55 protein-coding genes, 1 tRNA gene, 3 pseudogenes and 1 riboswitch (1 of these 60 only partly in view) are annotated in these 53640 nt (G+C 72.0%); of the genes and pseudogenes, 22 read left to right on the top strand and 37 right to left on the bottom strand.

The window, feature by feature from the left end:
• Window positions 1-106 precede the first annotated feature (106 nt).
• The 4 genes from ACFV88_RS00720 to ACFV88_RS00735 all read right to left on the bottom strand — a co-directional run bounded on the left by ACFV88_RS00720 (window position 107) and on the right by ACFV88_RS00735 (window position 2573).
• Window positions 107-937 carry an MBL fold metallo-hydrolase gene (locus ACFV88_RS00720; RefSeq protein ID WP_385484366.1) on the bottom strand — a complete coding sequence of 277 codons (831 nt, stop codon included), beginning with the start codon at window positions 935-937 and terminating at the stop codon, window positions 107-109.
• A complete protein-coding gene (locus ACFV88_RS00725) occupies window positions 934-1839 on the bottom strand; it encodes an NUDIX hydrolase (RefSeq protein ID WP_385484369.1) in 906 nt (301 codons plus the stop codon). The genes ACFV88_RS00720 and ACFV88_RS00725 overlap by 4 nt, the downstream gene beginning before the upstream one ends.
• A 105-nt stretch (window positions 1840-1944) precedes the next feature.
• Window positions 1945-2415 (bottom strand): RidA family protein, encoded by a 471-nt coding sequence (locus ACFV88_RS00730; RefSeq protein ID WP_385484372.1) that lies wholly within the window; start codon window positions 2413-2415, stop codon window positions 1945-1947.
• On the bottom strand, window positions 2412-2573 hold the full coding sequence (locus ACFV88_RS00735) for a DUF4177 domain-containing protein (RefSeq protein WP_385484375.1): 162 nt from the start codon (window positions 2571-2573) through the stop codon (window positions 2412-2414). The genes ACFV88_RS00730 and ACFV88_RS00735 overlap by 4 nt, the downstream gene beginning before the upstream one ends.
• Window positions 2574-2643: 70 nt before the next feature.
• Between ACFV88_RS00735 and ACFV88_RS00740 the strand changes: the two genes are divergently transcribed.
• Window positions 2644-3633, top strand: a complete 990-nt coding sequence (locus ACFV88_RS00740) for an ArsA family ATPase (RefSeq protein WP_385484378.1) — start codon at window positions 2644-2646, stop codon at window positions 3631-3633.
• Window positions 3630-5102: an ArsA family ATPase gene (locus ACFV88_RS00745; RefSeq protein ID WP_385484381.1), complete on the top strand. Its 1473-nt coding sequence runs from the start codon at window positions 3630-3632 to the stop codon at window positions 5100-5102. Before ACFV88_RS00740 ends, ACFV88_RS00745 begins: the two co-directional genes overlap by 4 nt.
• Before the next feature lie 624 nt (window positions 5103-5726).
• On the opposite strand, the gene ACFV88_RS00750 is transcribed toward ACFV88_RS00745, so the two are convergent.
• Window positions 5727-6119 carry a WhiB family transcriptional regulator gene (locus tag ACFV88_RS00750; RefSeq protein WP_385484384.1) on the bottom strand — a complete coding sequence of 131 codons (393 nt, stop codon included), beginning with the start codon at window positions 6117-6119 and terminating at the stop codon, window positions 5727-5729.
• Between the two features lie 430 nt (window positions 6120-6549).
• Here ACFV88_RS00750 and ACFV88_RS00755 point away from each other — a divergent pair, with 430 nt between their 5' ends.
• Complete coding sequence (locus ACFV88_RS00755; RefSeq protein WP_385484387.1) at window positions 6550-8844, top strand: transglycosylase domain-containing protein; 2295 nt, start codon at window positions 6550-6552, stop codon at window positions 8842-8844.
• Between the two features lie 120 nt (window positions 8845-8964).
• On the opposite strand, the gene ACFV88_RS00760 is transcribed toward ACFV88_RS00755, so the two are convergent.
• A complete protein-coding gene (locus tag ACFV88_RS00760) occupies window positions 8965-9429 on the bottom strand; it encodes a GatB/YqeY domain-containing protein (RefSeq protein ID WP_385484390.1) in 465 nt (154 codons plus the stop codon).
• Window positions 9430-9617: 188 nt separating this feature from the next.
• Between ACFV88_RS00760 and ACFV88_RS00765 the strand changes: the two genes are divergently transcribed.
• Window positions 9618-10556, top strand: coding sequence for a metallophosphoesterase (locus ACFV88_RS00765; protein WP_385484393.1), 939 nt, complete (start codon window positions 9618-9620; stop codon window positions 10554-10556).
• Window positions 10557-10654: 98 nt separating this feature from the next.
• Window positions 10655-10728, top strand: a tRNA-Pro gene (locus tag ACFV88_RS00770).
• 101 nt (window positions 10729-10829) lie between these two features.
• On the opposite strand, the pseudogene ACFV88_RS00775 reads toward ACFV88_RS00770, so the two are convergent.
• Window positions 10830-10913 (bottom strand): annotated as a pseudogene (locus ACFV88_RS00775) (site-specific integrase); the annotation flags it as partial.
• Between the two features lie 123 nt (window positions 10914-11036).
• On the opposite strand from ACFV88_RS00775, the pseudogene ACFV88_RS00780 reads away from it, so the two are divergent.
• A pseudogene (locus ACFV88_RS00780) lies at window positions 11037-11891 on the top strand (hypothetical protein); the annotation flags it as partial.
• A 287-nt stretch (window positions 11892-12178) separates the two neighbouring features.
• On the opposite strand, the gene ACFV88_RS00785 reads toward ACFV88_RS00780, so the two are convergent.
• From ACFV88_RS00785 to ACFV88_RS00805, 5 genes and pseudogenes are all read right to left on the bottom strand, one after another.
• A complete protein-coding gene (locus ACFV88_RS00785; RefSeq protein ID WP_385484396.1) occupies window positions 12179-13450 on the bottom strand; it encodes a hypothetical protein in 1272 nt (423 codons plus the stop codon).
• A 14-nt stretch (window positions 13451-13464) separates the two neighbouring features.
• Entirely contained in the window at window positions 13465-15414 is a 1950-nt protein-coding gene (locus tag ACFV88_RS00790; protein ID WP_385484399.1) for a hypothetical protein, read from the bottom strand.
• Window positions 15411-16202, bottom strand: a complete 792-nt coding sequence (locus ACFV88_RS00795) for a toll/interleukin-1 receptor domain-containing protein (protein WP_385484402.1) — start codon at window positions 16200-16202, stop codon at window positions 15411-15413. The genes ACFV88_RS00790 and ACFV88_RS00795 overlap by 4 nt, the downstream gene beginning before the upstream one ends.
• A gap of 262 nt (window positions 16203-16464) precedes the next feature.
• Window positions 16465-17469: a transcriptional regulator gene (locus tag ACFV88_RS00800; RefSeq protein ID WP_385485162.1), complete on the bottom strand. Its 1005-nt coding sequence runs from the start codon at window positions 17467-17469 to the stop codon at window positions 16465-16467.
• Between the two features lie 96 nt (window positions 17470-17565).
• Window positions 17566-17850, bottom strand: a pseudogene (locus ACFV88_RS00805) (helix-turn-helix domain-containing protein); the annotation flags it as partial.
• Window positions 17851-18278: 428 nt separating this feature from the next.
• On the opposite strand from ACFV88_RS00805, the gene ACFV88_RS00810 reads away from it, so the two are divergent.
• Complete coding sequence (locus ACFV88_RS00810; protein ID WP_385484405.1) at window positions 18279-18530, top strand: hypothetical protein; 252 nt, start codon at window positions 18279-18281, stop codon at window positions 18528-18530.
• A 53-nt stretch (window positions 18531-18583) separates the two neighbouring features.
• Here the strand turns inward: ACFV88_RS00810 and ACFV88_RS00815 are convergent, their stop codons facing one another.
• The 4 genes from ACFV88_RS00815 to ACFV88_RS00830 are packed head-to-tail and all read right to left on the bottom strand — an operon-like array spanning window position 18584 to window position 22448.
• The gene (locus tag ACFV88_RS00815) at window positions 18584-19831 is read right to left on the bottom strand and encodes an ABC transporter permease (protein WP_385484408.1); all 1248 of its coding nucleotides are present in this window, start codon (window positions 19829-19831) and stop codon (window positions 18584-18586) included.
• Window positions 19828-20511 (bottom strand): ABC transporter ATP-binding protein, encoded by a 684-nt coding sequence (locus ACFV88_RS00820; protein ID WP_385484411.1) that lies wholly within the window; start codon window positions 20509-20511, stop codon window positions 19828-19830. The genes ACFV88_RS00815 and ACFV88_RS00820 overlap by 4 nt, the downstream gene beginning before the upstream one ends.
• Window positions 20508-21977, bottom strand: a complete 1470-nt coding sequence (locus tag ACFV88_RS00825; RefSeq protein ID WP_385484414.1) for a peptidoglycan-binding protein — start codon at window positions 21975-21977, stop codon at window positions 20508-20510. The genes ACFV88_RS00820 and ACFV88_RS00825 overlap by 4 nt, the downstream gene beginning before the upstream one ends.
• A gap of 60 nt (window positions 21978-22037) precedes the next feature.
• Entirely contained in the window at window positions 22038-22448 is a 411-nt protein-coding gene (locus ACFV88_RS00830) for a hypothetical protein (RefSeq protein WP_385484417.1), read from the bottom strand.
• 83 nt (window positions 22449-22531) lie between these two features.
• Here ACFV88_RS00830 and ACFV88_RS00835 point away from each other — a divergent pair, with 83 nt between their 5' ends.
• The 4 genes from ACFV88_RS00835 (at window position 22532) to ACFV88_RS00850 (ending at window position 27539) form a co-directional block, all read left to right on the top strand.
• Window positions 22532-22933 (top strand): helix-turn-helix transcriptional regulator, encoded by a 402-nt coding sequence (locus ACFV88_RS00835; protein ID WP_385484420.1) that lies wholly within the window; start codon window positions 22532-22534, stop codon window positions 22931-22933.
• A gap of 54 nt (window positions 22934-22987) precedes the next feature.
• Window positions 22988-23212 (top strand): hypothetical protein, encoded by a 225-nt coding sequence (locus ACFV88_RS00840; RefSeq protein ID WP_385484422.1) that lies wholly within the window; start codon window positions 22988-22990, stop codon window positions 23210-23212.
• Window positions 23213-23346: 134 nt separating this feature from the next.
• Complete coding sequence (locus ACFV88_RS00845) at window positions 23347-23760, top strand: hypothetical protein (protein WP_385484425.1); 414 nt, start codon at window positions 23347-23349, stop codon at window positions 23758-23760.
• A complete protein-coding gene (locus ACFV88_RS00850; protein ID WP_385484428.1) occupies window positions 23757-27539 on the top strand; it encodes an AAA domain-containing protein in 3783 nt (1260 codons plus the stop codon). The genes ACFV88_RS00845 and ACFV88_RS00850 overlap by 4 nt, the downstream gene beginning before the upstream one ends.
• A gap of 56 nt (window positions 27540-27595) precedes the next feature.
• Here the strand turns inward: ACFV88_RS00850 and ACFV88_RS00855 are convergent, their stop codons facing one another.
• The 4 genes from ACFV88_RS00855 to ACFV88_RS00870 all read right to left on the bottom strand — a co-directional run bounded on the left by ACFV88_RS00855 (window position 27596) and on the right by ACFV88_RS00870 (window position 30679).
• Window positions 27596-28237 (bottom strand): hypothetical protein, encoded by a 642-nt coding sequence (locus tag ACFV88_RS00855; protein WP_385484431.1) that lies wholly within the window; start codon window positions 28235-28237, stop codon window positions 27596-27598.
• Between the two features lie 8 nt (window positions 28238-28245).
• Window positions 28246-28437 (bottom strand): hypothetical protein, encoded by a 192-nt coding sequence (locus ACFV88_RS00860; RefSeq protein WP_385484434.1) that lies wholly within the window; start codon window positions 28435-28437, stop codon window positions 28246-28248.
• Window positions 28438-28760: 323 nt separating this feature from the next.
• Window positions 28761-29735, bottom strand: coding sequence for a GlxA family transcriptional regulator (locus tag ACFV88_RS00865; RefSeq protein ID WP_385484437.1), 975 nt, complete (start codon window positions 29733-29735; stop codon window positions 28761-28763).
• An 86-nt stretch (window positions 29736-29821) separates the two neighbouring features.
• Window positions 29822-30679 carry a S1 family peptidase gene (locus ACFV88_RS00870; protein ID WP_385484440.1) on the bottom strand — a complete coding sequence of 286 codons (858 nt, stop codon included), beginning with the start codon at window positions 30677-30679 and terminating at the stop codon, window positions 29822-29824.
• Window positions 30680-30819: 140 nt separating this feature from the next.
• On the opposite strand from ACFV88_RS00870, the gene ACFV88_RS00875 reads away from it, so the two are divergent.
• On the top strand, window positions 30820-31821 hold the full coding sequence (locus ACFV88_RS00875; RefSeq protein WP_385484443.1) for a GlxA family transcriptional regulator: 1002 nt from the start codon (window positions 30820-30822) through the stop codon (window positions 31819-31821).
• Between the two features lie 84 nt (window positions 31822-31905).
• On the opposite strand, the gene ACFV88_RS00880 is transcribed toward ACFV88_RS00875, so the two are convergent.
• The 6 genes from ACFV88_RS00880 to ACFV88_RS00905 form a co-directional block, all read right to left on the bottom strand.
• On the bottom strand, window positions 31906-32031 hold the full coding sequence (locus tag ACFV88_RS00880; protein ID WP_385484446.1) for a hypothetical protein: 126 nt from the start codon (window positions 32029-32031) through the stop codon (window positions 31906-31908).
• 138 nt (window positions 32032-32169) lie between these two features.
• Window positions 32170-32742, bottom strand: a complete 573-nt coding sequence (locus ACFV88_RS00885) for a hypothetical protein (RefSeq protein WP_385484449.1) — start codon at window positions 32740-32742, stop codon at window positions 32170-32172.
• A complete protein-coding gene (locus ACFV88_RS00890; protein ID WP_385484452.1) occupies window positions 32739-33716 on the bottom strand; it encodes a hypothetical protein in 978 nt (325 codons plus the stop codon). The genes ACFV88_RS00885 and ACFV88_RS00890 overlap by 4 nt, the downstream gene beginning before the upstream one ends.
• Window positions 33716-35758 (bottom strand): hypothetical protein, encoded by a 2043-nt coding sequence (locus ACFV88_RS00895; protein WP_385484455.1) that lies wholly within the window; start codon window positions 35756-35758, stop codon window positions 33716-33718. Before ACFV88_RS00895 ends, ACFV88_RS00890 begins: the two co-directional genes overlap by 1 nt.
• The gene (locus ACFV88_RS00900; protein WP_385484458.1) at window positions 35755-36669 is read right to left on the bottom strand and encodes a hypothetical protein; all 915 of its coding nucleotides are present in this window, start codon (window positions 36667-36669) and stop codon (window positions 35755-35757) included. The genes ACFV88_RS00895 and ACFV88_RS00900 overlap by 4 nt, the downstream gene beginning before the upstream one ends.
• 200 nt (window positions 36670-36869) lie before the next feature.
• On the bottom strand, window positions 36870-37511 hold the full coding sequence (locus tag ACFV88_RS00905) for a Crp/Fnr family transcriptional regulator (protein WP_385484461.1): 642 nt from the start codon (window positions 37509-37511) through the stop codon (window positions 36870-36872).
• 245 nt (window positions 37512-37756) lie between these two features.
• Between ACFV88_RS00905 and ACFV88_RS00910 the strand changes: the two genes are divergently transcribed.
• Complete coding sequence (locus ACFV88_RS00910) at window positions 37757-37978, top strand: hypothetical protein (protein WP_385484464.1); 222 nt, start codon at window positions 37757-37759, stop codon at window positions 37976-37978.
• 22 nt (window positions 37979-38000) lie between these two features.
• On the opposite strand, the gene ACFV88_RS00915 is transcribed toward ACFV88_RS00910, so the two are convergent.
• Both ACFV88_RS00915 and ACFV88_RS00920 read right to left on the bottom strand, forming a co-directional pair.
• Window positions 38001-38786 carry a CbtA family protein gene (locus ACFV88_RS00915; RefSeq protein ID WP_385484467.1) on the bottom strand — a complete coding sequence of 262 codons (786 nt, stop codon included), beginning with the start codon at window positions 38784-38786 and terminating at the stop codon, window positions 38001-38003.
• Window positions 38787-38805: 19 nt separating this feature from the next.
• The gene (locus ACFV88_RS00920) at window positions 38806-39027 is read right to left on the bottom strand and encodes a CbtB-domain containing protein (RefSeq protein WP_385484470.1); all 222 of its coding nucleotides are present in this window, start codon (window positions 39025-39027) and stop codon (window positions 38806-38808) included.
• Window positions 39028-39090: 63 nt separating this feature from the next.
• Window positions 39091-39168, bottom strand: a riboswitch (cobalamin riboswitch).
• A 182-nt stretch (window positions 39169-39350) separates the two neighbouring features.
• Here ACFV88_RS00920 and ACFV88_RS00925 point away from each other — a divergent pair.
• Window positions 39351-39935: a histidine phosphatase family protein gene (locus ACFV88_RS00925; RefSeq protein WP_385484473.1), complete on the top strand. Its 585-nt coding sequence runs from the start codon at window positions 39351-39353 to the stop codon at window positions 39933-39935.
• Between the two features lie 25 nt (window positions 39936-39960).
• Here the strand turns inward: ACFV88_RS00925 and lysA are convergent, their stop codons facing one another.
• Together lysA and ACFV88_RS00935 are read right to left on the bottom strand one after the other, a co-directional pair.
• The gene (gene lysA, locus ACFV88_RS00930) at window positions 39961-41310 is read right to left on the bottom strand and encodes a diaminopimelate decarboxylase (RefSeq protein ID WP_385484476.1); all 1350 of its coding nucleotides are present in this window, start codon (window positions 41308-41310) and stop codon (window positions 39961-39963) included.
• The gene (locus ACFV88_RS00935) at window positions 41307-41750 is read right to left on the bottom strand and encodes an SAV_915 family protein (RefSeq protein WP_385484478.1); all 444 of its coding nucleotides are present in this window, start codon (window positions 41748-41750) and stop codon (window positions 41307-41309) included. The genes lysA and ACFV88_RS00935 overlap by 4 nt, the downstream gene beginning before the upstream one ends.
• Before the next feature lie 329 nt (window positions 41751-42079).
• Between ACFV88_RS00935 and ACFV88_RS00940 the strand changes: the two genes are divergently transcribed.
• Both ACFV88_RS00940 and ACFV88_RS00945 read left to right on the top strand, forming a co-directional pair.
• Window positions 42080-43309 (top strand): 4-hydroxybenzoate 3-monooxygenase, encoded by a 1230-nt coding sequence (locus ACFV88_RS00940; RefSeq protein ID WP_385484481.1) that lies wholly within the window; start codon window positions 42080-42082, stop codon window positions 43307-43309.
• A gap of 49 nt (window positions 43310-43358) precedes the next feature.
• Entirely contained in the window at window positions 43359-44033 is a 675-nt protein-coding gene (locus ACFV88_RS00945; RefSeq protein WP_385484484.1) for a hypothetical protein, read from the top strand.
• A 60-nt stretch (window positions 44034-44093) separates the two neighbouring features.
• Here the strand turns inward: ACFV88_RS00945 and ACFV88_RS00950 are convergent, their stop codons facing one another.
• Both ACFV88_RS00950 and ACFV88_RS00955 read right to left on the bottom strand, forming a co-directional pair.
• Complete coding sequence (locus ACFV88_RS00950) at window positions 44094-45170, bottom strand: winged helix DNA-binding domain-containing protein (protein ID WP_385484487.1); 1077 nt, start codon at window positions 45168-45170, stop codon at window positions 44094-44096.
• A 26-nt stretch (window positions 45171-45196) separates the two neighbouring features.
• A complete protein-coding gene (locus ACFV88_RS00955) occupies window positions 45197-45931 on the bottom strand; it encodes an alpha/beta fold hydrolase (RefSeq protein WP_385484490.1) in 735 nt (244 codons plus the stop codon).
• A 92-nt stretch (window positions 45932-46023) separates the two neighbouring features.
• Here ACFV88_RS00955 and ACFV88_RS00960 point away from each other — a divergent pair, with 92 nt between their 5' ends.
• The gene (locus ACFV88_RS00960) at window positions 46024-47001 is read left to right on the top strand and encodes a helix-turn-helix transcriptional regulator (protein ID WP_385484493.1); all 978 of its coding nucleotides are present in this window, start codon (window positions 46024-46026) and stop codon (window positions 46999-47001) included.
• A 217-nt stretch (window positions 47002-47218) separates the two neighbouring features.
• Here the strand turns inward: ACFV88_RS00960 and ACFV88_RS00965 are convergent, their stop codons facing one another.
• Window positions 47219-47722, bottom strand: a complete 504-nt coding sequence (locus ACFV88_RS00965; RefSeq protein ID WP_385484496.1) for a hypothetical protein — start codon at window positions 47720-47722, stop codon at window positions 47219-47221.
• Between the two features lie 137 nt (window positions 47723-47859).
• On the opposite strand from ACFV88_RS00965, the gene ACFV88_RS00970 reads away from it, so the two are divergent.
• Genes ACFV88_RS00970 through ACFV88_RS00980 form a run of 3 tightly spaced genes read left to right on the top strand, consistent with a single transcriptional unit; the run spans window position 47860 to window position 49115 of the window.
• Window positions 47860-48813 (top strand): Scr1 family TA system antitoxin-like transcriptional regulator, encoded by a 954-nt coding sequence (locus tag ACFV88_RS00970; RefSeq protein WP_385484499.1) that lies wholly within the window; start codon window positions 47860-47862, stop codon window positions 48811-48813.
• Window positions 48770-48907, top strand: a complete 138-nt coding sequence (locus ACFV88_RS00975) for a DUF397 domain-containing protein (protein ID WP_385485164.1) — start codon at window positions 48770-48772, stop codon at window positions 48905-48907. The genes ACFV88_RS00970 and ACFV88_RS00975 overlap by 44 nt, the downstream gene beginning before the upstream one ends.
• Window positions 48888-49115, top strand: coding sequence for a DUF397 domain-containing protein (locus ACFV88_RS00980; protein WP_385484502.1), 228 nt, complete (start codon window positions 48888-48890; stop codon window positions 49113-49115). The genes ACFV88_RS00975 and ACFV88_RS00980 overlap by 20 nt, the downstream gene beginning before the upstream one ends.
• A gap of 50 nt (window positions 49116-49165) precedes the next feature.
• On the opposite strand, the gene ACFV88_RS00985 is transcribed toward ACFV88_RS00980, so the two are convergent.
• Complete coding sequence (locus ACFV88_RS00985; protein ID WP_385484506.1) at window positions 49166-49960, bottom strand: phosphotransferase family protein; 795 nt, start codon at window positions 49958-49960, stop codon at window positions 49166-49168.
• A gap of 350 nt (window positions 49961-50310) precedes the next feature.
• Here ACFV88_RS00985 and ACFV88_RS00990 point away from each other — a divergent pair, with 350 nt between their 5' ends.
• Window positions 50311-50532: a DUF397 domain-containing protein gene (locus tag ACFV88_RS00990; protein ID WP_385484509.1), complete on the top strand. Its 222-nt coding sequence runs from the start codon at window positions 50311-50313 to the stop codon at window positions 50530-50532.
• Between the two features lie 19 nt (window positions 50533-50551).
• Here the strand turns inward: ACFV88_RS00990 and tgmC are convergent, their stop codons facing one another.
• From tgmC to tgmA, 3 genes are read right to left on the bottom strand one after another with little or no spacing between them, the layout of a single operon-like run.
• The gene (gene tgmC, locus ACFV88_RS00995; protein ID WP_385484512.1) at window positions 50552-51706 is read right to left on the bottom strand and encodes an ATP-grasp peptide maturase system methyltransferase; all 1155 of its coding nucleotides are present in this window, start codon (window positions 51704-51706) and stop codon (window positions 50552-50554) included.
• Window positions 51703-52671, bottom strand: coding sequence for an ATP-grasp ribosomal peptide maturase (gene tgmB, locus ACFV88_RS01000; protein ID WP_385484514.1), 969 nt, complete (start codon window positions 52669-52671; stop codon window positions 51703-51705). Before tgmB ends, tgmC begins: the two co-directional genes overlap by 4 nt.
• Window positions 52668-52916: a putative ATP-grasp-modified RiPP gene (gene tgmA / locus ACFV88_RS01005; protein ID WP_385484517.1), complete on the bottom strand. Its 249-nt coding sequence runs from the start codon at window positions 52914-52916 to the stop codon at window positions 52668-52670. The genes tgmB and tgmA overlap by 4 nt, the downstream gene beginning before the upstream one ends.
• Window positions 52917-53263: 347 nt before the next feature.
• On the opposite strand from tgmA, the gene ACFV88_RS01010 reads away from it, so the two are divergent.
• Window positions 53264-53640: the 5' portion of a dienelactone hydrolase family protein gene (locus ACFV88_RS01010; RefSeq protein ID WP_385484520.1), read on the top strand. 349 nt of this gene lie beyond the right edge of the window; only the first 377 of its 726 coding nucleotides appear in the window; its start codon is at window positions 53264-53266; its stop codon lies off the right edge, out of view.

The following is a 53640-nucleotide window of genomic DNA, read 5'->3' on the forward strand; positions in this document are numbered from 1 at the left end:
GCGGCCGCCGCGCCCCCCCCTCACCGCCGTGGCCCCCCCCGTGAGGTCACGGGGCGCTCCTCGGCGTTCAGGGCCCCACCGGGCCGGTCAGGGGGTGTCCGCGCGGCTAGATGAGGCCGTGCTCGCCCAGGTAGTCCAACTGGGCCCGGGTGGACAGCTCGGCCGCGGGCCACAGCGAACGGTCCACGTCCGCGTACACCCGGGCCACGACCTCCGCCGCGGTCCGGCAGCCGTCCTCCACCGCGGTCTCCACCTGGGCCAGCCGGTGCGCCCGGTGGGCGAGGTAGAACTCCACGGCGCCCTGCGCGTCGTCCAGGACCGGCCCGTGCCCCGGCAGGACCGTGTGCACCCCGTCGTCGACGGTGAGCGAACGCAGCCGGCGCAGCGAGTCCAGGTAGTCCCCGAGCCGCCCGTCCGGATGGGCGACCAGCGTGGTGCCCCGCCCGAGGACGGTGTCCCCGGTGAGGACCGCCCGGTCCGCGGGGAGGTGGAAGGAGAGCGAGTCGGAGGTGTGCCCGGGAGTGGGCACCACCCGCAGCTCCAGCCCGCCCGTGGTGATCACGTCCCCGGCTGCCAACCCCTCGTCCCCGAGCCGCAGCGCGGGGTCCAGGGCGCGCACCCGGGTCCCGGTCAGCTCGGCGAAGCGGTGCGCCCCCTCCGCGTGGTCGGCGTGGCCGTGGGTCAACAGGGTCAGGGCGACGCGCTTGCCCGCCCGTTCGGCCGTCGCGATCACGGCGCTCAGGTGCGACTCGTCCAGCGGGCCCGGGTCGATGACGACGGCGAGCGGGGAGTCCGGCTCGGCCACGATCCAGGTGTTGGTGCCGTCCAGGGTCATCGGCGACGCGTTCGGCGCGAGGACGTTCACCGCGCGCTCGGTCGCCGCCCCGGAGACCACCGCACCCCGCGGCTGGCCGGGCAGGGGAACCGTTCCGGTCATCGCGCACCTCCCGCGCCGGGCTCCGGCGCACCGTCCGGGACGGCCCCGGACGCGGGCACCGCCTTGGTGAACTCCTCGTGACCCGGCCAGGTCAGCACCACCCGGTCACCCTCCAGCCGTGCCTGCGCCAGGACGGGGGTCAGGTCCCGCCCGGGAGCTGCGGCCAACGCCTCGGCGGCCGTGCCGAAGCCGGCCAGCTGGCGCAGGGTCGCGATGGTCGGGGGCATCATCGTCAGTTCCCCCCGGTCGTACCGGGCGGCGGCTGCGGCCGGTGGGGTCCACACCGTGCGGTCGGCCTCCGTGGAGGCGTTGCGGGCGCGCTGCCCCGCGGGGAGCACCGCGACGAAGAACCAGGTGTCGTAGCGGCGCGGCTCGAACTCGGGGGTGATCCACCGCGCCCAGGCGCCCAGCAGGTCCGAACGCAGCACCAGGCCCCGGCGGTCCAGGAACGTCGCGAACGAGGTCTCACGGGCCACCAGGGCGGCGCGGTCGGCCTCCCAGTCCTCGCCGGTGGTGTCCGAGACCACCGCGTCCGGCGCGGGGCCGGCGAGCAGCACCCCGGACTCCTCGTACGTCTCCCGCACGGCCGCGCACACGATCGCCTGGGCGGTCGCCTCGTCGGTACCGAGCCGGGACGCCCACCACGCCCGCGGGGGACCGGCCCACCGCAGGTCGCGGTCGTCGTCACGGGGGTCGACGCCACCGCCCGGATACGCGTACGCGCCCCCGGCGAAGGCCATGGAGGCGCGGCGGCGCAGCAGGTGCACCCGGGGTCCGTCGGGGGCGTCCCGCAGCAGCATCACGGTGGCGGCGCGCCGGGGCGGGGCGGCTCTCAGGGTGCCGTCCGCCCACGCGCGGATGCGGTCCGGCCACTCGGGTGGGTACCACTGCCCGTTCACCATGGCGGGAGGCTATCCCGGGGGGCGCTGATGTTCGAGGGGGCCGTGGGGGCCCGGCACCGGGGCTCACCACCGGCGCCGCGGCCCGCTACGGGACCTCGACGGAACCTAGTCGGCGACCAGCTCGACCAGGACCTCGATCTCGACCGGCGCGTCCAGCGGCAGCACCGCGACGCCGACCGCGCTGCGCGCGTGCACGCCCTTGTCCCCGAAGACCTCGCCCAGCAGCTCGCTGGCCCCGTTGAGGACCCCCGGCTGACCGGTGAAGTCCGCCGCCGACGCGACGAACCCGGTGACCTTGACCACTCGCGCGACCCGGTCCAGGTCCCCGGCGACCGACTTCACCGCGGCCAGGGCGTTCAACGCGCAGGTCCGCGCGAGGCCCTTCGCCTCCTCGGCGGTGACCTCGGCGCCGACCTTCCCGGTCAGCGGCAAGGTGCCCTCCACCAGGGGCAGCTGGCCCGCGGTGTACACGTACACACCGGTCCGCACCGCGGGCTGGTAGGCCGCGAGCGGCGCTGCGACCTGCGGCAACGTGAGTCCGAGCGCGGTCAGACGCGCCTCGACCGCCCCGCTCATTCGGACTTCTCGCGCTTCAGGTAGGCGACGAGCTGCTCCGGGTTCGGACCCGGAACGACCTGCACCAGCTCCCAGCCGTCCTGTCCCCAGGTGTCGAGGATCTGCTTGGTGGCGTGGACGAGCAGCGGCACGGTCGAGTATTCCCACTTCTTGGTCATGCGGCGACTGTATCCGCTGGGAAAGGCGGCCTCCTGCGTAGGCCGCGGTGCCAGTGGTTAGGCTCGCAGTGTGAGCAGGTTCCAGGTCGTCAGCGGCAAGGGCGGTACCGGCAAGACCACGGTCGCCGCCGCACTGGCGCTCGCCCTCGCGACCGAGGGCAAGCGCACCCTCCTCGTCGAGGTCGAGGGCCGTCAGGGCATCGCGCAACTCTTCGAGACGGAGGCGCTGCCCTATGAGGAGCGGAAGATCGCGGTGGCCCCCGGCGGCGGTGAGGTGTACGCCCTCGCCATCGACGCGGAGTTGGCCCTGCTGGACTACCTCCAGATGTTCTACAAGATGGGCAGCGCGGGGCGGGCCCTCAAGAAGCTCGGCGCGATCGACTTCGCCACCACGGTGGCGCCCGGCGTACGGGACGTCCTGCTGACGGGCAAGGCGTGCGAGGCGGTCCGGCGCAAGGACAAGGCCGGCCGGTTCGCGTACGACCACGTGGTGATGGACGCGCCGCCCACCGGTCGGATCACCCGCTTCCTCAACGTGAACGACGAGGTGGCCGGGCTCGCCCGGATAGGGCCCGTGCACCACCAGGCGCAGGCCGTGATGCGGGTCCTCAAGTCCCCGCAGACGGCCGTCCACCTGGTGACCCTGCTGGAGGAGATGCCCGTGCAGGAGACCGTGGACGGCATCGCCGAACTGCACGCCGCGCACCTCCCGGTGGGCCGGGTCTTCGTCAACATGGTGCGCCCCCGGCTACTGGACGGGGCCTCGCTGGCGCTGCTGGACGGAGCGGACGGCGGCGTCCCGCGCTCCGCCGTCGCCAGGTCGCTGTCGGCGGCCGGACTCGGCGGGGCCCGCAAGGGCGGCAACGCCGAGAAGCTCGTCGATCCGCTGCTCGCGCAGGCCGCCGAGTACGCGGAACGCCGCGCCCTGGAACACACCCAGCGGGCCGTGCTCGAAGGCTCCGGCCTCCCGCTGGCCGAACTGCCGCTGCTCGCCGAGGGCGTGGACCTCGCGGGCCTGTACCGGCTCGCCACGGACCTGAGGAAGCAGGACAGCGCATGACGCCACCCATCGAGCGGGCGTTGGCCGTGGACCCCCTGTTGGACGACCCGCGCACCCGCATCGTGGTGTGCTGCGGCGCGGGCGGCGTCGGGAAGACGACGACGGCCGCGGCGATCGGACTGCGGGCCGCCGAGCGCGGGCGCAAGGTGGTCGTGCTCACCATCGACCCGGCCCGCCGGCTGGCCCAGTCCATGGGCATCGACTCGCTCGACAACACCCCGCGTCGGGTGAAGGGCGTCGACGACGCGGCGGGCGGCGAACTGCACGCCATGATGCTGGACATGAAGCGGACGTTCGACGAGATCGTCGAGTCGCACGCCGACCCCGAGCGGGCCGCCGCGATCCTGGGGAACCCCTTCTACCAGTCCCTGTCGGCCGGTTTCGCGGGCACGCAGGAGTACATGGCGATGGAGAAGCTGGGGCAGCTGCGCGCGCGCGACGAGTGGGACCTGATCGTGGTGGACACCCCGCCGTCCCGGTCCGCGCTGGACTTCCTGGACGCTCCCAAGCGGCTCGGGTCCTTCCTGGACGGGAAGCTCATCCGGGTGCTGATGGCCCCGGCGAAGGTCGGCGGCCGGGCCGGGATGAAGTTCCTGAACGTCGGCATGTCGATGGTGTCCGGCGCCCTCGGCAAGGTGCTGGGCAGTCAGCTGCTGCGGGACGTGCAGACGTTCGTGGCGGCCATGGACACGATGTTCGGCGGCTTCCGTACCCGTGCGGACGCGACCTACCGGCTGCTCCAGGCGCCCGGTACGGCGTTCCTGGTGGTGGCCGCGCCGGAGCGGGACGCCCTGCGCGAGGCCGCGTACTTCGTGGAGCGGTTGGCCGCCGACGACATGCCGCTCGCGGGGCTGGTGCTGAACCGGGTGCACACCAGTGGCGCGGCCCGGCTGTCCGCGGAGCGGGCGCTCGCGGCGGCGGAAGCCCTCGACGAGCGGGCGGCGGCGGAAACCCTGGACGGGCGGGAGACGGACGGTCTCGACGGGCGGGCGGCGGCCGAGGGCACTGCCGAGCCGGTGGCGGCCGAGGGCTCCGATGCGGAAAATCTTGCCGGGCGGGGCATTGTCGATCAGGGGGACGGGAAAGCTGGTCTTCGGAGCGGTGTGGCTCCCCCCGAATCCCCCGAGCCCCCCAGCTCGCCCCGATCACGGCCGGAACATCCCGAAACCCCCGATCACCCGCGTGGCGCGAGCGACCCGGGTGACCCCGACCCCCGCCCGAGCGACCGCGGTGGACCCGACCGGCTGACGGCCGGCCTGCTGCGGCTGCACGCCGAGCGCATGCAACTGCTGGACCGCGAGCGGCGCACCCGGGACCGGTTCACCGCGCTGCACCCCGAGGTGGCCGTCACCGAGGTGACCGCGCTGCCGGGCGACGTCCACGACCTCGCGGGCCTGCGGGACGTCGGCGAGCGGCTGGCCGCGCCGGCAGCCGCCACCGGTGGGACGGGTACGACTCCCGCCGGTTGAGCGGACGCCCTGGCCGACCGGCCCTGGCCACCCCTGGCCGACCGACCTCGGCCGACCGTCCCTGGCCGGCGGAGCGCAAGGAGCACGACGAGTACGACCAGTACGAGGGAGTGGACGGAGGACGGAAGGCACTCGGCAGAACGATCACCGTGGGCCGAGCAACCTCCGGCCCCGCCCTCACGTCTTCCTCCACAGCACGACCCGGCGCCTCCCCCGGCACCGCTCAGCACCGTCAGCAGTTCCCGGCACCGTCAGCACCGCACGCGGGCCACGCACCACGGCAGCAGATCGGGCACCCACGGGCCCGTCGGCCCACGGATCACCGTTCCCGCGACACCCGCACGACACGTACCGGCACAGCACCTATCCCGCACGGCGCGTGCGGCACGGCATGCACATGTACGGCACAGGGCGCACGAACATCAGCGCGCGTCGCATGGCTGTTCGGCGCGCCGGCGCACGGGTGGTGCACGCGCAGGGCATCGCACGACGATGCACCCGAGCGACGCGTGCCCGCGCACACCAGCGCGCGAGCAGGGCATGTGTTCCCGTACCGACGCACGGGCCGCTCCCACTACATCCACCGAACGAGTGATGCTCGGTGCACTCGGTACGCGGTTCCGTCTACCCGACGGCGGCGTAGCTCTCGTAGCGCTCCTCGTACGAAGCCACTTCGTCCATGTCATCCATCTCGCGCATGTCGTCCACGTCGTCGATGTGCACGGGCAGCAGGCCCGCGCCACGTTCGTACTCGGTGCGCGCGGTCTCCAGCAGTCTGCGCCAGGACGTGACCGTCGGGCGCCGGCGCAGCAAGGCGCGGCGTTCCCGCTCGGTCATGCCTCCCCAGACGCCGAACTCGACGCGGTTGTCCAACGCGTCGGCCAGGCACTCCGTACGCACCGGACATCCGGTGCACACCGCCTTCGCCCTGTTCTGCGCTGCTCCTTGTACGAACAGTTCGTCCGGATCGGTAGTGCGACAGGCCGCCTGCGCACTCCAGTCGGTTACCCAGCCCATACCGGCGCCGTCCTCTCCCGAATTCGAGGCTCCCCCACGGCGGCAGCGGCATATTCACCGCCGCCAGTTGAGGACGTTACGGAAGGCAGGCACAGCGCAACACCCCCTTCGGGCCCAATCTTGAATGGCCCGAACGGACTATGCGTACGCGGCAGATCACCCAACGGAGTGACGCTTGGACATGCGTGAGGGAAGCCACAAAGCAGGAGGGTTCCCTACGTCACTTCGGACGCGGGGCGACACAGGCGACGGAATCGGACACCGCCCAGCGGGCCGCCGACGCCTCCAAGCGCTCGGGGGAACTTTCCTCGGGCGGAAGGGGTTTGACCATCTGAAGGGTTGATGTCCGGCCGTACTGCTGTGACAGTCGTGAGCAGCTTAGGCCAAGGCATATACGTGTGTCCGGCGAATCAGAACGTAGGCTGCCTCCATGCCAAACAAGCGCTCGGGCGGTGGGCTGTCCCCCACGCAGCAGGCCGCCAAGTTCCTCGGTGTCAGCGTGCTCGCTGGAGTGGTGCTGGCCGGTATCGCGCTGCCCGCAGCGGGCGCGCTCGGCCTCGCGGCCAAGGGCTCGGTCGACAGCTTCGACGAGATCCCCGCCAATCTGAAGCGCCCGCCGCTGAGCCAGCGCACCACCATCCTGGACTCGGAGGGCGGCCCGCTCGCCACGGTCTACTCGCGCGACCGCACGGTGGTCCCGCTGAAGGACATCTCGCCGTACATGCAGAAGGCGGTGATCGCGATCGAGGACTCCCGCTTCTACGAGCACGGGGCGATCGACGCGAAGGGCATCCTGCGCGCCCTCAACGAGAACGCGCAGAGCGGCGGCGTGGCCCAGGGCGCGTCCACCCTGACCCAGCAGTACGTGAAGAACGTCTTCGTCGAGGAGGCGGGCGACGACCCGACGAAGGTCGCCCAGGCCACCCAGCAGACCCTCGGCCGCAAGATCCGCGAGCTGAAGTACGCGATCCAGGTCGAGGAGGAGCTGGGCAAGAAGCGCATCCTGGAGAACTACCTGAACATCACGTTCTTCGGGCAGCAGGCGTACGGCATCGAGGCCGCCTCCCAGCGCTACTTCTCCATCCCGGCCAAGAAGCTGAACGTCGAGCAGGCCGCGCTGCTCGCCGGCATCGTCCAGTCCCCCAGCCGGTACGACCCGGTGAACGACGAGGCGGAAGCCACCAAGCGGCGCAACGTCGTCCTCCAGCGGATGGCCGAGGTCGGGGACATCACCCAGGCCGAGGCCGCCAAGGCGAAGGCCAAGCCGCTCGGCCTGAAGGTCAAGCGCCCGCAGAACGGCTGCATCACCGCCGTCAACGGCGGCGGCTTCTTCTGCGACTACGTGCGCAACGTCTTCCTGACCGACCCCGCGTTCGGCAAGACCAAGGAGGACCGCGCGAAGATCTGGAACCGCGGCGGCCTCACCATCCGCACCACCATGGACCCCCAGGCCCAGGAGTCGGTGCAGGACTCGGTCAAGAAGCACGTCTACAAGAGCGACAAGGTCGCGACGGCCATGTCGATCGTGGAGCCCGGGACGGGCAAGATCCTCGCCATGGGGCAGTCCCGCCCCTACGGCCTGGGCAAGGGCGAGACCGTGCTCAACCTCTCGGTCGACAAGGACATGGGCGGCGGCGCCGGCTTCCAGCCCGGTTCGACGTTCAAGCCGATCGTCGCCGCGGCGGCCATCGAGGGCGGCGTCCCCGCGACGAAGGTGTTCCCCTCGCCGTACAAGATGCCCTTCCCCAGCCCGGTGGACACCTGTGGCGGCGGGAAGTACGTGAACACCTCGAACGAGGAGCTGGAGAACGAGAACGAGAGCGAGGTCGGCCCGTACGGCATGAAGGAGGCGACCGCGAAGTCGGTCAACACCTACTACGTCGAGCTGATCAGCGAGATCGGCATCTGCCCGGTCACCACGCTCGCCAAGCAGATGGGCGTCGAGCGGGCCGACGGCGGCAAGCTGGCGCAGGGCCCGTCGATCGCGCTGGGCACCGAGGAGATGTCCCCGCTCACCATGGCGGGCGCGTACGCCACCTTCGCCTCGCGCGGCACGTACTGCACCCCGGTGGCCATCCAGTCGATCACCAACGCCGAGAAGAAGTCGCTGCGGGTCCCGAAGTCCACCTGCTCCCGCGCGATGTCCGAGCGGACCGCCGACACCGTGAACACCCTCCTGCGGGGTGTGGTCGAGGCCGGTACCGGCCAGGAGGCCGGTCTGGGTTCCCGCCCGAGCGCGGGCAAGACCGGTACGACGGACTTCCGCTACGCCGCCTGGTTCGTCGGGTACACCCCGAACGCGGCGGGAGCGGTCTGGGTCGGTGACCCGGCGCACAAGCAGCGGATGGTCAACATCACCATCGGCGGCCAGTACCACGACAAGGTCTTCGGCGGTCAGGTCCCCGGTCCGATCTGGCGCGACGCCATGAGCGGGGCGCTCGCGGACAAGGCCGCCCCCGACTTCAAGCTGATCAACATCCCCGACACCCCGCGCAAGCCGAAGAACGAGGACGGCGAGGGCGACGGGGGCGACGGGGGCGGTGACGGCGACAACGAGGACGGTCGACCCGGCGACGGCCTGATCGGCGGATTCCTCGGCGGCACGAACGGCGGCCGTCCCGGTGGCACGGGCGGCCCGGACACCGATGTCCGCCCCGGCACGAGCGGCGGTGGCGGTAGCGCCGGGCGCAGTGGCGGCGCGGGCGACGGGCGCGGAAGCGACTGATCGCGCCCCCGTCACCCACGAGTGGCGGGAGCACCGGACAGGGCAGAGGGGCGCCCCGACACACACGACGTGTGCCGGGGCGCCCCTCTGTCGTGCTCGCCGGATCCGCCGCAGGCTTCGTCAGCCCGCGAGGAGCTGCTTGACGAGGGCGGCGACCCGGCCGCCCTCCGCCAGACCGGCCACCTTCGGGTTCACGATCTTCATGACCTGACCCATCGCACGGGGCCCCTCGGCACCCGCCGCACGGGCCTCGGCCACGGCCTGCTCGACGATCTCCCGCAGCTCGTCGTCGCCGAGCTGCTTCGGCAGGTACTCGGCGAGGACCTCGCCCTCCGCCTTCTCCCGCTCGGCCTGCTCGGCGCGGCCGCCCTGGGCGAAGGCGTCGGCGGCCTCACGACGCTTCTTCGCTTCGCGGGCGATCACCTTGCGCACCTCGTCGTCGGACAGCTCACGGGCCTGGGTACCGGCGACCTCTTCCTTGGTGATCGCCGTGAGGGTCAGCCGGAGCGTCGAGGAGCGCAGTTCGTCGCGCCCCCGGATGGCGGTGGTGAGGTCTTCCTTGAGCTTGGACTTGAGCGTGGTCATGGGGGGATTGTCGCAGGCGGGACCGGCCGGACGCCCGGCGATTTACGCAGCGCCGCGGGAACGCCCCCCGCCGCACGTCCCTGCGCAGATCCGGGCGCAGGTCCGGGCGCAGGCTTGGGCCAGGCCGGGCGCCGCCGAATGATCACACCGATCGCGGAAGAGTTGTTCGAGTCTGACACGATGGGGGCATGCGAGCGCGTTATGGAGTACCCCTGTCAATCGCGGCAGTCGGCGCCGCCGGCCTGCTCTACTCGGCGGGTTTCGAGGCCCGTTCGTACCGTCTCCGGCGAGTGACCGTTCCGGTCCTCCCGCGGGGGATGCGTCCACTGCGGGTCCTCCAGGTGTCGGACATCCACATGGTCGGCGGTCAGCGGAAGAAGCAGCGGTGGCTGCGTTCCCTGGCGGGCCTGCGCCCCGACTTCGTGATCAACACCGGGGACAACCTGTCGGACCCGGAGGGCGTCCCCGAGGTCCTCGACGCGCTCGGCCCGCTGATGGAGTTCCCCGGGGCGTACGTGTTCGGTTCGAACGACTACTACGGACCGACCCTGCGCAACCCCGCGCGGTACCTGTTCGAGAAGGCCCGCGGACAGCACGGCCTGAACGGCAACCCGCCCGCCGTGGGCGTGGTCCGCAACCCGTGGGAGGACCTGCGGGACGGCTTCGACGCGGCCGGCTGGCTGAACCTCACGAACACGCGGAGCACGCTCAAGCTGGCGACGGGCGCGAGCGGCGTGGAGATCGGGCTGACGGGCCTGGACGACCCGCACATCAAGCGGGACCGCTACGCCCAGGTGGCGGGCGGCCCCGACCCCTCGGTCGACTTCTCGATGGGCGTCGTGCACGCACCGTACCTGCGGGCGCTGGACGCGTTCGCCGAGGACGGCTACCCGCTGATCCTGGCCGGCCACACCCACGGGGGCCAGCTGTGCATCCCCTTCTACGGTGCGCTCGTCACCAACTGCGACCTCGACACCGACCGGGTCAAGGGCCTCTCCACGCACACCGCCGCGGGGCGCACCTCGCACCTCCACGTCTCCGCGGGCTGCGGCACCAGTCGGTACACCCCCGTCCGGTTCGCCTGCCCCCCGGAGGTGTCCCTGTTGACCCTGGTCCCCGCGCCCTGACCGGGTACGCGGACGCCCGCCGGGGCCCGGGAAACCGGATTTCGTCTCCGGCCCCCGGTGGGCTAAAGTAATCGACGTCGCCGCTGATGCGGGGACATCGGGGTGTGGCGCAGCTTGGCAGCGCGCTTCGTTCGGGACGAAGAGGTCGTGGGTTCAAATCCCGCCACCCCGACAGCCAGTAAGAACAGGTGAGGCGCCTACGAGAAATCGTAGGCGCCTCACCTGTTTCGCCTGAGTGTCTGTCTGCGTGGCTACCGGTCCAGGCCCGTACCCCGTTCCGAAGATCCCGTCCACGGCAACGACCCCAGTCTGGATCACCGGGTGGATCTGCTTGCGGTAGACCTCCTCTGTCCCCGCGTCGTCCACTCACGCAGTTCGATCTCGACTCCGGGCAGGCATCAGGCAGCTACTCACCCTTCTCATCCTTCTTGGCTCAGATGTCCCCGTAACACCAGGGCCCACTGTCACGGTCCCCGCACGACGCACTCGGTCTCCGCTGTCCACTCTGTCGACCTCCGAGTCGAGCCGGTCGACGAGGTTCTTGACCGCGTCGAGCGGTCCCTTCAGACCCGACTGGACCCGGGCACGGCAGTATGCAGGCGCCGGTCCGTGGTGGCCCGCGCAGACCGAGGTACCTGGGTACGAGTGGAGCGGCGCTCCCTCGACAAGATCACGGACCAGGGGTGGAACGGTACGGAGAGCGCTGCCCGGCTGGAAGGCGTCACCCAGCCCGCGTGGCGGGGGTGTGTGGTCTGGTCGGACGCGGAGGAGCCGGTGATGTGGCGGGCCGACGAGACCGATCTCCTTCCCGGCGCGTCGGTCGGGACCCCCGTCCTGGCTGAGGAGCCGGCGCTGTCCGAGGAGTGGTGGCGGGCCTTCGGAGCTTCCCTGGACGCACTGGCGCGGAACACGACCGGGCGCGTGGCCACCCCGGACACCGTCACGATCACGCAGGCCCTACTCACCGAGTTGATTCACGATGCATACACCGACGAGATTAATACGACTGTCGAGCGATGGGTTCCGGCCCACGCCGACCTGAACTGGGCCAACATGAGCGCGCCGTCCCTCTCCCTCTTCGACTGGGAGGACTGGGGAAACGCCCTCCGAGGGCTCGACGCCGCGACGCTCTGGGCCGCCTCGTTCGCCGTCCCCGCTCTGGCCGATCGTGTACGGCGCGAGCGATGGCACGGCTTCGAGAGCCGGGGCGGCAAGCTGATGACGCTCTTCGTGTGCTTGAAGATCCTCGGACCGGAGGCGCACCTGAAAGACCCTCAGATCGAACCCGCCCGGCACAGGGCACGGCAGGTAATCGCGGCGCTTCAGACGGGCTGAGCGATCGACCGCTCCCGGAGGAGGGCGCGGTACTCGCGGACCGTCTCCACCAGCGCCCGCGGCGCTACGACGATGGCCCCCTCGATGCCTACCTGGCTTCGCAGCAGCCCGACACTAAGTCGTTGACATTCCAAACCCCAGGTCAGGGGCCTGACGCGAGAGTGGGCCAGGCCCCGACTCTTCGGCGCGCATGGAGAGCCGGAGGGTCAGGGCCTGGTATCCGGAGGCTGAAGGCTTGGGTGAGCAGTTTCGCGTACGAAACACTCCTGCACGCGTAAGCGGTCGGGTCAGGTCTCGCCTCCCCATGTCCCTTCGTTCTCCGGGCGGTGGGACTGAGCAGCGTCCGGCTCCGGGGGGCGGGCCCAGGAGGGAGCGGAGGAGGTGGCGTTGGCGTAGAAGGCGGTGCCGGGCGCCACGGGGGGCTCGGGGTGCTCCGGAGTCATGGAGTCGGCAGCGGGAGGCGCAGTCGATGGCGGAGTCGGAGACTCGGGGGCGGAAGCGTCGGATGCGTCGGGATCGTCGGGATCGCGGGGGAAGAAGACGTCACGCAGACGTTGGGCGTGAGCGGGGCGGCCGGCGGCCTCGGTGGAGCGGATGAGGCGGTGGAGGAAGACGGAGCGTTCGTCGGATTCGTCGCTGAGGCCGAGATCGCCCAGCAACAGATGCGCGCCGCGGAGCACGGAGTCGGTGTCGTCGTCCAGTGGGTCGGCGCTCCAGGACGGGGACGCCGGATGAGTCGCCGGGTGGCTGGATCCGCCGAGGAGGTCGGCGGTGTCGGAGGCGGGCAAGGTGTGGACGAGATGCCGGAACAGTTCGGGGACCTCGGCGTCGTTCGAAGCCGCGGAGAGCTGGGCGAGGGGACCGATCAGGTTGGCGGCGTGCTCGATTTCGTCGTCGTGTCGGGCGAGCCACCAGGTCACCGCACTGCCGGGGGTGTGGAGAATCTCGGTGGCGAAGTAGTGGCGCCGATCGCGCTCGAATTGCCTCTCGCGGTCCCAGGTGGCCTGTGCCTTCCGCAGGTTCGCCAGGTTGTCGAGACGCTCGCGGTCCGCCGGGGTGAGGGTGAGGGTGACGTGGGAGGCCATGGCCACCACCGCGAGAGAAGCATCGGGTAGGACGGCCCCGAGGACCCCCTCCAGACGGTACCGGACGGAATCCCAGCGTCCGGGCTGTTCGGCGTGGGTGACGGCCTCGGCCCGCTCGATGATCGAGGCCTTCGCCCGGGCGGACAGGGCCGCATCCTCACCGTGGGACCGTTGCTCACGGGGTCGCCACCAGATCGACGCGGAGAAGAAGAAATCGTAGTCAGCGACCGCGCTCGGCAGTCGGACGCTCTCCACCTGGACCACTTCATAGGGCTGTTCGACAGAAATGGGAGGCTCCGGGGCAGGCTGGGGCGGCGGGGCGGCCGTGCGTCGCTTGGCCCACCACAGGCCGCCGGTGAGGACGGCACCGAAGAAGATCCACGGCCAGACGTTCGGCCCCTCGGCCGCGGTGCCGAAGAGGATCAGGCAGAGGGCGGCTCCGAGCCCCGGGAAGAGGCTGTTGCTGCGGTGCATGTCTCGCTCCTGAATCAGTCGGATGAGGTGGTCCCGCCGCAATCGACGCCCTGCACGGCGTCGATTGCGTGCCAGAAGGCAGCGGCGGTCGCGGCACGGCCGTCGGAGGGCTGAGCCGGGCCAGCGGCCCAGCCGCAGGTGATCGCGTACAGCCGGTTGAGGATCTCGCCCCGTCCGGAGGCCGCGTCCAGCAGGACCTGGAGGCCGAGGCTCCCCTCGGCCTCCGGTCGCAGCGCCGAGAGCCAGCGTCGTACGACCGGTGTCCACAGCTCGGCCGAGCCCTCGTCCATGACCGTTGTCCACAGCTCGGTGAGTTGTCGCCACGGTTCGCGGGCCCGTAGGCCGACAGGTTCGACGAGATCCAGGTAGAGCATCAGATGGGCGCGGGCGTTCGGACTCTCCGGGGAAAGGAGGCGCCCGATGAGGCGGGCTCGTAGTTGGCGGCTGCTCCGGGCCATTTCCAGTAGGGCGGCTCGGGCCTCCTCGACCTCCTCCCCTCCCGGTCTGAGCGCGAGATGGTGCAGACGCACCAGAGCCTGCGCGGGATGTGTGGATGCGACGACCTGCCGGCAGACACCGGTCAGCACGCGTACAAGGTCCGCTGGCAACGCGGCCCCGCCGACGGCCCAGGCATAGATCTGAGCTCGGAAACGTGCCCCGTACCGCTCGTGCACGAGCCCGCGTTCCAGCATGGCCGCCGTCTCGGCGTTGAGCAGAGGACGGCGTGCGGTACGGGTCCACTGTTCGGCCAGGACCCACAGATGGTCGGGCCGTCCGACCGCCAGCGCTTGGTCGGAGAAGCGTTCGACCAGGCTCATCCGGTCGTCGTGGGTGAGCTGCGGCAGCCGGAGCGCCTGCCCGACCCAGTCCCGCAGTCCGTCGCGCAGATCGGGGAAGTTGTTCCAGAAGTGGGTACGGACCGCACTGTCGAAGGCCAGCCGTTCGAACCCGACCCGGCCGTCGGCGTCCCGCCGGATCCCGAGCGACCGGAACTGCTCGCCCAGATCCGGCTGTGCAAGGCGCGGGGTGTCGTCCCCTCTGTGGTCAAGGGTCCTCAGCAGCAGGTCCGAGCCGTGGAAGACGGCGTCCGCCGAGGCTCCGCTGAACATGGCGCCGGTCAACAGCAGCGCCCGCCCCTGCGCCGTACGGTGATTGCTGACCTGGCGGGCCGCTTCCCCGGCCCAGTCCGTGACGGCCGACATCGCCTCCGCGCACCAGTCGGGGAAGCGGCTGTCCTGTCCCGCCCTGTCCCTCGCCAGCCGCACCAGCTCGGCAAGCTTGGCCAGCTCCCGCATCGGGGACGTGGCCAGAAAGCCCAACAGCTCCTCGCCCTCGGTCTCCTCCTGAGTGAACGCAATGCCGCCCACTCGCAGATGCCGCCGGAAGACCGCGATTTCCCGGGGCCGCCCCAGCCGCACCACCAGCGGCCGGAGGTCCGCGTCGAGGAGATGGTCCAGGCTGTCCGGGAGGACGACGGCCATCCGGGCTCCGGCGCCCTCGACCGCCGAGCGGAAGGCGGCGAGGGCTCGCTGAGCGGCCGGGTAGTCGTCGTGGGCAGTGTTGGAGAGATCGAGGAGATAGTGGTCGGACGGGCCGGGCTCCAGCCGGCCCGCACCGTGCTCGTGCTCCGGCGAGAGCTCTTCCATCCGGCCTTCGTCGCCACCTGACTGGTGCAGCAGCATGGTGGCCGCCGCGCGCCGGCCGCTGCCGCGGGGGCCGTCGAGCAGGACGACGGCCCCCGGGGCCTCCATGCGTTCCAGCCCGTCGCGGAACGACCGGGGAGGAACGAAGCGGCTGCGGAGAAGGCGACGGCGCTGAAGGGTGATCCTCTGCAGGTCGGGGCCCCGTCTGAGGAGCCGACCCAGGTCTTCGTCCAGCAGCCAGAACGAGCCTCCGTTGAACTGCGGACCGGTCCCGCTGTTCACAGGCCCGCGGGGCCCGTTGACATAGGCGTCGCCCGTCACCGGTCCTGATCCTCGCGCCGTGACTCACGGCCCGAGGTCTGCCGCACGGTGCCGGAGTTGTCCCCCGCCACATAGCTGACACCCATGCCGTCACCGTGGAACCGCGGACCGTTGTGCTGCTCGCCCGGTCCGGTGTTGACCGGCCCTTGGGGTTCGTTGACGAAGCTGCCGAGGTCTCCGGCGAGATGACCGATGCTTCCGCGCAGTCGCTGGCTGACGTCCCGGGCCTGAGTCTGCGATCCGCGGACCTCGCCGCCTGCTGTGTTCCCCTGATGGCCTGGCGACGGCTGCTCGGCCGGCGTGCGCTCGGTGTCCACCGCGGCCAGTCGAGGTACGAGGCCGGCGAGGTCGTCCGCCAGTCGGGCGAGGTCGGCCCGGTCGTTGCGGTGGCTGAACCGCCGGTACTGGAAGTCCGCCAACTCGGCCAGCTCCGGCGGAAGAGCTGCGGCGTCGAGCCTGGTGGCCCGGCCGACCAGGACAGGGATGACCAGGGCCCCGCTGTCCAGAGCTTCCAGGATCTCCCGACGCGTCCAGTCCTCGGGATCGTCCAGCGCCCGACCGCCGTTGCGGGACTCCGCCTCGGTCCAGTGCTCGCCGATCACCACCAGGACGGCGCTGCTGCGGCGCACAGCCGTGACGAGCTGGTCCGGGAAGCGTTGGCCCGGAGTGATCGACTTGCTGGCCTTGAAGATCGCCTCGTCGCCGAAGCGGCGGGACAGCTCGCCCGCTATCAGGGTGGCGGTGGCCTCCTCGTCGCCGGTGCGGTAGTTCACGAATACGTCGGGCATGCTCGACTCCTTCTGGGAGGGATGAAAGGTCGGTGAGGTGCGTTCGGGCGCATGGGGACGGGGGCTCCCGTACGACAGGCGTACGGACTCCGCAGTACGAGTTGGGCGCACCACGTTCCACAGACGCAAAGGTCTGTTCCGGTGCGGGGAAGCCAATTCCGGTACGCCGGGCCCCGGGTCGGCAGACACGCGGAACCTCGACCGGTACGCGAGGATCGGGCTTTGCAGGAAGAACTCGGTCACGCGGGGCTGCGCGGAGAGATCAACCAGAGGTCGCAGGCACGGGCCTGAGCGCCCGCGTCAGCCCGGGCTGAAGATCGCGGACGGCCTGGTTGGCCCGGAACCGCGTCAGCTCCCGGGCAAGAAGCGCGATGTCGGCCCTGACCGTGGCGGACGGCACGGTCACAGCGGCGTCGAGGAGTTCCTGGGCGATGTTGCAGGCGTACTCGATCTCGCCGGTCGCGGCATGGGCCAGGGCCCTGCGCATCCCGTAGCGCGTCCGCGCGCGGAGCGCTTGGCGGGGGATGCGGGCGCACTCCTGGTCCAGTGTGCGGGCCGCCGCCTTTGGCCTGCCGAGGTCATAGAGGCACCAGCCGGTGACCATGGCCGCTGGATCGGCGAGATGAGCGGTGCCGATCACCGGCCAGGCAGTGTTCTCCCGCTGCGCGGAGGACAAGGCGGTCCGGGCACGGTCGAGGCTGGTCAAGCAGGCGCGTTCGTCCCCGGCCAGGGCATGGCCCTGGGCCTCCCGCTGGGCGGCAAGCCCTCGGATTCTCGGCGGCAGCCTGCCGTCCTGCGCTCCGCGCGCAAGAGCGACGGTCCGTTGCGCCTCACCGGCGTAGAAGGTGACAAGGGCGCGTCGCACCAGGGCATACGAGGCGAGGTCGCGATCTCCGCCGGCCTGGGCCAGGGTGACAGCGTCTGCCGTCAGGGCAAGCGCGGCTCGGGTGTCGCCGGACTCCTGCGCCATCCATCCCGCGTACTCCGCGAAACGGGCTGCGAGCAAGAGGAACTTGGATCTGACCTGGGAGCTTGCCCGGACGGCGAGTTCGGCGACGGTCTGGGTCTGAGTCTTGAGCAGTGGCAACAACAGGACCGGGTCCGTCCGCTGGCCGAGCTGGCGCATCTGGTCGAACTGGACGCGGAAGGCTTGCGCGGTGCTGCCCTCCTCGTCCCGTACGGTTCCGGCGCCAGTCGTGGACGGATCGAGGCCCAGGCCGTTCAGGACCCCGCTGCCGAGGAGAGTTCCCGTACCCGCGGTGATCAACTTGCGCCGCCCGGCCCCCCGGCCGACCGCGCCGCCCCCAACGGGCCCGTCGACCCGTGGGGCAGGCCCCTCCACCAATCGCTGCAGCTCTCCGCCTGCGTTCAGTTCGGCGTCGGAGCGCAGAGCCAGGTTGCGTGAGGGGCTCCGCAAGCCGCGTTCGACCTTGCTGAGGTGGGCCCTGTGATAGCCGGTCAGGATAGAGAGCTCTTGGAGCGACAACCCCCTCTCCTGTCTCAGGCGACGCATCTCCGACCCGAACACTAATGACACGCGCATGCCAATCAACCCCTCACGGGACATAAACAACCAGGGTGCAGGGATGGGAGTTCGGCGTGATCTCCGCCGCTCCGTGAACGAGTCTGGCACGCAGAATGTGCACATGCCCGCGATCTCGCGAGTTTGCCCGTTGCCAGTAATCACGCAGGGGCCGGCGAACGTCGGCGGACGGCCCCCGGGCCCTTCGGGCCTCGGCGTTGAGCTGCCTGGCGTGAGCTTGGGCGGCAACCGATCTCAGGACACGCCTGCCAGGAAGAAGGCGATTGGCCCCGGCCGGAGCGTGGGAAAGAACACGCCTCGTCCAGTTGGGGAGCCCGAGCAATACCCGAACCTTCCCGACACCAAGCAAGACCCACAGGAACCAGGTATCTGACCTGCGGAAACAGTTACACGCAGGTGGCTATCCCGCCCGAGCCTAATTCGGGACGAAGAGGTCGTGGGTTCAAATCCCGTCACCTCGACAGCCAGTAAGACCAGGTCAGGGGCCTGATCCGCGAAAGCGGGTCGGGCCCCTGAGTGGTTTCTCGGGCCTCTTGGCGCTGCTGATAGACAAGATCCGTGACGCGGTGGGCCTGCATCCCGATCCGCCGACGAACGCGGTGGTGTTCGCGGTGGACGAGAAGCCGCAGATCCAGGCGCTGGAGCGGACGCTCGACATGGCCCGGTCACTGCTGCATCAGCACCACGCCCGGGCTCTGGGCGTGGTGCTGAACCACGCACCGAGGAGACCACGACCCGGCTCGTGCGCACCGCGGCCCTCCAGCACCGGATGGCGGCCCCGATGACCACGCTGGGGGGGCGGTTCGGGCATTGCGATAGGTCCCGCAGACCTCACCGGTCAGCGCCGAAGGGCCTCCACCGGCTGGATGCGCGAGGCCCGCCAGGCCGGATAGAGGCCAGCCAGCACGCCGGTGACCAGCCCGACCAGCGGGGCGGCGGCAACGGTTGCGGGGTGCACGACCGGCGTCCAGTCTCGGACCACAGCGACGGCAACCACCGTCACGGTGCCCAGGCTGGTGCCCACCAGGCCGCCAAGGGCGCCGAGGGCTCCGGACTCGGCCAGGAACTGGGCGGTGATGTGCCGGGCTCGGGCGCCCAAGGCTCGGCGCAGCCCGATCTCGCCGGTCCGCTCCAGCACCGCGACCAGAGTGGTGTTGGCGATGCCGACCGCGCCGATGATCAGGCAGATCCCGGCCAGCAGCAGAAAGAGCTGATTCAGGTCGAAGCTCACGGTCGAGCGTAGGGCCTTGGGGTCCGGGGGCGGGATGGCCTTGAAGTACTCGGGGTGGTCAGGGCGCAGCGCGGTGGCCGCTTCGGTGGCGACCTGCTGGGCGGCGCCCAGTTCGGTGGCGATCAACATGCCGGACTCGGTGGGGTCGGGGGCGCCCCAGATCTGCTTGGCGGTGGTGCCCGGGACGACGACGGAGAGCAGCAGGTCGGCCTTGCGCTCCACATCGTCGACGATACCGACGACGGTGAACGACTCCTCGCCGATGAACAGCGCGGGATGGGTCTCCAGGGTGGTGATGCCCAGTCGGCTCGCGGTGCCCGCGCCGATCACCGCGACCCGGCCGGCTTTGGGCATCCGCTCGTCGTACAGTCGCCCCTCCGCCAGGGTCGGCACGGCGGCCTTCAGGACGCCGGGCGAGGCTGCGACGACATCGATCCGCTCGCCTCCGGCACTGTCGCCGATGGGCGCGGAGCGGACGCTGCCCGCCCGGTCGTCCCGCACGGTCCAGTAGACCCCCGCGGCCTTGACCCCGTTCACCCTGCGCATCCGGGCGTCGGCGTCCTCGAGGAAGGCGGGCCCGGTGAGCTGGTCGGGGTCGTCCACCGTCTCCTCGATCGTCACCTCGGTGGCGGTCAGGGCGTTGAACCGGGCGTCGATCTGGGACGAGGTGGTCGCGGTCAGTCCGAGGATCGCCACGAACGTGCCGACGCCGAGCACCGTGCCGAGCCCGGTCAGCGCGGAGCGGGCGGGCCGCTGCAGCATCCCGGCCGTGGCCTCGGCGAGCAGGTCGCGGGGGGTGAAGACGGAGGGTATGACGCCGTTGGCGGCACGTGCACGCCGGATGCGCAGCTTCACGCGGCCACCCGCTGCTCACGAAGGACACCGTCGCGGATGGCTACGGTGCGGGCACCGCGGGCGGCCACCTCCGGATCGTGCGTGATCAGCAAGATGGTCATCCCGTCGCCGTGCAGTTCGTCCAGCAGCGCCAGGACCGCCCCGGCGTTGACGGTGTCGAGATTGCCGGTGGGCTCATCGCACAGCAGCAGGGAGGGGCCGGCGGCCAGTGCCCGGGCGATGGCGACGCGTTGGCGCTCACCGCCCGAAAGCCGGGTGGGCAGCGAGTCGATGCGGTGGCCGAGGCCCACGCGGACCAGGGCGTCGCGGGCGCGCGGGGCCCGCTCGGCGTGGGGGATGCCGTTGTAGACCATGGCCAGAGTGACGTTCTCCAACGCCGAGCGGTGCGGCAGCAGATGAAAGGCCTGGAAGACGAAGCCGATGCGACGACCGCGCAGCGCGGTTCGATCGGCGTCACACAGTGCGCCGGTGTCGTAGCCGTCGAGGAGGTACGTGCCATGGGTGGGGGCGTCCAGCAGCCCGGCGATGTTGAGGAAGGTGGACTTGCCCGAGCCCGAAGGCCCGACGACGGTGACGAAATCCCCCGGCTCGACGAGCAGTTCACACGGCTTGAGGGCAGGCACGGGCGGCGGACCCGGGTAGGTGAGGCCGACTTGGCGGAACTCGATGACCGGCGTCACTGCCCCGCCGCCCCCTTCTTCACACCCACGATGACCTGCTCGCCCTTGGCCAGCCGGGCGGCCCCCACCGGCTCTACGGCGACGAAGCCGTCGCCCGCGGTGCCCGTGCGCACCTCCACCCGACGCCGCTCGTCGTCCGACTGGAGCACCGTGACCGTGGCCCGGCCGTCGGCGCCCGCGGTGAGCGCGGTGATCGGCACGACCAGCGCCTTGCCGCCGGTACGGGCCGCTTCGATGGTCAGCCGCACGTCCTGCCCGGCCAACCGGGCGTCCAACGCCTTGTCCGGATCGACCCGCAGCAGATAACCGTTCTGTCCCGGCGGCGCCGACGCCCCGCCGTCCGACTCGCCCTCGCCGCCGCCCCCGCTGCCGCTGTCCGGCGCGGTCAGCGAATCGGCCAGCGAACCCACCTTCGCCTGTGCCTCGATGCCGGTCAGCTCCGAGTAGATCTGCACCCGCTGCCCCTTGCGCACCAGGCCCTTCTGGTGCTCCTGCAGATAGGCCTGTACCGCGAGCTTCCCGCCGGACACCGTCAGCATCGTCCCGTCCACGGGCGAACCCACCTGTTCCGGCACCGCGTCCACCCGGGCGGGAAAGCCCTGGAGGAAGACCACTTCGCCGGCCGGCAGCCGAGGACCCGACGTGGCCTGCGCGGCGGCCAGCTCATCCCGCGCTTCGTCCAGATCGTCCTGCACCGCTTGCGCCGACCCCTTGCCCGCGGCGTCCTTGCCCTCGGCCTCCTTGGCCTCGGCGGCCTTGGCCTCCTCCAGCGCCCTCTCGGCCGCCGTCACCGCGCGCTCGGCCGACTTCAGCCCCTTCCCGTTGTCGTCCGTGGCCGGCAACGGGTCGTAACCTATGGCGGCGTAGAAGGCGTTGAGAGCGTCCTTGGTCCCTGCTCCGAAGGTTCCGACGGCATCGCCGCCCGTGCTGTGTCCCAGGGCCCGCAGCGCCTCCTGCAGCTGCTTCACGTCGTCGCCTTCCGCGCCGGGCTTGAGATCGCGGTAGACGGGTATCCGCCCGGGCAGGGCGAACACCGGCCGCCCCGAGACCTCGAGCAGGACCTGCCCGGCCTTCAGCCGATCGCCCTGCTTGACCGGCACCTTGGTCACGACGGGTGCGGCACCGTCCTCCCCGCCGGCCACTTGCGGCGCCACATCCACACTCTGTCCGGCGACGACCTGCCCGCGCACGATCACCGACGACGTCAACATCCGGTGTTCCACCGTTGACGTCAGCACCGACCGCTCCGGCGGACTCGCCTCCTCCGCCGCCGCCTGCGAAGGCGACTTGATCACTGTGGAGGCCAGCACTGCGCCCCCCGCGAGCAACACCGCCCCACCCGCGACAGCGGCGATCCAACGGCGCTTGCGCGCAAGCCCGCCGGCCGGACCTGCGCCTGCGGTCTCCGCGACCTCCTGCGTCGCCTTCACCACGGGCTCGTCCCCAGCATCCGGTTGTGCGGTCACTTCGTCACATTTCCTCGTCGCACCCTGCAGACCTGTTTCACCGTGTCCTGCCGGGGTCGGTCAGCCGCCAACGACGACGTCGCCGTCCGGGCCGGGACCGCACTTCTCCAGGGCCGCTTTGAGGTCGTCGTTGTCGCTGTTCTTGGCCCTGTCGTACGTGGTGAAGCCCTCGGCCTTCATGCACGCGACGAAGGCCGGGTCCGCCTTCGCTGTCTTGCCGTCGCCCTCGGAGGTGTCCGGCACCGGCAGGAGAGCCGCGCATTCACTCTCGGCCTTGGTCAGCGCCGCCCCGCCCCCGCCGGCCTTGACCACGCGGAGTTCGCCGTCGGGGGTGGTCTCGATCTTGACCCCGTTCTTCTCCAGGCACCCGTAGTAGTCACGCTCCGAGTCGCTCGCCGCCGAGGGCTCCCCACTCGCCGCGGGCCTCGTGCTGGAGTCGCTCCCAGGATTGCACGGGCTCTGACCGCCCATGCAGCCATGGAAATCCGGGGGGATTCATGTGTTCTGTTGACCGGGTGTGCGGGAACTGTTTGCCGAACGGGGACAGTGGCGCCTTGGCCGCCGGGGACTTGCTGCTCTGCGCGCTCGCCCTCGATCCACCTCTCACCGGGACCGAGGAGAAGGTCCTCGACCTGCTGCGGGGCGGGCCGACCAATGCGGAGATCGCCACCCACCTGGGTATCGCGACCCGTACGGTGAAGTTCCATGTGTCAAACCTGCGTATGAAGCACTGCGGGCTCTCCCGCCTCCAGCTCTGCCTGCTGGCCACGTTGCGCCGACTGGACCCTGTGGTGGCCGCGGCCGCCGTGGGAGCAACCGATCAGATGGGAACCGTCCCCCGCCCCAGGGTCGCCGCGGATCTCAGGATCACGCCGAAGAAGCTGGCGGGAGGCGGTCCCGCTGCACCCGGATGCGGTCGGATCCGCCGGCAAGCCCTCTCCGTCATCGTCGTGTGAGACGCCCCGGAGCGATCAGTCGCCCTGATGGGGCACGACCGAGGTCTCACCCGCGTGTCCAGCACCACCGAGCCCGGCGCCGATCCCGCGCCGAAGCCGAAACGCCGCACCTTCTCCGCCTCGTACGAGCTGCGGATCGTCGCCGCGCACGACGCCGCCCCCGCAGGTGACCAGCGCACCACCCCGACCCGCCCGAAGCCGCGCGGGGAGCGGGGAGAACGAGCACCTGCGCGAGGAAGTGGCCGGGAAGGACGCGGCACTGGAGGTGCCTCGTCCTGACCGAGCACTGTTCCCGCGAGTCTGTGGCCGGATGCCGCCCCTCCCGCGGACCCCGGGCTGTCACCGGGGAACAGCCTCGTGCCAGAGTCGCTGATCGGACGGGACAAGCCAGAGCAGCACTTGAGGAGCAGCACATGCGCAACGGGGGACCACCGTGGACACTCACCGTGCCTACCGGCGGCGACACACTCCGACAGGAGCGCCTCACCCGGGATCTCCACGACACCCTGGGCAGGGCGGACGACCTCGTCGTCGGCTTCCATGACGTCGACGGGCCCACCGCAGCGGGCCGCAAGGGCACCGGTGTCGGCGAGGTGGCTCTCTGGGCCGCCACCGCCGCCGCCGCCCGTCCGGCGTCCCAGATCCTGATCACCCTGATCAAGGAGTGGTGCGCCAAGGAGCGGCACCGCAAGGTCGTGGTCACCGTCGGGGACGACTCCATCGAGATCACCGGACGGCCGGACGCCGCACAGGAACGCATGGTCCGCGAGTTCCAGGACCGGGTTGCCGACGGCGACGGTCCCGAACCGGATGACGGCGCGACGTGACCCGGTTCCACAAGCGCCGGGCCCTCCTGATCGGCAACGAGCACTACGACGACGGCCGCTTCTCGCCGCTGGCCTCCGTACGGGCGGATGTATGGGGACTCACCCAAGTCCTGAAGCATCGCAACATCGGCAACTTCGTCTCCGTCCAGACCGAAGCCGATCTCACCGCAGACGACATGCGGGCGGCCATCGGGGAGTTCCTTCAGGAGCGCGACGAGGACGAACTCGCGCTCGTGTACGTCTCCGGGCACGGTGTGCGCACCGTACGCGACGGCGGCGAGTTCCACTTCGTTGCCAAGGACACCGACTACGACCGGGTGGCCTCGACCGGTGTCAGCGCGGGGTTCCTCAACGACGCGCTGGAAGAGTGCGTGGCTCCGCAGAAGATCGTGATGATCGACTGCTGCCGCAGCGGCGGGTTCGCCGTGGGCCTGCGCACATCGGACCGACGGCCCGAGAACTCCGTGTCCAAGTCCGGCGAGCGGCCCCCGCTGACCAGCAGGGGCGTGTACGTGCTGTCGTCCTCGCGGGCCGGGGAGGATTCGTATGCGGACGCGGGTGGCGGCGATGACGTGAAGCCGTCGGCGTTCACCGGCGAGGTCGTCGAGGCGCTGCGCACGGGGAAGGTCAGCAAAGACGGTGGCCAAGCGGTGACGGTCAGCGACCTGTTCCACTACGTGAACCGGCGCATGCGTGCCCAGGACGGCGGACGTCAGGTGCCGGTGCACTCCGCGCTCGGCGTCGACGACCGCATCATCATCGCGGACAGCCCTTTCGGCCAGGCCCCCATCCTCGATCCGCTGCGCTCTCGGCCTCGAGCTGCCGCCGGAGAAGCTGCCGCCGGGGAGGCGGCACCACCGCGCGCCGCGAAATCCGCTCACGCGCAGCCCGACTGGGCCAACCTGCTGGACTACTACCGTGAGTGCGTCCTGGCCGAGAGCGCCGAGACGCCGCTGATGGAGGTGAGCCATCAGGACTCTTCGTACGTGTGCTTGGGAGGTGCGGAGAGGTTCATCTCCGGCGACGTCGATGACGACGGCTGCGTCGCGCTCCCCGCGGAAGCGGCCCGGCTGGTGGACTCAGCGGCAGAGGACGACGCCGAACTCTGGGCGGGCTACCCGGCCGTGGTCCTCGCCGGGCCTCGCACCGGACGCCCCTGGCGCCAACCGAAGTTCGCGCCCCTGCTGGTACGCCGGGTCGAGATCGTCCAGGACGAGGGCGAGGTGCGGCTGAAACCGTACGGCCCGGTCCAGCCGCATCCCCGGCTGGCGCACGACTGGCTGGGCGAGGAGGAGGCCAACCAGCTCATCGACACGTTTGGGCCGTCCTGGCATCGGGGGCAGCACGACCGTATGGCGGTGGAGGTGCGCAACCTCCTCACGCAGGAGTTCGAGCTGCCGTGCGTGCAGGAACTCCGACCCGACCAGCTCGCGGACCGCATCGACGTCCGCACCCCCGGTCACGGGGCCCGCAACACCGCGGTCCTGTTCGCGGCACGCCCGCAGACAGGCTTCACGAAGGGCCTTCTCAACGACTTCGCGGACATCGGCAAGAAGACGAACCAGATCGGGAAGACCGCCCTCGGGGTCCTCTCGCCCGACACCTCTCAGCGTGCCCGATCCCTCGCCCACACCGACCCCGAACCGGTACGCCTCGTGACGCCGCTGCCCTGCAACGAGGCACAGACGGCGGTCCTGCGGTCCGCCATGACCCGCCGCCTCACCGTGGCCACGGGCCCGCCCGGCACCGGCAAGAGCCAGTTGGTCGCCAATCTCGTGGCCACGGCGATCGCAGCGGGTCAGACCGTACTGGTCGCGTCCACCAACAACGATGCCGTGGACGAGGTCTGGCGCCGCTGCGACAAGCTGGTGCCCGGCAGCGTCGTGCGCACCGGCTCGGCGCGGAAGAACGGCAAGAGCAACGCGGAGCACGAGGCCGCCGCGCTGCACGCGCTGCGTACCGGTCCGGAGCCGTCCACCACCGTGGCCACGGCATCCATGGCGACCGCCCTGGCCACCGACCGGCTGGCAGAGGAACGGCAGTTCCTGGCCCGCGTCGCGGAGACCGAACTGCGGCTTCGCCGAGCAGGCGAATCCCGCGCCCACCACGCGGAGGAACTCGGGATCACCGTCACTGAACTCCAGGACCAGCTCGGTGGCCCGCCCCGGCCGAAGGAACTGGAGGACAAGGCACGTCGCCTCGCCCACGCGCGTTTCCTAGGGGCATGGCGCCGAACCCGTTTCCTGCGCAAGGCCGGTATGGAGGGGTACACCGGTGATCCCACCGCGGGGTGCCTCGCGCTCGCCGACTTCGCCGCGGCCGAGGCGCAATGGCGTGACGGTCGCGAGGATGCGGCCACCGTTGACGACACAGCGCTCACGCGAACCCTGCGCGATGCGGAGAACACCGTCCAGGACGCTTCGCGCACGCTCCTCGCCACCACGGTCCAAGCGGCCGCCCGGGCCGGACGCCGCCGCATTCTGGACCTGTTGACGGCTCGGGACGGCAAACGCGGCGACTGGCCCCAGTTGGGGAGGGTCCTCGGGCGCTCAGGAACATCGAAGGACGCGCCCGTGGTGGCCGGATGGGCAGTCACCAGCCTCTCCGCCCGGCGTTTCCCTCCGGACCCGGCCCTGTTCGACCTCGTCGTCATCGACGAGGCCAGCCAGTGCGCCATCCCCCACGTCCTGCCGTTGCTGTTCCGCGCGCGGCGTGCCCTGGTCATCGGCGATCCCATGCAGCTCACGCACATCACGCAGACCAACCCGCCCCGCGAGGCCCTCATCCGGCGCGGGAACGGGCTGCGGTCCGACTGGCTGGAGAAGCACCACCTCGCCTACCGGCGCCACTCCGCCTTCCACGCGGCCGAGCAGTCCGCGGGCGGCACCCTGCTTCTCGACGAGCACTTCCGCTGTCATCCGCGCATCGCCGGGATCTCCAACGCGTTCTTCTACGACGGTGGGCTGACCGTTCTCACCGACACGCGTGGCCGTCCCGCTCTGGCGCGCCGCCCCGCCGTCATCTGGACGGATGTGGCCGGGCGGGCCGCCCGCCCTCCGTTCGGCAGCTCCTGGGTCAACGATGACGAGATCCACAAAGTGCTCGCCAGCGTCACGTACCTGCTGGACCAGTTGCCGCCCGAGGCCACCGTCGGCGTCGTCACTCCCTTCACCGCGCAGGCCGAAGCGCTGCGCAAGCGGCTGCGACCGTACGACGAGGAGCGCCTGCGCATCGGTACGGTGCACACCTTCCAGGGGGGCGAACGCGATGTCATGGTGTTCTCCCTCGTCGCCGGCGAAGGCATGCGCACGGGCGCCGTCGACTGGGTCGGTGGACAGCTGAACCTGTGGAACGTCGCCATCACCCGGGCCCGCGGCCACCTCATCGTGGTGGGGAACAAGGAACTCTGGCGACAACGAGGAGGCGTGGGCGCCGCGCTGCTGGAGGCCGCGGAGCGCAACGGCGCACCCCCGGGTGGCGGAGACGAGGACGTGCTGCTCAAACGCCTCTACCAGACCCTCTCCCGCACGAAGGAAGCCACCGTCACGCTGGGCGAGACGGTCAACGGGCATCCGGCGGACGCTCTGGTGGCGGGCGTCGGCGCCACCGCGCCCAGAGCGGTACTGCTCGACAGGGGAACCGAAGAGGGCTCCGACGCGGCCCGCCACCTACGGCTCATGCTGCATCGACGGAACTTGATGGGCGGTGACGACGGAGAGATCGAGGCCGTGCGGTGGCCGGCGTGGAGGCTGTACGAGGCCGACGAACAGCGGGGGTGAACTCCGGCCTGCGCCGGGGCCCTTGGCGCGCGGCCCGTCAGTTCGGGCGGGGATCGTCAGTTCGGGCGGGGATCGTCCCCGTGCTGACGGGTCGCCGTGTCGGGCTCCCCCGGCCCGGGGAGCGCCGGGAGGCCCGTGGTGCGCAGGGCCGTCGGGTCGAAGCCGGGGAGGGTGGCGCGGGTGAGGAGGGCGGCGGCCAGCTGTTCGGCGTAGGCCGCGCCGGTGCGGGCCACCTCGATCTGCGTGTCGGCCCGCAGCGCCTCCACCCGCTCGACGTGGGCGTGCCGTTCGCGTCGCTCGCCGGCCTGCCGCTGGTACGCGACGAGGGTGCGTCGGTCCTCGCGCCAGTAGCGGGCGGCCAGCCCATAGGCGGCGGCGGTGACCAGGGCCCACAGCAGCAGGGGCAGGGACAGTCCGTCGGCGTACGCGCAGACACCGGTGAGGGCGAGTGCGCCGGAGGCGGCGAACGCGGTTCCGGCGAGGGCGGGGTCTCCGTAGCGGCCGAGGCTCGTGCAGACCCCGGCCGCCGCCGCGGCCAGCGACAGCAGGGCCATCAGTGCCGCGTTGCCGACGGAGTGTTCGGCGCCGTTGGCGTTCCAGATCCGGGCGAGGACGAGCACCGCGGTGGTGACCACCGCGGGGGCCGCCTTCGGCACGATGACGGCGAGCCGGTGGCGGGCGACGGTCCGGTCGTCCATGCCGGCGCCTACTGGAGTTCGCCGAGGGCGCCGACGACGGCGACGGTGAACTCGTTGACCGGCCCCGCGGCGCTGGTGGAGGCGAGGAGGAAGCCGAAGAGGACCGCGACGAACGCGGCGCCGAAGCCCAGGGACTTGGAGCGGAGCAGGATGAACAGGATGATCCCGAGCAGGAGCACCAGGGACACGGTCACGACCACGGCGGGTTCCTTCCAGTGGGGTGGGGCCGGCCCGGATGCGTTGGCCGGTGGTCCGGCGGCGGCGACGGCCGAGCGGGACGGCCGCACACCACCAGCCGTAACCTAGCGTGATCGTTGACGGTTGAGTGGGAGCGAGCGGGGTGGCCCGCTTCGATGCCTCCCTCTGGGGTCGCGGCCACCCCGATGGTGAACTGGTGTCCGTTGGACGCCTGATCAGAGCATGCTCCGAGGGCATGTCACGCGGTTCGTGTCGGTGGAGGACGGCGGCTGCGGCGGACCCGTCGCGGAGCGAGCCGGGCATCGGGAACCGTCACGTTGTGCAGTCACTCGGGTGGTGGGCCCGGCCTGCCCGGGCGGACACGACGGGCCGCCCGGTACGCCCTCGGGGTGGTGCCCGTCAGCCGCCGGAAGTGGCGGCGGAGGCTTTCGGCGGAGCCGAACCCCGTGCGGGCGGCGATCTCGTCGACCGTTCCGTCCCCGGTGACCAGGAGCTGTCGGGCCCGCTCCAACCGGACGCGCAGCAGGTACTGGCGCGGGGTGAGTCCGGTGCGAGCCCGAAAGCGGCGGTTGAGGCTGCGCACGCTGGTCCTCGCGTGGGCGGCGATCTCGGCGAGGGTCGGCGGGTCGTGCAGGTTCGCTTCCAGCCACCGCACGGTCGGCTCCAGGCCGGCGGTCCCGGCCAGCTCGCGTTCGATCTCCTCCCGGGTGGCCCCGGCGTTCTCGTACAGGGGCGCGATCAGCTGCCGGGCGGTCCGTCCGGCGACCGCCCGGCCGTGGTCGAGGCCGATCAGGTGGAGGAGCAGGTCGATTCCTCCGAAGACGCCGGCGGAGGAGTGGAATTGACCGTCCGTCACCGGGAGGCCGGCGGGGTCGACCTCCACGCGTGGACGACGTGCCGCCAGTTCGGCCGTGCGGCACCACTCGGTGGTGGCGCGGCGTCCGTCGAGCAGTCCGGTCGCCGCGAGTGTGAACGTACCGGTGCCGACGGCGGCGATCCGGCTGCCCCGGGCCGCCGCCGCACGCACCGCGTCGCGCACTGCTGGCGGGGGCTCGGCGAGGTGGTCGTCACGGCCGGCGAGCACCACCGTGTCGGCGCCTTCCAACCCGTCCAGTCCCCAGGGTGCGGTGACCTCCAGGGGGAGGGGGCCTGCCGTGGTGAGGGCGGGTCCAACGGAGCAGATGCGCAGTTCGGTGCGGGCGGGTCGGTGGATGCCGGCGGCGGCCTCGAAGACCAGGCCCGGGGTGGTGAGCTGGTGTCCGGGGACTCCGTCGAGTACGAGGAGGGCGACCACGGGCATGGGATGACGGTATCCCCGCGATGTTCGGTCTCCCTGCGATGTTCGGTCTCCGATGTCTGGTGCTCGGTCCTCGATGTTCGGCCGGGTCAGCGGTGTTGCCGGATCGTCTCGGCGATCCAGCTCTTGTGCGCCGCCACCGAGGTCCAGACGCCGGGTCCGTCGGCGCAGTCCGTGCCGGCCGCGGGGTTGCCGTCGCCGGAGGTGGCCCCGACCAGCTGCCAGCGTCCGCCGATCCGCTGGATCTGGGGCCCACCGGAGTCGCCCCGGCACCCCATGGCATCGGGAACCGTGGAGCCGGTGCACAGTTCGGTGCCCGCCTTGAAGGGGGAGCAGGCGGAGTCGGCGATCCTACGGGTGTCGAGCTGCTGGAGCCGCTCGGAGAACGACCAGTCGGGGCCCTCGGCCGTGTTGCCGAAGCCGAGTATCCGCGTCTGCGCGCCCACCTTCGGGGCCCGGTCGGCGATGGGTGCCGGCTGCTGGCGGACCGGACGGTCCAGCTGGAGCAGCGCGAGGTCGTGGTGGCCTCGTGGGGCGTCACCCATGGCGTAGTCCGGGTGGTGGACCGTCCGGACGATGGTGCGCACCGTCCCGCCCGAGCTCCGGTGCTCGCTGCCGATCCGGACCGTGCCCGCCGGCCGGGTCTGGGGGATCTCCGGATGGCCGGCGCAGTGGGCCGCGGTGAGCACCCACCGGGGGGCGATCAGCGTGCCGCCGCACACCCCGGAGGGCGGGCCCTCGGACGCGTTGACGACTTGGAGGACCGAGACCATGAATGAGTACCGCCGGGTGGAGTCCTCACCGTTGACGATCGCCCCGGCGCTTGCGGCCGGAGCGGTGACGGCCAGACCGGTGAGGGCGAGGACGGTGGCCGTACGGACGGCGAACCCGCGGGTCGGTGTTCGGCGGGCGGGGCGGATCTGCGGCTGCGGGGTCGGGCGGGTCATGGCGAACGTACCTTTCACGGCGGTCTGGTGGGGTGCCCGCCCGGGCGTCGCTGCGCCTCCGGAGCGGGCACCTTCATCCTCCGGGCCGCCGGCGCACCGGAAACAGCGCCCGCGGTGCCACCCTCGGTTAAATTCTGGCCATGGCAGTGGTCGCCCTTCTCGTGCTCGACGGCATCCCCGGAGGCCAGCTGACCACCCCCGGTCTGCTGCTCGGAGCCGTCCCCCGCGCCGGTCGCGGGAGGGCCCCCCACGAGCTGCGGGTCTGCCTCGGTCCCGGCTTCCGCGCCACGGCCGGGCCGGGCCCGTTCGGGCTCACCACGCGGTGGGGACTCAACGGGCTCGACGGGGCCCGGACCGTGGTCGTGGCCGGATACCGCAGCTTCCGGGACGCACCCCCGGCCGCCGTGCCCGATGCCCTGCGCGCCGCCGCCGATCGGGGTTGCCGGCTCGGCGCGGTGGGCACGGGGACGTTCGCGCTCGCGGCCACCGGGCTGCTCGACGGGCGACGGGCCACCACCGACTGGCGACACACCGGGGAGCTGGCCGCACGGTTCCCCCGGGTCGAGGTCGCCCCCGCGGAAGAGGTCGTGGTCGACGGGCCGTTCCTCACCTCGGCGGGGGTGCTCGGCGGCAAGGACCTGTGGCTGCGGCTCATCGAGGAGGGCCACGGCGGTTCGGTCGTGCGGGAGGCGGACCGACGGCTCTTCCTTCCGCTACCCGAGCCGCCGCCCCAGCCGGTCGGGGAAGGTGCGCTCGGGCCGACGATCCGGTGGATGGAAGCGGACCTGCACCGTCCGCTGACCCTCGCGGAGATCGCCGCGCACGCGGGAATCAGCGTCCGCACCCTCAACCGCCGGTTCCGCGCCGAGACCGGGCTGAGCCCGCTCCAGCACCTGCTCCGCGTCCGGGTCGAGCGGGCACAGCAGTTGCTGGAACGCGGGGACCTCCCGGTGGAGCACGTCGCCGCGCGGACCGGGCTCGGGACACCCGCGAACCTGCGCCACCACTTCCAGCGGCTCAACGGCACCACGCCGGGTGCGTACCGGGCGGCCTTCCGGTCGATGGTCGCGATGTTCACCCAGGACACCCAGAGCACCCAGAGCACAGGGGACAGTGGGGACAGCGGGGACGGTCCGCCCTGACCGGATTCGCCGTACCCGCCGCGGGGAGGGGGCGCCGCACCCTAGAAGCCGCCGGCCTGGCGCGGCACCCCTCTCCGTCATTGACTACAGCTCGGCGGGGGCTTTCTTGTACCAGCCCGCGATGACGCTGACCGGGTGGACGATGTTCTGCGTCCGCATGATCGGTGCGGACGCATTCGGTTCGAAGTCCACGTTCGCGTCTTGGGCCATCGTGGGTTCGCCCGGGTGCCGCTCCTTCTCGGGATCGTCTTCGGTGAGGGCCGCGAGACCGCCCCCGTCGCACCAGACGTACGGTCGGCCCCGCCCGCCACGCCGATGGTCCTGGGCGACGGATCTACTCGGCGCCGGTCAGCCGGCGGTCAGGGCGGGGACGGCGGCGGCGACCGCGGGGAACAGGGCGAGGACGGCGCCGCGCACGCAACGGTTCTTGGCCCGGGCGACCCGACTGGTCCCGGTCAGCGCCCGCAGCAGATGGGGGCGCGGGTCGGCGCCGCCCCTACCGAGGCCCGCGCACAGCGCCGCGCCCGCGTGCGCCGAGAGGACGTCCTCGTAGTAGGCGAGTACGGGTGCGGCCCCCACGGCTCCCCCGGCCCCAACAGCCCCCACAACCCCAGTGACCCCAGTGACCCCAGTGACCCCGGCGGCCCCCGCGGTCAGCACGGTGGTGCGCGGAATGAGGGCCATCAGCAGGAGCAGCAGCGCCCCGGTCGTCATGGCCGTCGCGCACCACCACAGGGACAGGGCCGGCGTCGCGCCGGGCGGTCGGCGGGCGAGCAGCAGGCCGAGCAGGGTCGCGCTGGTGGCGAGGAGGACGGCGGCCTTGCCGTCGGCGCGGCCGATCTCCTGGTGGTTCTGTGCGACGAGTTCACGGGACAGGGTCGTGCCGTCGTCCCGGTACGGCCCCGTCCCGTACGCGTTCACGCCGAACGCCGGTGCGCGCCGGTCCCGTTCCCCACGGACCCGTTCCCACCGGACCCGTTCGCCGCAGCACCGTTCACCCCGGCGACGCCGTCCCGTTCCATGCGCCGCAGGACCTCGTCCCCCTGGGGCAGACCGACCTCCCGGAGCAGGTCCACGACCTTCACGCCCACCAGGCCGCGGTGCTCCCCGTTCAGCCCGCGCAGCGTCGCGGCGAGCGAGTGCTCCCAGCCGTCCCGGTCGGTGAGCAGATCGCGGTGGGCCACCGTCCAGTCGAGCACGTCCCGGGCCTGGTCGGGGTGTTGGAACAGCCAGAAGGCGACCAGGTCCGCGGGACCGCCGGCCACCACCTCGCGGTAGAAGCGGTACGCCTCCCGCTGCGCCTCGCCGAAGACGGGCGGCACCACGGGGCCCGCGTCCACCACGCCCGTCAGCGGCCTGGGGACCTGGTCCAGCAGCCAGTAGACGATGCCGACGCCCTCGATCAGCTTCGGCTGTCCGGGCGGGGCGAGCGCGGGGGCACCGTGGCGCGGGGGCGGCTGCCGCAGGGGGTCGGGCATCCCGGACGGCGCCGTGACGTCCCGGGCGATCACCTGTCGGGCCGTCTCCTCGGTCAGGTGGCCCCGGACGGCGGTGACGGGATCGCTGATCCGCCAGGCGACCTCGTAGTGCTGCGGCGGTCGGAGCGGGCCGCCCGCGGGGACCTCGACGGTGCAGTGGCGATCCGCGAGCGACACCCGGTTGACCTCGCGGAACCGGCCGCTCCACACCCTGCCCAGGGGCGGACGGGGGTACGGGGTCCGGGCCCACTGGTGTGCCGGGCCGCGCGGGGGTTCCACCCGGTCGTCACCGTCGTCCGCCAGGAACACCAGGGCGGAGTGCGACTGCGGGACGAGGCGCAGCCGCGAGCCCAGCAGCTGCCGGAACGGCGACGAGTGCAGCGGGGCGATCAGGGGGTCGATGAGGGGGGTGATCATCAAACGGTCCTCTCCTGGGTGAGGGTGCGTCGTCGGTGCCGACGCAGCAGGAACGGGGGCGGTCCGTGGTGCGCGGAGAACGTCCCGACCAGTGCGGACAGGAAGGCGGGGAAGGCGGCCCGCAGCTGTGGGCGGGAGTCCTCCTCGGCGTCGAGCACCGCCTCCGTCACCGACTCGCGGACGTCCGGGACGTCGAGGGCCTCGGCCACCAGGGCGAGGGCCTGCTGCGGGTGCTCGCCGATCACGTCGGCCAGGCTCACCTTCCGCGGGCCGGACCTGCCGGGGAGCGGGAACGTCGACACGGCCATCGCTTCGACGGCTTCGGCCGCGAAGGCGTGGCGCTGGGTGCCGCCGTCGGCCTTCAACCACCGGCCGAGTTGGTCCAGTACGGGGACGCGGTTCGGCTCCTCGGTGAGCAGCACGCTGAGGGCGAACGAGACCGCCGGGTGCACGCTGCGCACCGTCTGTTCGTCCCGGGGACCGTCGAGGACCGCGTCCAGCAGCCGCAGCGCCCCCGCGGGGCGGGCCAGTCCGTAGGTGCCGGCGCAGGTCTCGGCGACGGTGCACCGGACGTTCACCTGACGGGAGCGGCTCCAGCGGCGCAGTTGCTCGCGGACGGCGCCCTGGGAGTCGACGTGCTGGGCGGCCTCCCCGAGGGCGAAGGCCACCAGGCGGCGCTGCCAGCGCAGCGAGGACACGGCGAAGGGCGCGAGTTGGTCCAGCGCGTCGGGCCCGGTGGCGTGGGCCAGTACGGTGCCGATCGCCCGCCCCGCCGCGAGGTCGGTGCCCGGCTGGTGGGGCAGGTCGCCGAGCGTGCGCCACAACAGTTCGGGCATGCGTTCGTGGTCGAGCCACAGTTGGCGCAGCAGTGCCTCGGGGCGGTGCCGGCCGGCGAAGTCGACCCGTTGGACGGGGTAGCGGTGCCGGTGGGCCGAGCCGCGCTCGCGGGGGAGGAGTCGCGCGCCCACCGCGGCCAGCCGGTCCGCGAGGGAGGGGCCGAGCACATCGGGTCGGTCCGGCCGCTCCCCTGCCGGTTCGGTTCCGGTGGGCTCCCCGAGGAGGGGGCGCAGCCGGGCGGCGAAGCGGGTGATGACCGTGCGGTCCTGACGGGGCAGCAGGGCGACCGCGGCCAGCAGCGCGACGGCGTCGGCACTGTGCCGCGCCTTGTCCAGGGCGAGACGGGCGGCGGTGTCGCTGCCGAGGCGCAGCCCTTCCAGCGCGGCGGCGGCCGGTCGGTCGGCGCGTACGGCCGCGGCCAGTTCCTCGGCCAGTTCCGCGCCGTCGCCGGGCAGCCGGTGGGCCGCCAGGTACGCGGTGACCTCGTCGGACGCGAGGTGGGTCAGGGCGGTGGACAGTCCCGGTCCGGTGAGCGCCCCGGTGCCGGCCAGGGCGTGCAGGTGCCTGGTGGCCACCTCGTCGGGCGGCGGCGGGCCGTGCACCACCTGCCACGGCCGGGTGTCCGCCGCGAGCCCCACCTCTTCGCCCACCGTGACGACCAGATGGGCCCCGGCCCGGTGCAGCAGGTCGGCCAGGGCGGTCAGCCTGACCTCGTTGAGGGCGGCGGCGGCCTCCGGGGAGAGTCCCTGGAGCAGATAGCCGCGCCCGCCCTTCGGCTTCCAACTCACCAGGTCGGCCTGGGGGTCGAGGCCGGTGATGCCCGCGACCCCGTGCCGTTCGGCGAGCAGGGCGAAGCCCGCCGTGCCCGCTCCGGTGCCGCTCTGCGCCCGTAGCAGCAGGACGCGGCCGTCCAGCACCTTGCGGCACCGGACGTGCGAGGTGGGCTCGACGAATGCGCACAACCTCGACGTCACGTCGTCGGCCGGGTACGGGCCCTCCCGCAGCTCGGGCTTGAACACCTGTTCGCTGACGGGCCCGCCCACGATCAGGTCCCCGAGGACGTTCCCCATCACCGCGGCGCCGCCGTGCACCTGCTGCCGGTTGTCGCGGTAGACGTCCCCGGCGGCCTCGGCGCCCGGGCCGGGGTCCTGCTCCGCCCGCAGTCCGTCGCCATCGCCGACGGCGGGGTCCGGTGCCGGGTTCACGTCCGGTTCCCGTCCACGTGCTTGTCGCCGGAGACGTTGTCGCCGCCGCCCCAGTGCTGGTTGGTGCCGTGATACTCCGTGGAGGTGGTGGAGGTGGTGGACCGGCCGGTGTACGTGAAGTCGCCGCCGATGTCGCCCATCACGGCCGCGCCCTCGGTGACCTGCTGGCTGTTGCCCTCGTACCGCCGCTGGGGCTGCTGCGGCTGCTGCGGCTCCGCGGGGGGCGCCGTGGGTTCCTCGCGGGCCGGGAGGACGCCGGCCCGCAGCAGGCCGCTCGACGGGGAGGGCACGTAGAGCCAGGCGCGCTGGGCGAAGTTCTTGCCCTCGACGGTGGCCGGCACCTCCAGGCAGCGGTCCGGGTGCAGGGCGGTGTACCCGCCGAGCACCACCTCCTCGTGGACCCGGTCGGAGATGATCGCGGCGAGGTGGGTGACGTGTTCGCTGCTGTCGGCGAGGATCGCCTTGACCGGGCGGGAGTCGAGCAGCCGGTGGACGTCGTTGCGGGGCTTGGCGTTGCCGTCGCCGCGCCTGCCCTCGTCGGGCAGCGGACCGACGTGGACGCTGGCCCGCAGCCGGATGCGCGGCCCGACCTCCTGTTGGTTGTAGGCGCCGAGCACCCCGTCCAGGACGCCCAGGAACGGCGCGAGCACGAACGGCAGGTGGACGGGGTCGAAGCCGAACACGATCCCGTCCCCGGTGCTGGCCGGGAACCGCTTGGCGTCCCGCAGGGCGTGCAGGCCGGCGCGTTCGAGGGCGTCGTCGACGAGTTCGGGGATCAGTTCGCTGACCGCGGCGTGCTGGACGGCGGGCAGCCCGGTGAAGTCCTTCGCATCGACGGCGAGCAGGGCCCGGTACGGCGGCAGGGGGCGGCTCTCGGCGTTCGGGACGGGCGGGGTGGTGGTGACGGGCATGCGGAGGACTCCTCGGGAGCTCGGGCCTGGTGTCGGTGCCGCCGGAAGCGGCCGTACCGAGACTGGCCCCGGCCGCCCGGCCCGAGTGCCCAGCGCAGGGCGGAACCCGGGTGGCCCGCCTCACACGTGCGGCCCACGCCCCACACCCGTGGCCCGCGCCTCACACCCGTGGTCCTCGGCGCACACCCGTGGCCCGAGGGTCACTCCGCCGCGGCCCACCGCCGCAGCGCGACGAGGTCCTTGACCACGATCACCCGGCGGGCCGTCTCCACCGCGTCCGCCTCCCGCAGTCGCTGGAGCCCGGTGCTGGCGGCGTTCCGGGTCACGCCGATGGCCTGGGCGAGTTCCTCCTGCGCCAGTCCGCTCAGGCGTACGCTGCCCGACCCGTCCGCGTGGCCGCCCAGTTCGGCCAGCCGCAGCAGGGCCCGCGCCAGCCGCACCACCACGGGCAGGGTGAGCAGTTCGGTGCGGTGCGCATCGGATTCGCGCAGCCGGGTGAACGCCTGGCGCATGAGGTCCATCACCAATCCGCGTTCCTCGACGAACCGTTGGAACCGCTGGGCGTCCAACACGACCGCGGTGCACGGGGTGAGGGCGACCACTTCGGCGCTGCGCGAAGTTCCGTGGAACACCGACACCTCGCCGAGCAGGTCGCCTCGGCCCCGGAAGGCGAGCCAGGTCACGGCGCCGCCCTCCTCCCGGCGCAGCACCTGGGCGATGCCGTCGGTGAGGGCCAGCAGATGGGTCCCGGGCGACCCCTGCCGCAGCATGACCTCACGGGCCCGGAACCGGCGGGTCGTTCCCTGGGCGCGCAGCTCGCGCCAGACTTCCTCGGACAGCAACGGCTCCTCCGGCGGGATGCTCGTCCACTTCTACTGGTCCACCGGGTCCACCGGGTCCACCGGGTCCACCGGACCAGTACCGGACCAGTACCGGACCAGGCAGTTGTACGCCCCCGGGCCCCCGCGGGGCTCCCGAACCATCCACCTTGGCCGAGAATGTCCCCCCGCATGCGGATCGTCCGCCGACAGTCAGGACGGGTGCTCGACGCGGAGCGTTGTCAGTGGGCCGCCCTAGGCTCGTCCGCATGGCGCACACCCTCATGGTCTACGACGGCACCACGGACGCGACCTCCGCCGGACCCCGTACCGGTGGCATCCCCTGCCCGCGGTGCGCGCGGCGCATGGACTTCACGGCGCACCTGGAGGAGGGCTACGAGCGCAGGACCGCCGCCGACTTCGGCGGCGGCCTCGGCTACGTACCGACCTGCGCGCCGTGCACGCGGGCCGTGTTCCTCACCCGGGGCTGACGGCGTCCCGGGCGGCGGCTTCCTAGGCGGCGGCCTCCCGCACGGCGGCCCGCCGCTCCGGCGCGAGCACCCGTTCCGCGAGTTCCCCGAAGAGCAGCCCGAAGGCCGTCCACAGGGTGGCCTGCACGGCGAGCGCGGCGATGCGGAACTTCCACACCACCGTCGCCGGGAAGTCCTCGGGCATCTCGTTGACGGACGGCAGGAACGCGAAGGCGAGCCCGACCACCAGCACCAGGAACGCCCCCGCGGCGACGGTCGCGTTCCAGTTGCCGAGCCGCGGCGCGAGCCGCTGCCCGAGGATGACCGCGCCGACGGTGAGCAGCACGCTCAGGACGAGCATCAGCAGGTAGAGCGTGGTGCGCCGGCCCACGCTGTCGTCGGCTCCCACGGCCGGCGGGTTGGCGGGGTACTTGAGGAACGGGACGACGTACACGGCGACGAGTCCGGCGACCGCGAGCAGCAGGGCGGTGGCGCGCGGCGTGAACCGCCCGACCCTGCCCAGCGCGTAGCAGTACGCGAGGGCGGCGAGCCCGCCGAAGGCGACCCCGTAGACGAGGATGCCGGTGGCGAGTCCGCCGGTGGCCTGGAGGTCCCGGCTGACGAGCGGTTCCTCCTCGGCCGCGCCGTGGTCGTGGCCCGCGGCGCCGTGGTCGTGGCCGGCGCCGGCCGTTTGGGCGTCCTCGTACGCGATGGCCGAATCGACCTGCGGTTCGCCGAGGAAGTAGGCGACGAGCAGGGCGAGTACGCCCGCGGCGAGCCCCGCGAGCATGCCGCGCACGAGGAGCCGTCTGACGGTGGTGGAGTTCATGAGCGCGGTCCGGTTCCCCTCAGTGGCACGGGTAGCCGAGGAGGTGGCGGGCGTCGTGCACCCACTCGTGCACGCCCTCCCCCGAGACGAGCGCGACGGCGCCTTGTTCGGCGCCGATGAAGTACAGCAGGATCAGCATGAGGACGCCGCCGAACACGGCCCAGGGCGCGATGTCCTTGAGCGGCAGTGTGGCGGGCGGTGCGGTGGGTGCGGCGGTCGGTTGGGCGACGGACTGCGCCATGGGGCAGGACCTCCTGGGGAACTCGCGTCCCGGCTCGGTGGTGCACAGGGACGAGGACCGCGGGTCTGACTCACCCGCACCCGCCCGAAGGCGCGTACGGGCACACAGTGGCGCGACCGTGCCGGATTCCCACCGGTTTCCGCCGTGCCCTCGTCGTTGACGTGATGGAGTGGTGCGCGCACGCCAGGTTGGCGTGTACGCGACGCGAAGGTACCGCGTACCGGGTGGCGGGGAAAGAGGGCCTTGACATGCGGTCGGCCCTGTTCACCGGACCGTCATGGGCGACGGGCCCCTCCGGGTTGCGGCACGAGGGAGTTGGCTGAATGACGACGACACGGGTGACCCTGGTGGCGCCGGCGCTCGGACGGGACCTGAGGGAGGCCAGGTTCGCCGGGGACGGCCCGTTGGACCCCGCGGCCCGGGCCGGGGCGACCGCGGCGGGCGCCGAACTCATCGACGTCCCGCGCTGGTTCTGCTCTCCCACCGGCCGCTGCCGTGACACCGCCCGCGCCCTGCGGGCAGCCGCTGACCCCCGGCCGGTCGCGGAGCCGCCCGCCTTGGCCGGCCTGGACGTGGGCCGCTGGCGGGGCCGGACGCTCGGGGAAGTGAGCGCCGACGACCCCGCCGGTCTGACCGCCTGGCTCGGCGACCCGGCGGCGACCCCGCACGGCGGCGAGTCCCTGCCCGCCCTGCGCGCCCGCGTCGGCACCTGGCTGGACGGCCTCACCGACGAGGCCGGCCGGGTCCTGGTGGTCGCCGAACCGGACGTGGTCCGCGCCGCCCTCGCCCACGCGCTGGACCTGCCGGGTCCCTCGTTCTGGCGGCTCGACGTGGAACCGCTGGCCTCGGTGGACCTCAGCGGACGGTCCGGCCGCTGGAACGTCCGCCCCGGCCGCCCCCTCGGCTGAGGTCCGGGAGGTCACACCGACCCCGTCAGACCCCGACGTCCCGCCCGCACATGTCGTCCAGCGACTCGCGCCGGACCAGCAGCCGGGCCCGACCGTCCCGTACGGCGACCACCGGCGGGCGGCCCACCAGGTTGTACGCCGACGCCATCGACAGGTGGTACGCCCCGGCGACCGGCACCGCGAGCAGGTCACCGGGGTGCACGTCCCCGGGCAGGGCCGCGTCCGCCGCGAGCACGTCCCCCGCCTCGCAGTGCCGTCCGACGACCGTCACGACCGCCGGTTCGGCCTGCGAGGCGCGGCCCACCAACCGGGGCGCGTACCGGACCCCGTACAGCGCGGGCCGCGGGTTGTCGCTCATCCCGCCGTCCACCGCGACGAACAACCGGGTGCCCGTGCGCTTTACGGCGAGCACCCGGTACAGCGCGACCCCGGCCGGCCCGGCGACCGCGCGCCCCGGCTCCACGATCAGCCGCGGCACCTCGATGCCCGCGGCGGCGCACCCACTGGCCAGCTCGGCGCGCACCTTGTGGGCGAGACGGGTGACGTCGAGCGCCGGCTCACCGGGACGGTAGGCGATGCCGTGACCGCCCCCGAGGTCCAACTCGGGCAACACCAGACCGTGTTGCCGGTGCAGCCGGGCCATCAGCCCGACGATCCGCCGGACCGCCGCCAGATACGGCTTCACCGTGGTGATCTGCGAACCGAGGTGCACGTGCAGCCCGGTCAGGCGCAGTTGCGGCTGGTCGAGTATCCGGGCGATGGTGTGCTGCGCGGAGCCGTCGGTGAGCGACAGCCCGAACTTCTGGTCCTCGCCGCCCGTCCGGATCTTCTCGTGCCCCCCGGCGACGATCCCGGGAACCACCCGCACCATGACCTTCTGCGAACCGCGGGGCCCGATCGCCGCGGCCAGCCGAGCGACCTCCGAGGCGCTGTCGATGACGATGCGCCCCACGCCGAGCCGCAGCGCGGTGTCCAGGTCACGGGGGCTCTTCGCGTTGCCGTGCAACACGATCCGCTCGGCCGGGAACCCGCTGGTGACGGCCAACTCCAGCTCGCCGGCCGAGCAGACGTCAAGACCCAGCCCCTCGTCCCGCACCCAGTGGACCATCGCCCGGCACAGGAACGCCTTCGCCGCGTACACCACATCGGCCTCGGCCGCGGGGAACGCCGCCCGGTACGTGCGGCACCGCTCCCGCACCTCGCCCTCGTCCAGCACGTACGCGGGGGTCCCGTACCGCTGCGCGACCTCCGTCAGCGACACCCCGCCGACCGCGAGGTCACCGTGGGCGAGGTGCCCGGCCGAAGCGGGCCACACGGACAGGTCGTCGGGCCCCGGCATACGGACGGCGTCGGGCGCCGCGTGCACGGTGGTCATCGCACACCCGCCGCGGTGGCCGCGAACAGGACGGGGGCCCCGGTCGTCACGCCCCGCACCGGACCCGCCACCAGCACCGGGTCTACGGTCAGCAGCGCCACGCCCAGCGGGGCGGTCAGCGCGCGCAGCGCGGGGGCGGCGAGCCGGACGGACGGCTGCCCGTCGCCCAGCGCCCGGGCCAGCCGGTCCGCCGACGTGAACCCGACGGCCGTCCGCTCGCCCAGCGGCGTACGGAACAACCGGGCCGCGCAGCCCACCGTGCCGGCCCGCACCGGCACGTACAGCACGGCGCCGCGCTCAGACGCCGACCGCCCGGACACCGACCGCCCGGGTTCGGTATCCGGAGGCTCGGGTTCGTCCGCGCAGGCGCTCGCGCCGCCGGAACCGTCGGCGTCGGGACGGTCGCTGCGCGCGCTGCTCACGCCGCTGGGGTGCGCCATGGGGTCCTCCGTGGAGTGCAGGGTGGGTGTCCGGGTGGGGGCGCCCCCGGGCCCTCGGGAAGGCAGGGGCCCGGGAGGCCGTACGGAGACGCTATGCCCGACCCCGCGGCCCCGGGGACACCTCCTGACGTGACGCTGATGCGCAGGGGGCGGACGTTGATGCAGGCCATACGCGGGTGCCTCGGGCACACCACTCTGGACCCAATCTCGCCAATATTTGTCCGACCTTGAATGGACATTGTCTTCTTATAATCAAAATCAGTACTGATCGCACTCATCACGCCAATGTCCCTTATCCATCAGCTTATCGGCGCTTATGATGTTCTCTTATGAGAGAGGGCGGGGCGGCGGACGCCGCCGGTGACAGAGCCGACGTGATCGTTCTCGGCGCGGGCCCCGCCGGGCTCGTCGTCGGGAACCTCCTCCAGGCAGCGGGCATCGACTGCGTCATCCTGGAACGGGCCACCCGAGCGGCCCTCCGGACCCGGGCCCGCGCGGGCTACCTCGCCCCGAACACCGTGCGCGTCCTCGAACGGCACGGCCTGGCGGATCGACTGCACCGGTACGGCCAGCAGCACTCCTGCTGCGAGTTCCGCACCCCGCACGGCCGGTTCCGCCTGGACTACGGCCGCCTCGGCCCGGGCGAACCGCACACCGTCTACCCCCAGCAGGAACTCGTCACGGACCTGCTGACGCGGTACGTCGACACCGGGGGCCGCATCCACTTCGCCACCGAGGCGACCGCCGTACGGGACGCCGACGGCACCCGGCCCTCGGTCCTCGCCCGCGACGCGGACGGCCGCCCCCGCCGCTGGCACGCCAGGTACGTGGCGGGGTGCGACGGCCAGCACGGCGCGGCCCGCAGCTCCCTCCCGCCCGGCACGGTCCGACGGCACCACCGCGACCACGACGTGTCCTGGCTCGCCCTGCTGGCCCGGGCACCGCAAAGCATCGACGCCGTGGGGTACGCCGTCCACGCCGCAGGGTTCGCCGGACAGATGGCGCGCGGCCCCGAGGTCACCCGCTACTACCTCCAGTGCCCCCGCGGCACCCCCGCCGACGCCTGGCCCGACGACCGCATCTGGGCCGAACTGGACCTGCGGATGCGCGCCGCCGACTACGGCCCCTTACACCGGGGCCCCCTCCTCCAACGCCTCGTCTTCCCCCTGGAATCCGATGCGTTGGAACCCCTGCGCCACGGCACGCTCCTCCTCGCGGGCGACGCCGCCAGCCTGCTCGGCCCCTCCGCCGCCAAGGGCGCCAACCTCGCGGTACTGGAGGCGGAACTCCTCGCCCGCGCCCTGACCGACGACCTCCTGCACGACGACCCCCGCGGCCTGAACGCCTACTCGGACCGCTGTCTGAACCACATCTGGCGGGCCCTGCGGTTCTCCCGGTGGATGGTCCACCTCCTGCACGACCTTCCCGTCCCGCCGGGCCCGGGCACCTCCGGCCGACCGCCGGACCGCGACGCCCTCCCCCGACGCCCCTGCCTGGAAACGCTGCGCACCTCGCGCGCGGAGCAGGACTGGTTCGCCGAGAACTACACCGACGTCTGACCACGGCCCGGGCACCGGGCCGTTCGCCGAGCCCCGAGGAGGCCCCACGATGCCGTCGACGACACCGACGCCCGCCACCGACACGGACCGGCTGCGCACCGCAGCCCGCTTCGTCCGGAACCAGGACACCACCGCACTGCTGTCGTCGCTGCTCCCCGGCCTCGACGCCGGCAGGACGCGGATGCTGGCGAACCGCTGCCGCTTCTCGCACGCCGCCCTGCTGATCTTCCCGCCCGACCCGCGCACGCTCCACGCCCAACTCGCCGCCTGTGGGCTGCCGGTGGACGAGCGGGTGATCCCGGTGCCCAGTGTCGTCGTACGCGACCGGCTGGCCGCCCGTCATCGGCGCGCAGCGCGCGAACTGGACGTCCGCATCCTGCGCCCGTCGGCCCCCGGGCCGCACGGCACGCACCGTACGGTGGAGGTGTTCGTCCTGCTCGTGCCGCCCGGCTCCGACCTCACCGAGGTCGCCGACCACGAACGCGCCGGGGACCACGAGGCGCACCTCGCCTTCGACATCGACGACCCGGACCCGTCGGTGTTGCGCGGCGTGCACACGACCCTCGTCCAGCACGGTGCGATACCCGAGGGCGGGGGCTACAACCCGCACGAGGACGGCACCGTGTTCTACTTCGTCGCCCCCGGCCACGCGCACGGCGGCTACCGGAGACTGGAACTCTACGCACACGGTGACCACCGCGACCTGCTCACGGCCGCCCCCTGAGCCCCCACCGCAACCGCAGGCAGTTCCCAGCGAATCGGCTCCGGCAACGGGCGGCGTCATCTACGTGGTGGGCCGCAGAAAGTCGACGACGGCCTCCCTTTCCCCGTCGATACCCTGCTCGATCTGCGGCGGGACGGGTGCGAACGCATCCACCTGGACGGAGCGCGAGCCGGGGCCACGGGTCCAGGTGGCGACGGCCAGGCCGTCGGCGATGACGGTGGGCCGGATGAGGCCGCCTCCCGGCCAGACGCGGGCCCGGTGCAGAGCCGGGACGGACAACTCGCGGGTGCGGTAGCCGATCAGGTAGTCGTCGTAGGCGGGCAGCAGGCGAACGTCCGGGGTAGCAGACGGGCCCGGGAGTTCTTCCACCCGCCCGGCGAGCACGGTCCATGCACCGTACTCGGTGATCACGCCGGATTCCGCGAGCGTTCTCCAGGCCCTGCGGGCCCAGGTGAGCGGCAGTCCGGACCAGGTGGCGAAGTCCTCCAGGGTGGCGGGGGCGTGCGCGGCCAGGTAGCGGCGGGCCAACTCGGCGAGCGCGTCGTCACCCTCCCACCGCAAGCGCCCGGTGGCGGGCAGCCAGTCGTCGAGCAGCACGTACGTGGCGTCACCGGCGCGCTGCGGGCCGTGGCAGAGGATGCCGGTGAGTGCCGCGTGGCGGATCAGGTGGAACGGCGCCTGCCCGTCCGGCGGAACACCGAGGGTGGTGAGGTGCTCGGTCAACTCGGCCCGGGTGAGCGGACCGTGCGCGGCGAGAACGCGCCGGAGGAGACGGTCGGCGCGCTGGCGCAGGTCATCCCCCAGGCCCAACTGCTGGTAGCGGCGGCCGGCTGCGGCAAGGATGCGCGGGGACAGCAACCGCAACACCCAGGGGGCGTCGTCGCTGGGGACGGTGTGCAGGGTGCCGCGCAGGAACCAGTTGCGGACGATGCTCCGCTCCTGTTCGTAGGCCGTGCGGACGGCCCGGGCGGTGAGGTCCCGACCGCGTACCCGGATGCCCAGGTCGGCGGCCGTGGCGTCCTGGGCCTGGACGGCGAAGACCCGTCGGACGACCGCCTCGGCAGAAGCCTCGCGCGCTCCGCCGGCCAGGGCCTGCGCACGGGCCCGCAGCCGGCGGACGCTCTCGTGCTCAGGCATCGGGCCGTGCCCCTCGGCGGGCGCGCTCAGGACACGGCCCGGTCGAGGACACGGGCGAGTTCGGCGGGCGCGGACAGCATCGGCCAGTGCCCGGTGGGCAGGTCGAAGCGCCGCCACGGCGGCTGGTCCAGGAAGGCCAGCATCGGCACCCCGGCCTCCAGCAGCCCCGTGAAGTCACGGCAGGCGATCAGAACACGGTCCACATCGGGACCGGGCTCGACCGGGCCGGCGAGGCGCTGGGTGAACGTGCCGAACGGCTGAGGCGTGGCACGCGTGCGCAGCGCGTTCCGCCGGCCCTCATCGAGCCCGTCGAGGCTGCTGGACGCGCCCAGGACCTCGAAGGGCGGCATCGGTAGCCGCCACCCGTCGCCGAAAGCCTCGACCTGCTGGCGCAGTTGGTCCGCTGCCTGCGGCGGCATGAGGTCGAGCATGCACATGCCTGCGGCGAACGGGCCGCTGTCCACGTAGACCACGCGTTCCAGCCGGTCGCCGAGCCGACCGGCCGCCCCGGTCACCGGGGCCGCCGCGTAGCTGTGGGCGACCAACGTGACCTCGCGCAGACCGTTCCGCTCGACGAATCCGGTGATGTCCGCGATGTGCGTGTCCACATCCGTCTCGGGTCCGCCCCGGTCGGCGTGCTCGGCCAGGCCGGTCAGGGTCAGCGGCAGCGCCGTGTGGCCGCGCTCCCGCAGGGCGCGGACGGTGTCTTCCCAGGCCCACGCCCCGAGCCAGGCGCCGGGAACGAGTACGAAGGTGGCCATGTGATCTCCCAGAAGTGAGGTCCTGGGGGGAGCGTAGAGTCGATACAGGACAGAATCCGCCCTGAAATGCGCGCCGAAATGCCGAGGGATCCGTGTCGCACCCCCTGACCCGTGTGCTGACCCTGCTGGAACTCCTCCAGTCCCACGCCCGGCTCACCGGAACGGAGCTGGCCGACCGCCTGGACACCGACGTGCGCACGGTGCGCCGCTACACGTCCCACCTGCGGGACCTGGGCATCCCCGTGGAAGCCGAACGCGGCCGCTACGGCGGCTACCGGCTGGCCCCCGGCTACCGCATGCCGCCCCTGGTCCTCACCAATGACGAGGCCCTCGCCGTCGTCCTCGGCCTGCTCGCCGCGGACCGTCTCGGCATGGGCACCGCCGCGCCGGCCACTGCCGGTGCCCTGGCCAAGATCGAACGGGTGCTCCCGCAGGCCCTGCGCGAACCGCTCGCCGCCATGCGGCAGACCCTGTCGTTCACCGCCGACGCCGTCATCGGGCAGGCACCCGGAACCGGCGTCCTGCTGGCCCTGGCCCAGGCCTCCCGCGCCCGCACGACCGTCGCCATCAGCCACCGGTCCTGGCGCCGGGAACACACCGAACGCGACATCGACCCCTACGGCGTGGTCTTCCACACCGGCCGCTGGTACGTCGTCGGCCACGACCACCTCCGCGACGACCTGCGCACCTTCCGCATCGACCGCATCGCCTCCGCCACCCCCCGGGCCCACGGCTTCGCCGCACCCGACGGCTTCGACCCCGTGGCCCACCTGACCTCGACCCTCGCCCAGGGGCCCTACTGCTGGCGGGTCGAGGTCACGATCCACGGCCCGCTCGACGAGATCGCCCGCCGGCTGTCCTGCTCAGCGGTGACCCTCACCGCCCAGCCCACCGGCGTCCTCCTGCACACACGGGCCGAACGACTGGACGGCATGGCCCACCTGCTCGCCTCCCTGGAATGGCCCTTCACCATCCACCAACCCGACGAACTGCGGCAGGCGCTCGCGGAACTGGCCGACCGGCTCGCCGCAGCCGCCCGACGAAGGCCGGAAGAACCACCGCAGCAGTAGACGCCGGATCTCGGTCGCACCCCGCACAGGGGTCAGCCGGGCGCCCCGTGGAACACCGCGACGACGATCACCGCGAGCAGTCCGCCGACCGAGGACGTCATCAGGACGCCGCCCCAGAAGACCCCGTCCAGGCTCACCGCGCGACGGGCCCGGTACGGACGACGCCCGTGCCGCAACCGCCTTCGCCCACCACCGCGCCGCCGCCGTTCCGTCCCGTTCACCGGCCCGACACCCCCTCCGGCGGCTCCAACTCCGCGTAGTCCGCGAAGGTCCTGCGGTACCGCAGGTGCCTGGTCTCCTGCGTGTGCGCCCGGAGCCAGTCCTCCACGTCCGCCGGGTGACCGCACGCCCCGGACTCCGCCCCGCAGTCCGCCTCCGCCCCCGACACGCACCGCGCCGCGTACTCCGGCTCCGCGGTGGGGTCCTGCGCGATGGTGAACGGCACGTACCGGAACACCCGCCGCAGCCGCCGCGTCCGCGCCTGTGACCGCTGCTCCGAGCGCTCGTTCACCACCCGTAGCCCGGCGCTGATCCGCTCCTGGGCGGTCGCGAGCCGCAACCCCGCGAACTCCGCCTCCCACTCGCGTCCGCCGCCCACCGGACGCAACAGCGCGTACGGCCCTGACTTGGCCTGGTACTGGCCCACTTTCTGTCGAACGGGATCGAACACAACAGCACCGCTAATCAATTCCTGGCCGTCGGCTTCCACTTGCTTAACCATGCCCACTCCGTAAGCGAAACCCGTCCTGACACGACGGATGCTCAATTACTGTTCGTACGTGCAGCGTTGCGCAACGGAAGCGTGTCGCTCAATGCTGCGCATGTTCCAACTGGTCCATGTCACGGAAGGGGCGCCCTGTGAGCCAACGCAACGCCACGGGGGAATCGGGAACCATCACGTCGGCCGGCATGTTCGGAGAGGTCCTACGACATTTCCGCAAGGCCGCGGACTACACCCAGGAGGGCTTGGCGGCGGACATCCCGTGCGATCGCTCGCTCGTCACGCGGGTCGAGTCGGCGACGAGGGTCCCCCAGGACAACTTCGCACGTCGGTGCGATGAGTTGCTCAGCACCGGGGGTGTCCTCATAAAGCTGTGGGGCAAGGTCAACTGGTACCCGGAGGTTGAACACCCGGACTGGTTCCAGCGGCGAGTGGACATGGAGGCCATTGCCCTAGCCCTGCGCTCCTACCAAACCCAAGTGATCCCAGGGTTGCTACAGACGGAGGAGTACGCGCAAGTCCTGTTCTCTCGGGTGGCGAGCCGAGACCGCACAGCAGCCGGGGAACGGACCCGCGCACGAATGAGTCGACAACAACGCTTCCTCTCTCCGGACGGCCCCCTCTATACGGTGGTCCTGGACGAAAGCTGCCTGCGGAATGTCGTAGGGGGCACGGCAACGATGCGCGCTCAGCTGAAGCACCTACTGGATGTTGGGCAGCTACCCAACATCCGCATCCAGGTCGCGCTTGCCGACCAAGCACAGCTGATCAGGCCCAACACGTCCATGTCTCTGATCAGCCTTCCTGGTGGCGCAAATTGGGCTTACTCGGAGTCCATGGACAGCGGTCACTTCAGCAACGACCCAGCGCTATTTGCCCGGCACAGCCAGACCTATGATGTGCTCAGGGCTGATGTCCTGTCGGCCCCGGCATCTGCCGCCTGGATCACCGAGGTATCGGAAGGGTACGGCCTTAATGAACAGGCACGGTCTCACCGCAGCGGCATGGATCAAGAGCAGCCACAGCGGGGACAACGGCGGGGACTGCATCGAGGTAGCCCCCGGTATCCCCGACTGCGTCCCCGTGGGTGACACCAAGACCCCTCACGGCCCCGCACTGATAGCGAGCCACACCGCCTGGGCAACGTTCGTCACGGGAGTCAAGGATGGCAGCTTCCCCGCCTGAACCAACGGCAACGACCTGGCACCGTTCCTCGTACAGCGGGGACAACGGCGGCAACTGCGTCGAGTGGTCGCCGTCGCCCGCTCAGGCCCCCGGCAAAGTAGCCGTACGGGACAGCAAGCGGGCGGGGGACGGCGGGACGGTCATCGTCACGTCCCCCGAAGCCTGGACCCACCTCCTCAGGTGGACGACGACCCACCACACCCACTGAACACGCACCCCGCGGGGCCGCGACCCACCAGGTCACGGCCCCGTACGCGGTCAACGGGACGCCTCAAGCAGCCGCCGGAAGTCGGCGTTGCGGGGCTCCGCGTCCTTCTCCCCCGCACGGTGGGTCCAGTGCCGACAGGTGACGTCCACGAAGGTCTCCACGGCTCTGCGGTCGGCCTGTCGCCACACGTCGAACCCGTTCAGCCACGCGACGGCGTCCTCGGGGGGCTGCCCGTACGCCATGAGCCAGACGGCCAGGTAGACGGCGTCGACCCATACGGGACCGAGCGCGGGCATCGCCCAGTCGACCACGTACGCGTCCCCTGCCCTGTCGATCAGGACGTTGTGCTGGTTGGTGTCCGTGTGGAGCAGGTGCGTGCCGTGCAGCGCGTCCGCCTCGCCGGGCCGCAGGTGTCCGGCGAAGCCGTCCGCGAGCTGCGGCAGGCTGAAGGCCGGAGTCCGTACCTGGTGCATCCGGCGCGCGGTGCGGGCGAGTGCGTCCAGGTCACCGGTTCCGGGTCCGTAGTCGACGTGCCGCCCGTCGACGTGGGCGAACGCGAGGCAGCGCCAGCCCGCCGCTTCGAAGCCGTGGCGGATGCTCGGACTGACGCCGCCCACCAGTGAGTTGACCCGCTCCTCGCAGCGCAGGCCCGCCACCGCCACGGTGTCGGACGTTCGCACGCCCTTCAGGAACAGGGTGTCGTCCTCCCGGGTCCGCACCTTCAGCGCCACGGAGCAGTTGAACCCGCTGGCCACCGTCTCCGCCCCGATCACCGGCCCGGTGCGCGCTTCGACGGCGTCACGTAGCTCGGCCGGGAGTTCGTCCCACTCGACACGTTCAGTCATCGGTCACCCATCCGGGGCCCCTCTCCCACGCGCGGAGTGCGACCGCACCTCGCGCGAACCCAGCGTGGCAGCCGGGCCCACCCGGGAGAAGACGGCACCGCACCCCCGCGAACCGGGCACAACGCCCTCCCCGGCCGGGCTCCGCAGCCGTCCCACACCCTCCCCGAGCTGCGACGATCGACCGCCGAGCCGTTCGATGATCCGACCGGGTCACGGACAACTACGTCCGCTTCGGCGGATGTTCCAGCCGCACACTGTCACATCGGCTGGCGGCGCCGCGCGGGGTAGCAACCCGGTACGAGCCGGATGCTGCCGCTCTGATCGGCGGACCAACGGAAGGAACGACGACCATGGACGAGCACGGTCTGAACCCGACCACCTGGATCAAGAGCAGCCACAGCCAGTTCCAAGAAGCCAACTGCCTGGAGTGGTCGCCAGCCCCCGCCCACGCTCCCGGCAAGGTGGCCGTACGGGACAGCAAGCGGGCGCGGGAGGACGGACCCGTCATCGTCACGTCCCCCGACGCCTGGACCCACCTCCTCAGGTGGACGACGACCCACCACACCCACTGAACACGCACCGGGCGGAGCGTCAGGCAGGCAGCCGCCAGGACGGTCCGTCCGGAGCGCCGAGCCACACGGTCTGGACGGAGTCGGTGACGGTCATGCCGAAGTCCCGTTGACCGGGCGAGCCCGCGGCGATCCACGCGGCGATGCCGTGCTCGACCTGGTCCCACAGCCGCAGCGGGCCGTCCTGGTGGACGACGCGGACGCCGTCGCGGAGTTCGATCCACGCCTGGGAGCCCGTCGCCACGTCCACCAGGACCGGTTCCGCGCCCAGGTGCAGCAACTCTGCGGAGGATACGGCGAGTTGGGCGACGAACAGGGCCGTCCAGTCGTCCAGCAGCACCGGGTCGATGCGAGTGGGGCGCACCTCGCCTTCGTGCCGGTGCAGGGACGGACGGGGCGGACGGTCATGGGGGCGGGCGAGCATGTAGGTGATCTCGTCGCCGGTGAAACGCCCGTGCGCGGTGCCGTCCTCGTCCAGAACGAGCCGGATCAGCCCGGCGCCGAACATCCACCCGCTGAGCGTGAACGTGAGGCTGCCGCCGTCCGCGAGCTGCCACAGCCACGCGGGCGGCACGGACCGCACCGCGCAGGTGGCGACGATCGCGTCGTAACCGTCGGCACCCGCGCCGTCCTCGTACCCGTCGAGCCCGTCCCCGACCACCAGGGTCGGGCCGGCGCCGGCCGCGGCGAGGTGGCGGGCGGCGGACGCGGCCACCAGCGGGTCGTACTCGATGCTGGTCACCCGCTCGTCACCGAGCCGGTGGCACAGGACGGCCGTCGAGTACCCCGTACCCGTGCCGACTTCGAGGACCCGTTCCCGTCCGCGCAGGCCGGCCGCGGCGAGGGTGCGCACGACGACCGACGGCAACGTGGACGAGGAGGTCGGCGCCCCGGACACCGGCCCCTCGGCCGCCTCGGCACCGATCCCGTCGACCTGCGTGACCCAGGTCGTGTCCGAACGGGCCATGCGCAGCCAGGCGTCCTCCCCCACGTCAGCGCGCCGGACCGGCGCCCACCGGTGTGCGTCCTGCTGGAAGACGGCGTCCCCGAGGAACAGTTCCCGGGGCACGGCGTCAACAGCGGGCAACCACTCCTCCCCCACACCCGCGAGTCGTTCACCGACCACCTCGACGAGCGAACGAGGGGAGCTGACGGCGTCTGCGTGTTCACGGGTCATGCATACGCTCCGGGGCGCTGGAGTCGGTCGGCCAGGGCTGCGGCGATCCGACCGGTGATCGGCTCGGGGAACCAGGCCCACTGACCGTTGGGATTGCACTCGTACATCCAGGGCCGGCCGTCGCCGTCCACGCCGAAGTCGAAGGCGCCGAAGACCAACCCGAACGCCCTCAGATACTCCCGTACGCCCCGGACCAGTTCCCGGGGCGTCTCGACCCGCTCGTACGAGAGGTCTTCGTAGTGCCGGCGCCAGTCCAACCCCGGGGACCCGGTGATCCGCACCGTGAACAGTTCGTCGCCCACCGCCGTGAGGCGCAAGTCCGCCACGGCGGGCACCCGGCGCTGGAACAGGTGCGCCGTGAGGGCGACCCCGTCACCGATCCCGTCGGGTTCGACCTCGTCCACCCATACCGTCAGGGCCGTTCCGTTGGCATCGGCGTACTCGGTAGCGCGTAGCGGCTTGTAGACCACTCGCCCCTGGGCTCGGGCGAACTCCCGCGCTTGGGCGGGGTCGTTGGTGAGCAGGGTGGGCGGAACCGGCAGCCCGCATCGTGCCGCCGTTGCCAACTGCGCGGGCTTGTACTCGGCTGCCCGGTTGCGGAAAGGATGGTTGACGTAGGCCGCGCCGGGCAGGGCGGCCAGCGCACCTCCGAGGCCGTACCGGGCCTCCTCCAGGCACCATGCGATGTCTTGCGAGGGCAGGAAGGGGTCCGTGGTCGCGTAGGGGCTCGGGCGGCGCCAGTAGACGGATCTCACCCGGTCCAACGGGAGGGTGCGGCTGTCGGTCCGCACCGTACCGCTGAGCCCGTCGGGTCCGAAGCGAGCCGACAGGACGACCGAGGACGGAAACCCGCCCGGGTCGAGCCGGACGACCGGAACGTTGCGGCGGTTCAGCTCTCCGATCACCGTGTCCGCCGTCACGTCATCGGGCTGGGTGACCACGAGCACCGGTGAGCTGCCGGTCAATCCGTGTCTCCGTCCTGGTCATGCCCCTCGTCCTTGGTGCCGTCGAGGCTCGTCTTGGGCTTGGTCTCCGCCCAGGTGCGCGAGCGCCGGTGGCGGACGGACGGCACTGTCGGACCGTCCGGGTCCAGCCACACGCCGGTCTGACTCTCCGGATCGACCACCGCCCGGCCCGGTGGAACGGACACCACGTCCGGGTAGGGCCTCATCCGGGTCAGGCCCCAGGGAACCAAGTGGGAAGAGGGCATCTCACACCTCCGTCACGTCATCGCGGGCCCCAAGCGTGGCAGCCGGGCCCACCCGGGAGAAGACGGCACCGCACCCCCGCGAACCGGGCACAACGCCCTCCCCGGCCGGGCTCCGCAGCCGTCCCACACCCTCCCCGAGCTGCGGCGATCGACCACCGAACCCCGCGCCGGCCCGACCGGACCACGGACGACCACCGCCACCTCGGCCCATGTTCCAGCCGCACACTGTCACCGCGGATCGCTGCTCCACGTGGGGTGGGAACCCTGCACGGGGCGGGCACCCACGCTGTTCAGCCCGCGGTGAACCCCGACCCGACCGGGCCCGACGATCGGTACCGTCCAGTCCCATGACGACGATCACCACGCGCACGGTCGAGTACCCGGCCGACGGTCTGACGATGATCGGACACCTCGCGCTCCCGGCCGGTACCGACCGCCGGCCCGCCGTGCTGCTCGGACCGGAGGGCACGGGGCTCAGCGACGTCGAGCGCCGCCGGGCCGACGCCCTCGCCGAACTGGGATACGTGGCGCTCGCCTTCGACCTCCACGGCGGACGCTACTTGGGCGACCCCGAGGAGATGCTGGCCCGTTGTCTGCCGCTGCTCGCCGACCCCGACCGGATGCGGGGCATCGGCCACGCGGCGCTCGACGTGCTGCGCGCCGAACCGCGGATCGACCCCGACCGGATCGCCGCCGTCGGCTACGGCACCGGCGGCGCGATCGG

The sequence above is a fragment of the Streptomyces sp. NPDC059816 genome (assembly GCF_042732055.1).
GTDB lineage: Bacteria > Actinomycetota > Actinomycetes > Streptomycetales > Streptomycetaceae > Streptomyces.

What these genes read in the sequence shown, in the direction of transcription:
- ACFV88_RS00920 (WP_385484470.1), bottom strand. Translation starts at nt 39,027, where the DNA reads ATGGCGCAGTCCGTCGCCCAACCGACCGCCGCACCCACCGCACCGCCC.
- ACFV88_RS00755 (WP_385484387.1), top strand. Translation starts at nt 6,550, where the DNA reads ATGCCAAACAAGCGCTCGGGCGGTGGGCTGTCCCCCACGCAGCAGGCC.
- ACFV88_RS00890 (WP_385484452.1), bottom strand. Translation starts at nt 33,716, where the DNA reads ATGATCACCCCCCTCATCGACCCCCTGATCGCCCCGCTGCACTCGTCG.
- ACFV88_RS00910 (WP_385484464.1), top strand. Translation starts at nt 37,757, where the DNA reads ATGGCGCACACCCTCATGGTCTACGACGGCACCACGGACGCGACCTCC.
- ACFV88_RS00945 (WP_385484484.1), top strand. Translation starts at nt 43,359, where the DNA reads ATGCCGTCGACGACACCGACGCCCGCCACCGACACGGACCGGCTGCGC.
- ACFV88_RS00745 (WP_385484381.1), top strand. Translation starts at nt 3,630, where the DNA reads ATGACGCCACCCATCGAGCGGGCGTTGGCCGTGGACCCCCTGTTGGAC.
- ACFV88_RS00990 (WP_385484509.1), top strand. Translation starts at nt 50,311, where the DNA reads ATGGACGAGCACGGTCTGAACCCGACCACCTGGATCAAGAGCAGCCAC.
- ACFV88_RS00875 (WP_385484443.1), top strand. Translation starts at nt 30,820, where the DNA reads ATGGCAGTGGTCGCCCTTCTCGTGCTCGACGGCATCCCCGGAGGCCAG.
- ACFV88_RS00830 (WP_385484417.1), bottom strand. Translation starts at nt 22,448, where the DNA reads ATGGGCGGTCAGAGCCCGTGCAATCCTGGGAGCGACTCCAGCACGAGG.
- ACFV88_RS00925 (WP_385484473.1), top strand. Translation starts at nt 39,351, where the DNA reads ATGACGACGACACGGGTGACCCTGGTGGCGCCGGCGCTCGGACGGGAC.
- ACFV88_RS00865 (WP_385484437.1), bottom strand. Translation starts at nt 29,735, where the DNA reads ATGCCCGTGGTCGCCCTCCTCGTACTCGACGGAGTCCCCGGACACCAG.
- ACFV88_RS00785 (WP_385484396.1), bottom strand. Translation starts at nt 13,450, where the DNA reads ATGCACCGCAGCAACAGCCTCTTCCCGGGGCTCGGAGCCGCCCTCTGC.
- ACFV88_RS00965 (WP_385484496.1), bottom strand. Translation starts at nt 47,722, where the DNA reads ATGGTTAAGCAAGTGGAAGCCGACGGCCAGGAATTGATTAGCGGTGCT.
- ACFV88_RS00940 (WP_385484481.1), top strand. Translation starts at nt 42,080, where the DNA reads ATGAGAGAGGGCGGGGCGGCGGACGCCGCCGGTGACAGAGCCGACGTG.
- lysA (WP_385484476.1), bottom strand. Translation starts at nt 41,310, where the DNA reads ATGACCACCGTGCACGCGGCGCCCGACGCCGTCCGTATGCCGGGGCCC.
- ACFV88_RS00765 (WP_385484393.1), top strand. Translation starts at nt 9,618, where the DNA reads ATGCGAGCGCGTTATGGAGTACCCCTGTCAATCGCGGCAGTCGGCGCC.
- ACFV88_RS00870 (WP_385484440.1), bottom strand. Translation starts at nt 30,679, where the DNA reads ATGACCCGCCCGACCCCGCAGCCGCAGATCCGCCCCGCCCGCCGAACA.
- ACFV88_RS00855 (WP_385484431.1), bottom strand. Translation starts at nt 28,237, where the DNA reads ATGGACGACCGGACCGTCGCCCGCCACCGGCTCGCCGTCATCGTGCCG.
- ACFV88_RS00760 (WP_385484390.1), bottom strand. Translation starts at nt 9,429, where the DNA reads ATGACCACGCTCAAGTCCAAGCTCAAGGAAGACCTCACCACCGCCATC.
- ACFV88_RS00955 (WP_385484490.1), bottom strand. Translation starts at nt 45,931, where the DNA reads ATGGCCACCTTCGTACTCGTTCCCGGCGCCTGGCTCGGGGCGTGGGCC.
- tgmA (WP_385484517.1), bottom strand. Translation starts at nt 52,916, where the DNA reads ATGCCCTCTTCCCACTTGGTTCCCTGGGGCCTGACCCGGATGAGGCCC.
- ACFV88_RS00750 (WP_385484384.1), bottom strand. Translation starts at nt 6,119, where the DNA reads ATGGGCTGGGTAACCGACTGGAGTGCGCAGGCGGCCTGTCGCACTACC.
- ACFV88_RS00720 (WP_385484366.1), bottom strand. Translation starts at nt 937, where the DNA reads ATGACCGGAACGGTTCCCCTGCCCGGCCAGCCGCGGGGTGCGGTGGTC.
- ACFV88_RS00950 (WP_385484487.1), bottom strand. Translation starts at nt 45,170, where the DNA reads ATGCCTGAGCACGAGAGCGTCCGCCGGCTGCGGGCCCGTGCGCAGGCC.
- ACFV88_RS00845 (WP_385484425.1), top strand. Translation starts at nt 23,347, where the DNA reads ATGCGCAACGGGGGACCACCGTGGACACTCACCGTGCCTACCGGCGGC.
- ACFV88_RS00730 (WP_385484372.1), bottom strand. Translation starts at nt 2,415, where the DNA reads ATGAGCGGGGCGGTCGAGGCGCGTCTGACCGCGCTCGGACTCACGTTG.
- ACFV88_RS00795 (WP_385484402.1), bottom strand. Translation starts at nt 16,202, where the DNA reads ATGCCCGACGTATTCGTGAACTACCGCACCGGCGACGAGGAGGCCACC.
- ACFV88_RS00985 (WP_385484506.1), bottom strand. Translation starts at nt 49,960, where the DNA reads ATGACTGAACGTGTCGAGTGGGACGAACTCCCGGCCGAGCTACGTGAC.
- ACFV88_RS00880 (WP_385484446.1), bottom strand. Translation starts at nt 32,031, where the DNA reads ATGGCCCAAGACGCGAACGTGGACTTCGAACCGAATGCGTCCGCACCG.
- ACFV88_RS00735 (WP_385484375.1), bottom strand. Translation starts at nt 2,573, where the DNA reads ATGACCAAGAAGTGGGAATACTCGACCGTGCCGCTGCTCGTCCACGCC.
- ACFV88_RS00900 (WP_385484458.1), bottom strand. Translation starts at nt 36,669, where the DNA reads ATGCCCGTCACCACCACCCCGCCCGTCCCGAACGCCGAGAGCCGCCCC.
- ACFV88_RS00725 (WP_385484369.1), bottom strand. Translation starts at nt 1,839, where the DNA reads ATGGTGAACGGGCAGTGGTACCCACCCGAGTGGCCGGACCGCATCCGC.
- ACFV88_RS00980 (WP_385484502.1), top strand. Translation starts at nt 48,888, where the DNA reads ATGGCAGCTTCCCCGCCTGAACCAACGGCAACGACCTGGCACCGTTCC.
- ACFV88_RS00935 (WP_385484478.1), bottom strand. Translation starts at nt 41,750, where the DNA reads ATGGCGCACCCCAGCGGCGTGAGCAGCGCGCGCAGCGACCGTCCCGAC.
- ACFV88_RS00915 (WP_385484467.1), bottom strand. Translation starts at nt 38,786, where the DNA reads ATGAACTCCACCACCGTCAGACGGCTCCTCGTGCGCGGCATGCTCGCG.
- tgmC (WP_385484512.1), bottom strand. Translation starts at nt 51,706, where the DNA reads ATGACCCGTGAACACGCAGACGCCGTCAGCTCCCCTCGTTCGCTCGTC.